Raw genomic sequence first — 46,482 nt, 5'->3', positions numbered from 1 at the left:
GGAAGGCACGTGCTGAATCCCCATCGATGCCGAAAAGATATCGTCCTGACGATACGCTTCGATATGATCGAAATCCGTTTTTCCTGTGGCAAGCAAGCCGATCATCGAGCGAATGACGTCGCTATGGGAAATGTGCACTTCTCGACGAACCGTTGGAAGCCGAAGTGCGTTTACCCGTTTATCCAGTTTCGTTCGATGGAGTAAGTAGCCAACGAGAGCAAGCCCAGCACTTGGGGTAATCGCTTCATCTGTCAATACAAACCGAATCGGGAAATCTTTCATCACATTCACCTACTTGATGAAGAGTCGTCAACGTCGTTTTCCCTTATCGTATCAACGGTTTGCGACCATTGTAAAGATGTTTTGTCACGGATTCAGGAAATACATTTCTAAGACAGGACATATACAACTCTGGAATTGTTTGGTGGTAGGGGCAAAATGGTTTGAGTCTCTTCCTCAGGAATACCAACAAATTTTAATAGAGGAATCAACAAAGGCTGGGGATTTTACAACTAATAAGGTTCTAACAGGTCAAAAAGAACTAGAAGATAAAATGACAAGAGAAGGAGCTGTAATTAGAGAAGTGGATATTGCTCTGTTTAAAGAAAAAACAAAGATTGTTTACGATAAACTAGGATATCAGGATCTATTACAAGAGGTTAATAAAGTGTTAGGAGAATGAGTCAAGAATAAGAGGAATGGCGGCATGCTAGAGTAAGAAATGGTAGTACCTCTAGCATGTCTACTGATTAATTCTAAAAATTAGAAAGGGGATAGGAATGGAGAAAGTAATTATATTTATTGGCAAAATAGAAAAAATCCTTTCCACTTTATTGCTAGGATTGATTGTTTTGTTAGTATTTTTGTCATCGTTGCTTCGTTATCTTGGTTATCCCATCAATGGAGCCGATACAATAGCGGCTGCTTTATTTGTTTGGTTAATATATATAGGAGCTGATCAGGCTTTAAGAAATGATAGACATCTTGGAGTTGATTTTATTATAAAACGTTTGCCGCCTCGAATTAAATATTTTATTTCATTCATTATTTATTTAATCTTGTTGGCATTCTTGTTATTGGTTACGTATGTTGGAGTATTACTGACCGTGGAGAATAACGGTCGAATATTAGGGGATTTGCCCGTTAGTTATGCATTTGTTACGATGGCTGTTCCAATCGGTACGGCCTTAATGTGTCTTACTACGGTAACTAAAATATTTACTCTTATAAAAACCGGAATTAGGTGAAAAGTAGAGGGAGGGGAGTAGTTTGTTATTAGTAACATTAATATTTGCTATTCTACTGATATTAGGAGTTCCTGTCTCATTTACTCTCGGTATAGCTGGTCTAACGTACTTTTTTTACGACGTTAGCGTGCCCATACCGGTAGTTGTGCAACGAATGATAGCAGGTACTCAGTCTTATCCTCTTTTGGCAGTACCATTCTTTATATTAGCTGGTCATATTATGAATGCTGCAGGTATAACTGCCCGATTAATGAGATTAGCACAGGCTTTAACCGGACATCTCGTTGGTGGACTAGCGCACGTTTCAATTGTTTTGAGTATGCTCATGGGAGGAGTGTCCGGTTCGTCTAATGCTGATGCAGCCATGCAGGGTCGCATTCTGCTACCTGAAATGCGTAAAAGAGGGTATTCTAGTGGATTTTCGGCCGCAGTTATAGCTTGCGGTTCTTTAACTACAGCAATTATCCCTCCTAGTATTGGTTTGGTATTATATGGTTTCGTTGGTCAAGTATCTATCGGCAAATTACTTATTGCAGGTATTATTCCAGGAATTTTAATGGGAATAGTAATGATGATTGCAGCTTATATCTCTGCTAAGAGAAGAGGATATGACATTGACAGTAGTAGCAAAAAAGTGTCCTTTAAAGAACTAGTCATAGCGACCAGAGAAAGTTTCTGGGCTTTACTATTTCCTATTTTATTAGTGTTGACTATTAGATTAGGGATCTTTACTGCAACTGAGGCAGCAGCTTTTGCAGTCGTGTATGCCTTCTTGGTTGGTAAGTTTATATACTGTGAATTGAATTGGGAAAAGTTAAATCAGTGCTTAAAAGACTGTGTAGAAGATAATGCAGCAATCATGTTTATCATCTCCATGGCAGCAATTGTGAGTTATATTCTGGGCTATGAGCAGGTCCCAAGCAAATTGGCCAGTTTTATTGTCGAAATATCTGATAGTCCTTTTGTTATCATGACTACAATTATTATTTTCTTGTTTTTGGCAGGAATGGTAATGGAAGGAACAGTAAACATCTTACTCTTAACACCTATATTTTTACCGATCATAACACAAGCTGGATTTGATCCTGTGCATTTTGGAATTCTTATGGCAATCATGATTCAGATTGGGGGAGTTACTCCACCGGTGGGGGTGAATATGTATACTATTTGTTCATTGGGTAATGTCGCGGTTGAGGATTTTGTAAAGGAAAGTATTCCTTTTGTGATTGCTTTAATCATTCTAATGATTGTTTTAATAGTATTTCCTCAATTAAGTTTGTTTTTACCTAGATTTATAGAATGATACCAGTTTTAATAAGGTGGGGAAAATTGTATGGATATTGTCACCATTGGCGAATCGATGGCCGTATTTACACCAACAAGTGTCGGCTTGATGAGACAGGCGACCACCTTTACTATGCGGATTGGCGGAGCGGAATCCAATGTCGCTGTCGGCCTTGCTCGATTAGGCCATCGTGTAGGATGGATCAGCAAGGTCGGAAGCGATGAGTTTGGAAAGGCGATTTTGTCTTTCCTGCAAGGTGAAGGGGTGGATGTCAGCCGGGTAAAAATGGATGGGGAAGCGCCGACCGGCATTTACTTTAAGGAACAAAGACGTCCAAACGATACGCGGGTGTATTACTATCGCAAAGGATCAGCGGCGAGCAGGCTGACGCCTGCCGACTTGGATGAGAAATATATCGCAGAGGCAAAGTATTTGCATATTACGGGAATCACTCCGGCGTTAAGCGAGAATTGTCGTGAAACGATCTTTGCCGCCATGGCGATCGCTCGTCGTCACGGGGTGAAAATCGTTTTTGATCCGAATTTGCGGTTGAAACTATGGAATGAAGCGGATCGGGCCAAGGAAGTGATGCTTCGCATGGCAGCTGAATCAGATGTGGTTCTGCCCGGAGAAGCTGAGGCATCGTTTTTATTCGGAAAACAATCGGTTGAGGAATGGGGAAGACGGCTGCTTGGCATGGGCGCTTCGCTCGTTGTCATTAAACTAGGCGCAAATGGGGCGCATTATTTTACGAATGCGCATCATGAGTATGTTCCAGGGTTTCCTGTTGAAAGGGTAATCGACCCTGTCGGTGCTGGGGATGGGTTTGCCGCTGGGCTGCTATCCGGACTGCTTGAAGGACTTCGTTTAACAGAAGCGGTGCAGCGAGCGAATGCAGTTGGCGCGCTTGTGACAATGGTGGAGGGGGATGCTGATGGCATGCCGGAACGCGATGACGTCGAGCGCTTGATAAATCAGCAAGGGGAAGATGTTGCGCGGTAAAGGAGATGAATCTACATGAAGGCAGTCCAAATGATTCGAGAGATTGGCGTCATTCCAGTCGTCCGCGGTGCGACGGTTGATACTGTTCTTCCGCTGTCATTGGCTTTGCGGCAGGGAGGCATTCCAATCATGGAAATTACGATGGAAACAGCTGGGGCTTTGGCCGCGTTGGAAAAGGCTGCAAGGGAACTGAAAGATGTGTTGATCGGGGCGGGAACGGTGCTGGATGCTGAAACGGCGCGGCGGGCGATTGCAGCTGGAGCGCGGTTTATCGTTTCTCCCTCCCTTTCCATTGACGTGATTCAGGTGGCAAAACAAAATCGGGTTGTCAGTATTGCAGGAGGATTGACGCCGACCGAAATTGTGAATGCTTTTCAGCACGGGGCTGATATGGTGAAAGTATTTCCTGCCCATGTGTTTGGGCCAAACTATATTCGAAGCATAAAGGAGCCGCTCCCCCACATCCCCCTCATCGCAACTGGAGGAATCAATCTGAAAACGGCCGGAGAGTATATAAAAGCGGGAGTGGATGCCATCGGTGTCGGGAACTCGTTAGTGAAGGTTGAAGGGGCATTGGAAAACGATCAGTGGAAGATTATTGCCGAACGGGCAGCTCAATGGATCTCGATTGTGCACAAGGAGAGGGGAGAGAATGTGGAATGAATCGCTAAGAAATTTGACAGGAAATATGTTCTTTCCTACATTGGAAGAAAACACATGATCATGGATGTACTTTCTCACTGCCATACTAGTATATAAGAAAAGGGGAATCGCACGGTGATCTTTACTGCCCAACAAAGCCAACAAATTAAAAGTTCTGTCAGGGGTTCAGCGCGCGACCAGTTGTACGAGATGCTAAAGGAAAAGATTTTGCGCCTTGAGTTGGAACCAGGAACAAAAATTTCCGAAAAGGAAATTGCTGAGCAATTGCATATTAGCCGCACCCCGGTGCGGGAAGCATTTCTCAAACTGGCGCAAGAAGAATTGCTTGATATTATTCCGCAAAGCGGAACCATTGTTTCGCGCATCAACTTGGAACATGTGGAGGAAGGGCGCTTTATCCGCGAGGTTGTCGAGAAAGAAGTGGCCGTTTTAGCTTGTACGAAATTGCGTCAAGATCATCTATTTGAAATGGAGAAGAATATTGTGATGCAAGAGTTGTGTGCCGAAAAAGGAAATTTTCTTGAGTTGTTTGAGCTTGATGAAAAGTTCCATCAGCTCATTTACGATGGCTGCCGAATGTCGCGCTCGTGGAAAATGGTGCAAAGTTTAAACAGTCATTTCAATCGTTTGCGTGTACTGAGACTATCATCCGATCTTGATTGGGACATTATTATTTCCCATCACAAGCAAATTTATCGGTTAATTGCGAATAAAGAGGCAGAGAAAGTGCATCAGGTGATGGAAGAACATTTGCGGCTTGTCGAAATTGAAAAAGACGTACTAAAAAGGCAGTATCCTCATTATTTTGTATAAGTTGTTGGAAGTTTCGCTTTGCGGGAGGGAGACAGTGTGCAGCCGTTCATTCATGAAAATTTTTTGTTGCAAAACAAGCATGCCGAAGTGTTGTACCATGACTATGCGAAATCATTGCCGATTATTGATTATCACTGCCATTTGAGCGCAAAAGAGATTGCGGAAGACCGGCGGTTTCATGATATGACGGAGCTTTGGCTCGAGGGGGATCATTACAAATGGCGGGCGATGCGGGCGCTGGGAGTCGAAGAAAAATATATTACAGGAAACGCTTCCCCTGAGGAAAAGTTTCAAGCATGGGCGAAAACGGTGCCGTATTGCATCGGGAATCCACTCTATCATTGGACGCATTTAGAGTTAAAACGCTATTTTCAAGTGGATGCCCTTCTGAATGAGCGGACGTGGCGTGAAATTTGGGATCATTGCAATGATTTATTGAGACAGGAAGGATTCTCAGCCCGCTCTTTCATTGTCAAATCTAATGTGGAGTGGATTGGGACAACGGACGATCCGCTCGATGATTTAGCTGATCATCAAGCAATTGCCCAAGATCCATCATTTCTAGTAAAGATTGTTCCGTCTTTTCGTCCTGATGCAGTCATTGAAATCAACCGCCCTTCGTTTTTAGACTATGTGGGAAAGCTAGGGGAAGCAGCTGGCCTGCCGATTCATGATTACGATCAGCTGCTGCAAGCCATTGAAAGCCGAGTGCGTTATTTTCACGAGAAAGGATGCCGGATGGCTGATCACGGCTTAGAATCGATGCCGTATTCAGAATGCGGTTGGAAGGAAGCAAACGATATTTTTCAAAAACGAAAAAATGGATTTGTCCTCAGCCGTGAGGAGGAGGAAAAATATAAAACTTTCACTTTATGCTTCTTAGCCCGATTGTACCACTCGCTTGGTTGGGTGATGCAGCTGCACATCGGTTCGATTCGAAATACAAATGAAAAGATGTTTCAGCGTCTTGGTCCGAATACAGGATATGATTCGATTCATGACTTTTTCCTTGCCCAGCCGTTAAATGCCTTTCTTAATGAGCTAGAGTGTCGCGATCAACTGCCAAAAACGATTGTGTACACATTAAACCCTGCTTATAACTATATTGTCGCCTCAACGGTCGGCAATTTTCAATCAGAAGGGGTAAAAGGGAAAGTTCAATTTGGCGCAGCTTGGTGGTTCAATGATCATCAAGATGGCATCATCAGACACTTGACGGATCTTGCCAATGTCGGTGTGTTCAGCACGTTTGTCGGAATGTTGACCGATTCAAGGAGTTTTGTGTCTTATGTACGCCACGAGTATTTTCGCAGAATTGTATGCAATTTGATCGGTTCATGGATTGAAAAAGGAGAGGTGCCGCAAGACTATGATTTTTTAGGGAAAATCGTTCAAGATGTATGTTACTTCAACGCGAAACAATACTTTCAAGTCGGCGTGAGTGGGGGATGAGATCAGAATGAAAATGACGTTTCGCTGGTTCGGAAAGGAACATGATACTGTTTCATTAGATCATATTCGGCAAATTCCAGGAGTTGAAGGAATCGTTGGAGCTCTATATCATATTCCAGTCGGTGAAGTATGGCCGCTTGATGATATATTGGAACTCAAACGGCAGGTAAATGAAAAAGGATTTCATCTTGAAGTCATTGAGAGCGTCAACGTCCACGAAGATATTAAACTCGGTTTGCCCTCCCGAGATCGATATATTGAAAACTATAAACAGACGATTCGCAACTTGGCGAAAGCAGGAGTGAAAGTGATTTGTTACAACTTTATGCCGATTTTTGACTGGACCCGTTCCGATTTAGCCAAAAGGCGGCCTGATGGGTCGACGGTGCTCGCCTATGAGAAACAAAAGATTGAACAAATCGATCCGGAGGAAATGATCCGCCGCATTGAAAGCGGAGCGAACGGGTTTTTGCTTCCGGGATGGGAACCGGAACGTTTGAAAACAATCAAGCCTCTTTTTTCGCTATATAAAGGGGTAACCGAAGAGGATCTATTTGATCATTTGCGTTACTTTTTGGAACAAATCGTTCCAGTAGCGGAAGAGTGTGGCGTTCGGATGGCTCTCCATCCTGATGATCCGCCCTGGTCGGTGTTCGGATTGCCGCGGATTGCGACCAATAAGGAGAATTTGGATCGAATCGTTCATATGGTCAACAGCCCTGCGAACGGGTTGACATTATGCTCCGGGTCGCTTGGAGCCAATCCGGCCAACGATGTTCCAGACATCTTCCGCTATTTTTTAAAGCTGGAACGGGTGCCATTTGCCCATGTACGGAACGTCGAAATTCACGCGAATGGCGATTTTGAGGAAACCTCCCATCGCAGTTGCGATGGTTCGTTGAATATATGCGAGATTATGAAGACATTGCATGAAGCGAATTTTCAAGGATACATCCGACCGGATCATGGCCGGATGATTTGGGGGGAACGAGCTCGTCCTGGTTACGGATTATACGATCGGGCGCTTGGCATTATGTACTTGCTGGGCATTTGGGATAGTTTGGAGAATGAAAAAAAGAAGCAGGAAGGTGAGAAGACATGCTCCCGATCCATCCAAGTTTAAAAGGCAAGGTAGCGGTTGTAACGGGCGGGGGTGGGGTATTATGCAGCTGCATGGCGAAAGAACTGGCCCGCCAAGGAATGAAAGTGGCGATTTTAAACCGAACGCTCGAGAAAGCTGAAAGAATCAAGAATGAAATTGAAGAGCGAGGAGGTGAGGCGCTGGCCATTTCGTGCGATGTTCTGGATGTTGAACGCGTCAAACAGGCGGCAGAAATGGTAGCGGACGTTTACGGACCGTGCGATGTCCTGATTAATGGGGCAGGCGGAAACCATCCGCAAGGCATTACAACAAAGGAAATACTCGAATTGCACGATCTCGAGAGCCGGGATATTACCACGTTTTTCGATTTGACAACAGAAGGATTTTCTCACGTTTTTGACTTAAATATTCTCGGTACTATCATTCCAACGCAGCATTTTCTCAAACAGATGGTGGGCAGAGGGGGAACCATCATTAATATTTCCTCGATGAGCGCTCCGCGGCCGATGACGAAAGTGCCGGCGTACAGTGCGGCTAAAGCGGGAATTGAAAACTTCACGAAATGGTTGGCTGTGCATGTCGCCGAGATCGGGGTTCGCGTCAATGCGATTGCCCCGGGGTTCTTTTTGACGAAACAAAATGAACATCTTTTGAAACATCCTGACGGATCGTATACAGAGCGGACGAAAAAAATTTTGATGCATACACCAATGCGGCGGCTCGGCAAGCCGGAAGACTTGCTGGGGACGCTGCTTTGGCTTGTGGATGATCAAATGAGCGGATTTGTCACTGGAACGACTGTTCCTGTTGATGGCGGCTTTTTGGCTTATGCCGGAGTTTGAAGGGAGGGTAAACAAAGCCTCCCCTCTTTTTTTGACTTATGATATACTGGTAAAAAGCAAGAAAGGACGAAAAGGGTGGATGAATCATGCGCACCGGTTTGCTAGATGGAAAGTTGTATCGGGCTTGTGAATGGATTACAAGACTTGCATACATCAATCTATTATGGCTTGTCTTTACCGTCTTTGGCCTTGTCATTCTCGGCATTGCGCCGGCGACGGTGGCGCTGTTTACGATCGTAAGGAAGTGGCTTCTCTTTCACGATCACGATGTTCCAGTGCTGAAAACATTCGTTCGTACGTATAAAGGTGAATTTTGGCGGGCGAACCGGATTGGGCTTTTGTTGATGGCGGCAGCGTATATTTTCTATATCGATCTTTTATACCTCGCCCACGTGCCAATAGAATGGAGATTTCCGTTTTCTGTTGCTTTGCTGGTCATTTTCATTTTTTATACAGTGACGCTTTTATATGTATTTCCGATCTATGTGCATTACGAATTGCGCTTTTGGCAATATATCAAATATGCCTTTCTCATTGGAATGGCCAATCCACTCATGACGCTCGTGATGCTGATGAGTGTTGGGGTCTTGTTCGTCTTATTGATGTATATTCCAGGGCTGATCCCGTTTTTCAGCATCAGTTTGCTCGCCTTGGTGGTGATGAGCGGCGCATTGCGTGTATTTCGCAAAACAGAAGAAAGGCTGCAGGTCAGAAAACAAGAGGGATGATAGGAACGCCTGCCCTTAAGGGGACGTAGGAAAAGATTCATCAAGGCTTAAAAGATGCTTAAGCGGACTAAGGCGTTGTCAGCACAAGCGATTAAAAAGGCTGGTTTAAAAGGATGCTTGTCTTCTCGATGAAACACCGGATATAGAAGTGAATTCGTTCAATACGGCATATATTAGAAAGAGGATGCCTCGTTGTTGTTGAGACATCCTCTTCTTTGCTGGAGACACCTATGTGCTTTTGGCTGTCTATTTGTGGTCGATAATAGCCCAATATGCGGGTTTGACTTTGTAATCCGGTCCAAAAACGAACGGCGCATCTTTTCCTTTCCCTTTTTCCACTTTTGCGTACGGAGCGTTCGGGTCAACCACAACATTCCCGTTGGCGTCATAGTACACATCCGCACGGCTGTCGAGCCACGTATGGTTGTCGGCGATGCCCCAGAAGGTGACGTTGCTAATTTTATCGCTCAAATAATATGGTTGGAAGTTCGGTGATGTAACGGCAGCGAATATTTGTCTCAACAGTGAAAACGGACAGCACTCTTTTTACTGGATGATGATGTACGAACGATATACTTGAAAATTAAAAAATTCGGTATATAATTAGTTTGAATGCAAAACATACTTAGTTGCAATGTTTTTAGCCGTTATTTTCGAGAAGGAGAAACAAAATAAGATTTTAGAGTAGCGGAACGATATCTTCAGAGAGTCAGAACAAAGTAGTCTAAAATTAAAATCGTTGCTTACCACTTATTTTTCATGAATAAACATGGAGAAGTGGATTTCATAACAGCTGACGTAACAGGCGAGAGGAGCAGAATTATGGCAACTACTGTTCAAGATGTGATAGAGCGATTAACGGCATCGGTTGGAAAAATTCCAAATACCATGGATACTCTTCAGCATGGCGACCCTAACATGGAAGTGAAGGGGATTGCAACGAGCTTCATGCCTACATATCGTGTGATCCAACAAGCCGTCTCAATGGAGGCCAATCTGCTCATTACTCATGAAGGATTATTTTATAGCCATACTGACAACACCGAAATGATGCAAAAGGACTCGGTATATCAGGAAAAGATTCGCTTGATCCGCGAGTCGGGCATTGCAATCTACCGCTTTCATGATTATTGGCATCGACATCAACCGGATGGAATCATGGTCGGTTTCATTCGCGCTTTGGAATGGGAGTCATATGTTTCTAAATATTTGCCGACCGCTGCGATTGTAGCGATTCCCCGCATGACGGCAAAGGAAGTGGCTGAATATGCGAAGGAAATGTTGAGCATTCCCTTTGTACGTATCGCCGGAGATTTATCTGTACCATGCACCCGCATAGGGATATTGGTGGGGTACCGAGGCAGCGGAGCATTGTCGATTCCATTGTTTGAACAGGAACATCTCGATGCGATTATGTATGGAGAGGGGCCTGAATGGGAGACGCCCGAATATATTCGGGATGCCGTGTACCAAGGAAGACAAAAGGCGTTGATTGTACTGGGACATGCGGAAAGCGAAGAGCCAGGCATGAAGTATTTGGCCGAATGGCTAGGGGAGCAGTTTCCGGATATCCCCGTCCATTTTCTTCGAGAGCGACCGATTTTTCAGGTGATTTGAATAGGACTTCAAGGGAGGAAAAGAGGAGAATGAAAATCGGCTCTGGCGAAAAATTGCTCTTTATTGGTGATTCGATCACTGATTGCGGCCGCGCTCGGCCAGAGGGAGAAGGATCATTCGGAGCGTTGGGCACGGGATATGTCGCTTATGTGGATGGCCTCTTGCAAGCGGTTTACCCCGAACTAGGCATTCGCGTCGTCAATAAAGGGGTCAGCGGCAATACAGTGCGAGATTTGAAAGCAAGATGGAAACAAGATGTCATCGACCAAAAGCCAGACTGGGTATCGATTATGATCGGCATTAACGATGTTTGGCGGCAATATGATTTGCCGTTCATGAAAGAAAAACATGTATACTTGGATGAATATGAAGCGACGCTCCGCAGCCTTGTGCTCGAGACGAAGCCGCTTGTGAAAGGAATCATTTTGATGACACCGTTTTATATCGAAGGAAATGAACAGGATCCCATGCGCCGAACAATGGATCAATATGGCCGTGTTGTCAAGCAAATTGCGGAAGAAACAAACAGTTTATTCGTCGATACCCAAGCAGCTTTCAATGAAGTATTAAAGACGCTTTACCCGGCTGCGCTCGCTTGGGATCGGGTTCACCCGTCCGTTGTGGGACATATGATTTTGGCAAGAGCGTTTTTGAGGGAGATTGGGTTTGAGTGGGTTAGGTCTAGATAATAAATTAATCATACATACATCCTTAGAAAGGGGGACGAGTACAATTGTCCAAAATTAAAAATCCTATTTTAACCGGCTTCCATCCCGATCCATCCATTTGCCGGGCGGGAGACGACTATTACATTGCGGTTTCGACGTTTGAGTGGTTTCCGGGGGTGAGAATTTACCATTCGAAAGATTTAAAGAATTGGCGTTTGGTGGCGCGGCCATTGAATCGGTTAAGCCAATTGAATATGATCGGAAACCCGGATTCCGGGGGCGTTTGGGCGCCGCATTTGTCGTACAGCGACGGGAAGTTTTGGCTCATTTATACGGATGTGAAAGTTGTCGAAGGCCAGTGGAAGGATGGGCACAACTATCTTGTGACGTGCGACACGATCGATGGCGAGTGGTCGGATCCGATTTATTTAAATAGCTCTGGGTTTGACCCGTCTCTCTTTCACGATGAGGACGGAAGAAAATACTTGGTGAATATGTATTGGGATCACCGCGTCGGCCATCATCCGTTTTACGGGATTGTGCTTCAAGAATACAGTGTGGAACAGAAAAAATTGGTTGGTGAGCCGAAAATTATTTTCAAAGGAACGGACTTAAGAATTACAGAAGGGCCGCATTTGTATAAAATCAATGGTTATTATTATTTATTGACGGCGGAAGGGGGAACGCGATACAACCATGCGGCGACGATTGCCCGGTCGCGCTCTCTCTATGGCCCGTATGAGGTGCATCCCGACAATCCGCTGATTACGTCTTGGCCTTACCCGCGCAATCCGTTGCAAAAGGCTGGCCATGCGTCGATTGTCCATACTCATACGGACGAATGGTTTCTTGTTCATTTAACTGGTCGGCCGCTGCCAAGGGAGGGACAGCCGTTGCTGGAACATCGCGGCTATTGCCCGCTCGGACGTGAAACGGCGATTCAACGGCTTGAATGGAGAGACGGTTGGCCTTATATCGTGGGAGGAAATCAACCTTCGTTGGAAATCGATGGCCCGAACGTTGAGGAAGTTCCGTGGGAAAAAGACTACGATGAAAAAGATGATTTTGATGGTGATACATTAAACCACCATTTTCAAACATTGCGAATTCCGTTAGGAGATGACATTGCCACCTTAAAGGCTCGTCCGGGACATTTGCGGCTGTACGGAAGAGAGTCGCTTACTTCCCGGTTTACACAGGCGTTTGTCGCCAGACGATGGCAGCACTTTCATTTTGTTGCCGAGACGAAAGTGTCCTTTCGCCCCACAACCTTTCAGCAATCGGCTGGTCTAGTAAACTATTACAATACGCAAAACTGGACGACGCTTCAAATCACATGGCATGAGGAAAAAGGACGGATTCTTGAATTGATGACATGCGACCATCTCGTGGTTGATCAACCGTTGCGGGGACGGGAGATTGTCGTTCCTGATGACGTTGAGTATGTGTATTTACGGGTAACCGTGCAAGCGACAACATACAAATATTCTTATTCTTTCGATGGAATGGACTGGATCGATCTTCCCGTCATGTTCGAATCATATAAACTGTCGGACGACTATATCAAAAGCCGCGCTGCGTTTACTGGGGCGTTTGTGGGCATGCATTGCCGGGACGGTTCGGGGCAAAACAACTATGCAGATTTTGACTATTTTTTGTACAAAGAATTGTAGAATACTTTGTTTATATGATAGACAAACAAATGTGAAAGCGTTATAATAAAACCGAAGCAAGCCATTTTCGCTGATTGAACTTGATTCATGATGAAGGGGGACCTAGGCATGGCTTATTTTCCGAATATCGGCAAGATTGCGTATGAAGGGCCGGAGTCGCGCAATCCGTTGGCGTTTAAGTTTTATAATCCGGAAGAAAAAGTCGGCGACAAAACAATGGAGGAGCATTTGCGCTTTTCGGTCGCGTATTGGCATACGTTTACGGGGGATGGATCGGATCCGTTCGGCGTCGGCAATATGATTCGTCCGTGGGACAAATACAGCGGGATGGATTTGGCGAAGGCGCGCGTCGAGGCGGCGTTTGAGCTGTTTGAAAAGTTGAACGTTCCGTTTTTCTGCTTCCATGACGTCGACATTGCGCCAGAAGGGGAAACGCTCAGCGAGACGTATAAAAACTTGGATGAAATCGTTGATATGATTGAAGAGTACATGAAAACAAGCAAAACGAAGCTGCTGTGGAATACGGCGAACTTGTTCAGCCATCCACGCTTCGTTCACGGGGCGGCAACGTCATGCAATGCCGATGTATTCGCCTATGCGGCGGCGAAAGTGAAAAAAGGGCTCGAGATCGCCAAACGGCTCGGAGCGGAAAACTACGTGTTTTGGGGCGGCCGGGAAGGTTATGAGACGCTCTTGAATACGGACATGAAGCTGGAGCTTGACAACTTAGCCCGCTTCTTGCACATGGCGGTCGACTATGCGAAAGAAATCGGCTTTGACGGCCAGTTTTTGATCGAGCCGAAGCCGAAAGAGCCGACGAAGCATCAATACGATTTTGATGTGGCGACGGCGTTGGCGTTCTTGCAAACATACGGGCTCAAGGATCATTTCAAATTCAACATTGAAGCGAACCATGCGACATTGGCCGGGCATACGTTTGAGCATGAGTTGCGCGTCGCCCGCATTCATGGCATGTTGGGCTCGGTCGATGCGAACCAAGGCGATACGCTGCTCGGCTGGGATACGGACGAGTTCCCGACAGATTTGTATGCGACGACGCTGGCGATGTATGAAATTTTGCAAAACGGCGGCCTGGGGCGCGGCGGCTTGAACTTTGATGCGAAAGTGCGGAGAGGCTCGTTTGAACCGGAAGATTTGTTCTACGCCCATATCGCCGGGATGGACAGCTTTGCGATCGGGTTGAAAGTCGCGCACCGCTTGTTGGAAGACCGCGTGTTTGAACAGTTCATCGAAGAGCGGTACAAAAGCTATACGGAAGGCATTGGCCGCGAAATCGTCGACGGAACGGCCGATTTCAAAAAGCTTGAAGAATATGCGCTGCAGCTCGGTGAAATTCGCAATACGTCCGGCCGTCTTGAACGCTTGAAAACGCTGCTCAACCAATATTTGTTGGAAGTCAGCGTGCCGAGCGTATCCCGTTCGTGAAAGAGGGATGAACGTTGGCGTACGTCATTGGCGTTGATTTAGGAACGAGTGCCGTCAAAGTGCTGCTTGTCGACCAACACGGCGAGGTGAGAGGGGAATGGACCGAGTCCTATCCCCTCTACCAGCCGCATTCCGGCTATAGCGAGCAGCGCCCGGACGATTGGGTGGAGAAAACGATCATCGCGCTGCGCCGCGTGTGGGAGACGGCGGGCGTTTCCCCAGAATCGATCGTCGGCTTGAGTTTTTCCGGACAAATGCACGGGCTCGTGCTGCTTGATGGCGATGGGAATGTCGTGCGCAACGCGATTTTGTGGAATGATACGCGAACGACGGAAGAGTGTCGGGAAATTGAAGAGAAGGTCGGCCGCGACCAGCTGCTTTCCATTGCCAAAAATGAGGCGCTCGAAGGGTTTACGCTGCCAAAACTGTTGTGGGTGAAAAACCATGAACCCGAGCTGTACGAGCGGGCGCGGGTGTTTTTGTTGCCGAAAGATTATGTCCGCTTCCGCTTGACCGGGCACATGGCGATGGATGTATCGGATGCGGCGGGGACGCTGCTGTTGGATATCAAAACGAAAACGTGGAGCGAGGCGATCGCCCGTGCGGTCGGCGTCGATCTTTCGCTTTGTCCGCCGCTTGTCGAAGCGACGGCGTTCGTCGGGACGCTGCGCCCGGAGGTGGCCGAGCAGACGGGGCTGCCGGTATCGGTGAAAGTGTTTGCCGGCGGGGCCGACAACGCCTGCGGCGCGGTTGGCGCGGGCATTTTGGCAGAAGGCCGCATGATGTCAAGCATCGGCACGTCCGGCGTTGTGCTTGCCTATGAACAAAGCGGGGAAAAAGACTTCGCTGGACGAGTGCATTATTTCAACCATGCCGAGCCAAATGCTTACTATATCATGGGCGTGACGCTGGCGGCGGGCTACAGCTTTGACTGGTGGAAGCGGACGTTTGCGGAAGACGTGCCGTTTGCCGAGATCGTCCAGCGCGCTGCCGAGTCGCCGATCGGTGCGAACGGGTTGTTGTTTACGCCGTATTTGGTCGGCGAGCGGACGCCTTATGCGGACGCCGATATTCGCGGGTCGTTTATCGGCATCGACTCGCGGCAGACGAAATGGGATTTCGCCCGCGCGGTCATGGAAGGGATTACGTTCTCGCTCAACGAGTCGGTGGAGATCATCAAAGCGAGCGGCAAAACGATCGACTCGGTCGTCTCGATCGGCGGCGGGGCGAAAAGCGCCGAGTGGCTGCAAATCCAAGCCGATATTTTCGGCATCCCGGTGGAAAAACTGAAAAACGAACAAGGGCCGGGACTGGGCGCTGCGATGATCGCCGCGTGCGGCGTCGGCTGGTTCGATTCGCTCAAGCAATGCGCGGATGCGTTCAAACAAGTCGAATCCGTCGTCGAACCGCGGCCGGATGCGGTCGCCCGATACAAAGAGCTGTTTGCGATTTATCGCGATGTATATCCGCGTACGAAAGAACTGGCGAAACGGTTAAAGGCGTTTCGGCCGTGACTTCTCTCCCCCAAACCGGCTGGCGGATTGGGGGAGAAACCATTTTATTTTCCCAGCTGTTTTGTGCTTTGGTTCATCTGTGATTGTTTTGTGATCGCTTCGTCGATTAGTCGTTCGATTTCTTCACGTGTTTCAGCTCCGAAAATGTCATCTAACAGATGGGTCAATATATACAAATCGGTGATCGTATCTACTTTGTCCTGTATTTCTTTTGCCGCTGCTCCATACCGGGCTTTCATATATTTTTTGATGGCTTGTTGGCTTTCAAAAATTCTCCCTTTCAGCTCTGCTCTTTTTTCCAATTCCCGAAGTACTCTCACCATTTTGATCGCCTCCATTAGTCTTTCAACGTATTTCTCATCGATAAATTTGTCCGACACAGCAATAATCGTTGACAATAAGCGGAATTGTTTTTCTGGATCTGTAATCTTTTGGGCTAATTCTACTGCCTCAATTGCTCGTTCTGAACAGTCTACAGTACTTTTCATCAAGGGTAAAAAGATAAGATTCAACTCATCTCGTTCTGTTAGTTCCTCGTTGTTTTCGATTTTGGTTTTTAGTTGCTTCATTATTTGATCCCCGTCATAGTCTTTCATAAAGACAGCCTGTGTCTCGTTATTTCTTCGCCGTATCAGTTTTTTATCCCTTTGTAGGAGAATCAAAATGCTCCTATACGCAACGATGAAGGAATTTCTTGAGTAAAACGCGAAAGAGTTAAGAAACCGTAAACGAGGATAGGACAACCACTAATGCAGAAAGAGGGTATTGCCATGTTCTCTACACTTCCCATCCCGATCATTCAAGCGCCGATGGCAGGCGGAGTGTCGACGCCTGAACTGGCCGCGGCGGTGTCGAACGCCGGAGGGCTTGGGTTTTTGGCTGGCGGGTACAAGACAGCGGAGGCCATAAGGAAGGAAATTCACGAGCTGCGGACGTTGACGGATCGGCCGTTTGGGGTAAATGTGTTTGTGCCGGGGGACAAAACAGTGGATGAGGAGGCGGTCGAACGGTACCGTGTAGCACTGGCGGCGGAGGCGGAGCGGTTTGGGGCGTCAGTCGGCGAGCCGAAATGGGAGGACGACGACTGGGCGGCGAAGCTTGATGTGCTTCTTCAGGAGCGAGTGCCGGTTGTGAGCTTTACATTTGGTTGCCCGGACAAGGAAGTGATCGCTGCCTTGCAAAAGGCGGGATCGTTTGTGATCGTGACGGTCACGGCGGTGGAGGAAGCTGAAATGGCAGCCGAAGCTGGGGCGAATGCGCTTTGTGTGCAAGGGGAGGAAGCGGGCGGGCATCGGGCGTCGTTTGGCAACGATCCGGAACAAGATGAGGCGCTTGAGTTGTTTCCGCTGCTGGCCCGAGTGCGGGCGGCGGTCCGGGTTCCGCTCGCGGCGGCGGGCGGGATCATGGATGGGCGCGGCATTGCGGCGGCTCTTAAAGCCGGGGCGAGCGCGGTGCAGCTCGGGACGGCGTTTTTGCGCTGCCCGGAAAGCGGGGCGCACCCGCTTCATAAACAGGCGCTTGCCGATCCGCGGTTTGTGGAGACGGCCGTGACGAGGGCGTTTACCGGCCGGCCGGCGCGCGGGCTTGTGAACCGGTTTATGGCGGAGTATCGCGCCTTGGCGCCGGCGGCGTATCCGCATGTGCACCATATGACGAAGCCGCTGCGCGCCGCATCCGCCAAGGCGGGCGACCCGGAGGGAATGTCGCTTTGGGCCGGGACGGGATATCGGCTGGCGCGGGAGCTTCCGGCGGCGGAGCTTGTCGAAGAGCTGAAGAGGGAGCTCGAGGAAGCTTGGCGAGCATAGGAGTTTGGTTATGCGGATGGAAAGAAAACGCGTTCATTCTTCCGAAAAAATGTTGAATAAGGGGGAGAGAAAACCATGACCGCATCCCGCATCGTCTTTCCACCGCTCAGCTATGTCGGCTGGGGGGCGCTTGGCCAGTTAGTTCCAGAAGTAAAAAGGCTTGGAGGCACACACGTGTTGGTGATCACCGATCCAGCGCTTGAAAAAATTGGCCTCGTCGAGCAAGTGACGTCCCCGCTCCGGCAAGCAGGGTGCAACGTGCATGTATATACGGACGTCGTGCCGGAGCCGCCGCTTGAAACGGGGGAGAAGGCGGTGGCGTTTGTCCGCGGCGGAGAGTTTGATCTCGTCATCGGCGTCGGCGGCGGCAGCGCGATGGATTTGGCGAAACTGGCTGCTGTGTTGGCCGTGCACGAAGGTCCGGTTGCTGATTATTTAAACTTGACGGGGACGAGAACGCTTGAGAAAAAAGGATTGCCGAAAATATTGATTCCGACGACATCAGGCACCGGGTCGGAGGTGACGAACATCTCCGTCTTGTCGCTAGACACGACGAAAGATGTCGTGACGCATGACTATTTGTTGGCGGATGTGGCGATCGTCGACCCGCAGCTTACGGTTTCCGTCCCGCCGCGGGTGACGGCGGCGACTGGGATCGATGCGCTCACCCATGCGGTCGAGGCGTACGTGTCGGTCAATGCGAGCCCGACGTCGGACGGCTTGGCGCTTCAGGCGATGCGTCTCATTTCCCGCTCATTGCGCAAGGCGGTGGAAAATGGAGCGGACAAACAGGCGCGCATCGATATGGCGAACGGCAGCTATTTGGCCGGTTTGGCGTTTTTCAACGCCGGCGTGGCGGGTGTGCATGCGCTCGCGTATCCGCTCGGCGGGCAGTTTCATATCGCCCACGGCGAATCGAACGCCGTGCTCTTGCCGTATGTGACGGGCTACATTCGCCAAAGCTGCACGAAACGAATGGCGGACATGTTAAACGCCCTTGGCGGCAACTCAAGCTTTTTATCAGAGGAGGAGGCGTCGCGCCGTTGCGTCGAGGAGCTCGAGCGCCTCGTCGCCGATGTCGGCATCCCGAAGACGCTCGGCGGTTTTGGCATTCCGGAAAGTGCGTTAGAAAGCTTGACAAAAGACGCCATTCAGCAAAAACGGCTGCTCGCCCGCAGCCCGATGCCGCTTTTGGAAGCCGACATCCGCGCGATTTATCAAGCAGCGTTTGCCGGGACGATCATGGAACCGAACAACAAGTGAGAACACAAAAACAGGGGCTGCTTCAGGCTCCTGTTTTTTCTTTGGCTGTTGGAAATAGGGTCTCGCTCCTCAGGTTGGATCCCCCTTCCGCTCAAGGGGTGACGTTTTTCACGTTTTCTTGATGGTGAAGCAGGAATTTCCGCATCGTGGAGCGAACCCATATACATCAGCCGCCGAAATTCGACAAAAGACGATTCCAGTTCTTGTGGAGGAGGAGCATTCATGTTTACGACTGTCATTACGCCGCGCGTGTCGGAAACCGACGGCGTCGGCCATATTAACAATACGACCGTGCCCGTTTGGTTTGAAGCGGGGCGGCATGAAATTTTTAAACTATTTACGCCTGACTTGTCATTCAAACGTTGGCGGATGGTGATCATCCGCATGGAGGTTGACTACGTCAACCAACTGTATTATGGGCAAGATGTGACCGTGTATACCGGCATTGAGCGCATCGGCAACACAAGCCTCACGATTTATGAAGAAATCCACCAAAACGGGGTGGTGTGCGCCAAAGGACGGGCGGTGTATGTCAATTTCAATTTTGACACTGGGCGGCCTGAACCGATTCCGGATGACATTCGGGCGAAATTGCGCGAACATGTATGGCAGCCAAGAGAGTAGATGAAAGGAGGTGACAGTGTGAAGGAGCATCATCTTTGGGAGCAAGTGAAAACGAAGCTTGCGCAAAAGCTGCCCGGCCCGTCGTTTGACACGTGGTTTGCCTCGACGTCGGCGACGGTGGATGACGATTGGCTCATCATTGAATGCCTCAACGACATTCAATGTGAATGGCTGCAAACAAGATACGGCGAACTCATCAGTGAAACCGTCCGCGAAGTGTTCGGCCGCGAGATGCGCATCTTCGTCTCTGTCCACGGCGAGCGGCAGAAAATCGAAGAACGGCTCGAACAGCGATACGGCGCTCCGATGACCTTCCGTCAATACATCACCCGCCTTGAGCGGCAGATGGAGGAGCTGGAGCGGCGCATTGACCACTACGCGCGCATCATCGATGAACTGTTGGAATCCCGTCCGATTCACTGATCATCCCCTAATGAGCAACCTCCAATAAGAAGCGGCCTCCGCGCCATCAGCCGGGAGGCCGCTTCTTTATGTGATAAAAAGTTACATGGTTCCAACAAATACGTATATTACTCTGATTTTTCATGCGATTATTCATGTTTTTTGTTAAAAGTGTGTTATATAAACTTACATAAAAAATACATGCTTCATGTTTGACGTGATATGATGGGCACAACCAAGGCAAAGGGGGAATGTGAGGGTGATGCGAACAAGAACAATCGGATTATGGGAGTTGCTGGTGATGACGATCCGGCTTTGGCTGCATCGATGACAATAAGAAAGTGGAACAACGTATGAAGTATGGAGGGATGGCGACGTGAAACGAAAACTCGTGTTAATCGGCAACGGCATGGCGGGGGTTCGCTGCATCGAGGAGATTTTAAAACTTGACCGCGAGGCGTTTGAGATCACGATTTTTGGCAGCGAACCGCATCCGAATTATAACCGCATTTTGTTGTCGAAGGTGCTGCAAGGAGATACGCGCCTTGATGACATTACGTTGAACAGTTGGGAATGGTACGAACGAAACGGCATTCGGCTGTTTGCCGGCGAAACGGTGACGGAAGTCGACATCAAGCGGCGGCTTGTTCGGACCGACCGTGGGCGGGTAGTCGAATACGATGAATTGATTTTCGCGACAGGGTCGAATCCGTTTATCTTGCCGGTGCCGGGGGCGGATTTGCCCGGGGTGACGGCGTTTCGCGACATCCAAGATTGCGAGCGGATGATCGAATATGCGAAGACGTACAAAAAAGCGGCGGTCATTGGCGGCGGCTTGCTTGGCTTGGAGGCGGCGCGCGGCCTGCTTCACTTAGGAATGGATGTCGATGTCATCCATATTTTCGACTATTTGATGGAACGCCAGCTTGATCCGACCGCTTCCAAGCTGCTGCAGCGGGAGCTGGAGAAACAAGGAATGAACGTTTTGCTTCGCAAAGAGACGGCTGAATTGTTCGGCAACGGCCGTGTGGAAGGAGTGCGATTTAAGGACGGTACGTCCATTGCCGCCGACTTGGTGGTGATGGCGGTCGGCATTCGTCCGAATGTTGATTTAGCGCGGAGAAGCGGCATTGAGGTGAATCGAGGAATCGTTGTCAATGACTACTTGGAAACGAGCGTGCCGCACATTTACGCGGTCGGTGAATGCGCGGAACATCGCGGTGTTGTGTATGGACTCGTCGCTCCGCTTTATGAGCAGGGGAAAGTGCTGGCACAAGCGATTTGCGGCCGAAAAGGAAAGCCGTACGAAGGATCCGTCGTCTCGACCCAACTGAAAGTGTCAGGCGTCGATGTGTTCTCAGCCGGCGAGTTTATGGACGTTGAGGGCACGGAATCGATCAAGTTGTACGACGAAGCGCGCTCGGTGTACAAGAAAGTCGTCGTTCGCGAAGGGAAAATCGTTGGTGCAGTGCTGTTTGGCGATACGAGCGAAGGAAGAAAACTATTTGATATGATCCAGCGCGGCGATTCGCTTGAGGCGCTTTCTCTTTCGTTATTGGCGCCGGCTTCATCGGGAGGAAAAGGAAGCCTTGTGGCGGCGATGGCGGATACCGATGTCGTCTGTGGCTGCAACGGGGTGACAAAAGGCGCGATTTGTCAGGCGATTGCCGAACACGGGCTTAAGACGGTCGCCGAGGTGCGCGACTATACGAACGCGTCTCGCTCGTGCGGCGGATGCAAAGGGCTTGTCGCCGAGCTGCTTGAGCATATGCTTGGTGAAGAAGCGAACCGGTATGCGGTGAAAGAAACGATCTGCGGCTGCACGGACCTAAGCCGCGAGGAAGTGGTTGCAGCGATCAAAGAAAAGCGGCTGATGACGGTCAAAGAAGTGATGAGTGTATTGGGATGGAAAAACGAGGAAGGGTGTTCGAAATGCCGTCCGGCGCTCAATTATTACCTGGGCATGTTGTATCCGGGCGAGTACGATGAAGAAGCGGAATCGTTGTTTGTCAATGAGCGGCTGCACGCCAACATCCAGGCCGACGGCACGTACTCCGTTGTGCCGCGCATATATGGCGGGGTGACGACAGCCGAACAGCTGCGGAACATCGCCGATGTCGCGGAAAAATACAACGTGCCGATGATTAAGATCACCGGCGGGCAGCGCATCGACTTGCTTGGGGTGAAAAAAGAAGATTTGCCGCGCATTTGGGCCGATCTCGGCATGCCGTCCGGCTACGCCTACGCCAAGGCGCTTCGGACGGTGAAAACGTGCGTCGGCAAGCAGTTTTGCCGCTTTGGGACGCAAGATTCGACCGGGTTTGGCATTCGGATGGAACAAACATTTGAGCGGCTGAAAACGCCGCATAAAGTGAAAATGGCCGTCTCCGCCTGCCCGCGCAACTGTGCGGAATCGGGCATTAAAGATGTCGGCGTCGTCGGCGTCGAGGGCGGATGGGAGATTTATGTCGGCGGCAACGGCGGCACCCATTTGCGTGCAGCTGACTTGCTTTGCACGGTCAAGACGGAAGACGAAGTGATCGAGATGACCGGTGCTTTTTTGCAATATTACCGCGAGTCCGCGCATTATTTGGAACGGACGTCCAAATGGGTCGAGCGCGTCGGGCTTGAGCATATCCGCGAAGTGTTGTTCGATGTGGAAACGCGCCGCACGCTGCTTGAGCGGCTTCACAAAGCTCTTTCCGCGACAACAGATCCGTGGCGGGACATCGTCGAAAACGAGAGACTGCAGCAACTGTTGTTCCGCGATATCGGCGACAAAGAGCCGGTGCCGGTGGAATGAAGGGGGATGACGGCGGGCGGAAAAAGTTGATGTTCCGCCGCCTGGATTGATCATGGGTTAGGATCAATGCTGGAACGAAGAGAGGGAAATGATGGCCATCGTCCAGCCGGAAACGAGGTTTTCGTTTGCGGAGAGCGATTTTACGTTGTTCATGAAAGTTTGTAAAGGAATGGTCAAACAGGATCAGACATCGATGCAGGAGGAGGACGAAGAGAGGATGAAGGTGGAAGTGGGAACATTGGAACAGCTGCCGAAGCGGCTCGGAAAATGCGTGCGGGTTGGGAATCGTGAGCTGGCGTTGTTCCGGACGGGTGACGATCAAGTATTTGCCGTTGAAAACCGCTGTCCGCATCGAGGAGGCGATTTGTCACAAGGTATTGTGAGCGGCGAGTTTGTGTTTTGTCCGCTCCATGATTGGAAAATTTGCCTGAAAGACGGCCGGGTGCAGGCGCCGGATGAAGGGTGTGTCAAAACGTACCGCGCGGCGGTGAAAGACGGCTTGGTATATGTCGAGCTGTAGGAAGCGGGGGAATGGCGATGACGAACGAATTGCTGCGCTACTTTCGCGCCAAGGAAAAAGAACGGGCGTCAGAAACGGCTGCCGCGACGCAATGTCCGTTTTGCAGCGTCCAGTGCACGCTTCAGCTGGTGGAGGAGCGGATTGTAGAGCGGCGCCGCTACAAGGCGGTCCCGACCGACAACCCGACGTCCAACGGCCGCCTTTGTTTAAAGGGGATGAACGCCCACCAGCACGCTTTGCATCCCGAGCGGCTGTTGGTTCCGCTTGCCAAAGTGGACGGCCGGTTTGTGCGGGTCCGTTGGGAGGAGGCGCTTTCGCTGATCGCGGAACGAATCATCTCCATTCAGAAGGAAGATGGAGTCGATGCGTTTGCTGTTTACGGCGGCGGATCCTTGACGAACGAGGAGGCGTATTTGCTCGGGAAATTTGCCCGCGTGGCGCTCAAGACGCGGCACATCGACTACAACGGCCGTTTTTGCATGTCGGCGGCCGCGGCCGCGATGAACGACGCGTTTGGTCTTGACCGCGGGTTGACGAATCCGCTCTCCGACATTCCACTCGCCCAGACGATCATTTTGGCTGGGACCAATGTCGCCGAATGCCAGCCGACGTTGATGCCGTATTTTTATGAAGCGAAGAAGAACGGCGCTTTTATCATCGTGGTGGATCCGCGGGAAACGAAAACGGCGGCGTTGGCGGATCTGCACCTGCCGCTCAAGCCCGGAACGGATGCGGCGCTGGCCGTCGGCATCGGGAAAGTGCTGCTTGACGAAGGATATATCGATGAAGCGTTTGTGCGCGAGCGGACGGTTGGGTTTGCCGAATGGAAACAGCACATAGAAGCAGTGGAGATGGATGAGATCGTCCGGCTGACTGACGTGCCGGAAGAGAAGATTCGCTTGGCGGCGCGAAAGTACGGGGAGGCGGCCGATGCGATCGTGCTCACGGCGCGCGGCTTGGAGCAGCAGACGGACGGCTATGCGGCGGTCAGACAGTGGATCAACGTCGTGCTGGCAACCGGAAACATCGGCCGTCCTGGCTCTGGGTTTGGCTCGATCACCGGACAAGGGAACGGGCAGGGCGGGCGCGAGCATGGACAAAAAGCCGATCAGCTGCCGGGCTACCGAAGCATTGAGCATCCGCAACACCGGCGGTATATCGCAAGCGTATGGGGCGTTGCGCCGGATGAGCTGCCGCGAAAGGGGGTGTCAGCGTATGAAATGATGCAAAAGATCGATGCGGGCGAGATCACCGGGCTGTTGGTCATGGGGTCGAACCCCGTCGTCTCGAGCCCGAATGCGGCGTTTGTGGCCAAAGCGATGCAAAAACTGAAGTTTCTTGTCGTTGCGGATATGTTTTTGTCCGAAACAGCCGAGCTGGCCGATCTCGTGCTGCCTGTTTCGTCGTATTTGGAAGACGAAGGCACGGTGACGAACGTCGAAGGGCGGGTGTGCTTCCGATCGGCGGCTCGGAAGCGTCCTGGGGAGGTGAAACATGATTGGGAAATTTTATGCGCGATTGCGCACAAGCTTGGCAAGGGCCGCTTCTTCCCGTTCACGTCAGCCGAAGAGATTTTCAATGAACTGCGGTTGGCGAGCCGCGGCGGCAAAGCGGATTATTACGGTGTGACGTATGAGCGGCTTCGGCGCGAACGTGTCTACTGGCCTTGCCCCGATGCGCATCATCCTGGGACTCCTCGGTTGTTTACGGGACGGTTTGCTCATCCGGACGGCAAGGCTCGGTTTGCGGTTTTGCCGTTTCGGCCGGAGAAAGAGGAGACGGATGAATGGTATCCGCTTTATTTAACGACCGGACGGGTGCTTGCTCATTATTTGAGCGGAACGCAAACGCGGCGGAGCCCGGCGCTTTCGGCGCGGCAGCCGGAGGCGGTCGTGGAAATCCACCCGAGGACGGCCAAACGATACGGGATCGGCCCAGGGATGCTTGTGCGCATTGAAACGCGCCGCGGTGCGGCGGTCGTCCGCAGCCGATACAATGACCAAATTCGCGAGGATACGATTTTTGTCCCGTTCCACTGGAGCGGCCTTGGGCAAATCAACAACGTCACATCCGATGAGCTCGATCCGCATTGCCGCATGCCGGCGTTTAAGCGGTGCGCAGCTCGGGTGCGGCCAGTGGTCGATTTAGGGAGAAATTGACTTGTGTGGTTCATTTCGCCGGAAAAAGCGCTCTCTTTTCCGTCCGCGGCGGGGAATCATCCCCAGCGGGGCGCGCGGACCGAGACGCGCCATAAGAAAAAAAACTTCCCAGCAATACGGCGGGAAGTAGGTTGAGAAATCGCTTTCATTTCCATTTTAACATAACGAACATTCTGTGCCAAGGGGGAGTTGGGGGAAGATGGCGAGAAAATCGTTTTGGCGCGTCGGGCATGCGCCGACGCTATTGTCGTCGTTTCTCTATTTTGATATTAGTTTCATGATTTGGAACTTGCTTGGTGCGCTCGGGGTGTTTGTCGCTGAACAGTTTGCGCTCACGCCGGCGGAAAAAGGGATGATGGTCGCCATTCCGGTGTTGGGCGGGGCGCTGCTTCGCATTCCGATGGGGCTGCTCGCCGACCGCTGGGGCGGGAAGCGGGCTGGTCTGCTTGGCATGGCGGTGACGGCTATGCCGCTTGTGTGGGGCTGGCGGTTTGCAGATCAGATGACGGATGTGTATGCGCTCGGATTTTTATTAGGGGTGGGCGGAGCCAGCTTTGCCGTTGCGTTGCCGCTTGCGAGCCGCTGGTATCCGAAAGAATATCAAGGGCTGGCCATGGGGATCGCCGGGGCCGGCAACAGCGGGACGGTGCTGGCGACGCTGTTTGGTCCGCGCCTGGCGGAGATGTATGGTTGGAACGCGGTGTTCGGGTTGGCGCTCGTACCGCTTGTTGTCGTCTTCCTTTTGTTCGCTTGGCTAGCGCGTGAATGTCCGACAGCCGTCAAGCCCGTCTCCTTGCGTGAATACCGAGCCGTCCTCCGCCGCAAAGAATCATGGCTGTTTTGTTTCTTCTACAGCTTGTCATTCGGCGGATTTGTGGGGCTGACGGGTTACTTGGGCATTTTCTTCTTTGATGAATACGGCGTCAGCAAAGTCACGGCTGGCGATTTCGTCACCGCCGTCGTGTTTGCGGGCAGTTTCATCCGGCCGATTGGCGGCTATATCGCCGACCGGATCGGGGGAATGCGGCTTCTTTCCTTGTTGTTTGCCGCTGGGACTTTGTTGCTGGCTTGCATCGGTACATTGCCGTCTCTTTTCGTCCTGTTCGGATTGATGGTTGCTCTTTTCCTTTGTTTTGGCGCGGCGAACGGTGCGTTGTTCCAAGTTGTTCCGACGGGTTTCCGAAAGAGGTTGGCTTGTTGACGGGCATCATCGGCGCCGCTGGCGGACTGGGAGGGTTTTTGCTGCCGAACGTGCTCGGGGTGATGAAGCAGTGGACCGGTTCTTCGGCGTATGGGTTTTGGATGCTGGCCTTCGTTTTCATGGCCGCGGTGATGGCCGCTCGTCGCCTTCAAGGAACTACGGTTGCGGTCGAATCGTTCTCTCAAAAAGCAGCAGAATGAATAGGGTAACCCAAAGAGACGCTGCAAACTTTCAAAGGAAATCGTTTGATTGAACGAAAAAACTGGTGGAACACAGTCCTTTCTTTAGGTTGACAAAGAGGGGGGGTTCGCGGCGTTTCTTAAGTTTTTCCAGCCTTGGCGCTGATTTCGGAAGGATTTCTGTTGAAGAATGAGGGTGAAAAAAGGTGCCCGTGAAGAAATTCAGGGCACTTTCGCATGATCGTTTTATAATCGATTTTGCAAAAATCGAAGCAGCTCATCCGCTTGATTGCCGATGAGGGCGATCAGCTGTTCAAACATCGCATCGCGCTCGAGGTCAAGTTCAATGATGCGCTTGGCCAGTTCGAGGGCTTGTTTGTCCATGGCGGCGTCCTCCTTCGATCGTCTGGGCGGGGTGGAATCGTTCATATTCGCGGCGCAGTTCGGCCATTGTCCACTCTTCGAGACGCTCGCGGTCGGCGGCTAAGCCGAACTGCATCAGTCGTTCGATGTAAAACTGCTTTTTCTTCCGCACGGCGCTTCTCATCCATGTCCCCATTCGATTCCCTCCCTGTTTTTACCTTTACCATACTATCTTTTTCTTCAGTGTACAGCAAATGTGTTAAGTACATTTACAGGAAATTTAAAAAATATGTTAATTTTATTTACAAAAGTTAGCGGGCTAACATCATTTTTTGTATAATTACGTTAGAAAATACAACGAATTGAGGTGAGGAGTATGACAGATCATCCTCAAGAGGATCATTACAAATACAAAAAAGTCATTTCGATCGGTGTCGTCAGCGAACTGACCGGGCTGTCGCAGCGGCAAATTCGTTATTACGAGGAACGGAAGCTGGTGTTCCCTGACCGTTCCAAAGGAATTCGCAAATATTCGTTCGCCGATGTGGAGCAGTTGATGAAAATCGCCAATCAGCGCGAGGAAGGGGTATCGACGTGGGAAATCCGTCAGGAAATGACGAAAGAGCTGCGTGAGCGGATGTTGAAAGGGCAAATGAATGCGCATTTTCGGATGCGTTCCTAGAAGGCAGGTGAAAAATGGCTGTCACGCGCAAATCAGCGGCATTTCGCCAAAAAAGAAAGATGGCCTCGCAAGGTTTCTCTAATTGAAAAACGTCTGGGATCAGCAACTTTTTGTACTAAATCACCAGCCCTCTAGGGGTTCGGACAGATTCGAATTTTGGATGCATCTCCTGCTTGGAAGCAAAGCATGCGGAAAACCGCCTGGCCGTGTGCCAACAGGATGTAAACACAGTGGCGTTTGTCCAATCATAAGAGCATGGTTGTTTGGCGCGCATAGAGATTCGTGCGCGCTTTTTTGATAAAGCCTCGAGCAGGGGGCGAAATGGAACTGGACCTCAGTACGCGCGTCTCCCGACTGGTCATGCAGCGATTTTTTCTCCTTTTTTCTCCATTTATAATGGCGCTCGATCGATTCCATAATGTAAATGGATAGAACGAGCAGGGAAGGATGCCGCCAATGAGAAGCAAAGCGACGCAGTGGCTGTTGTCTGTATGGGGACTGATGGATCCGCTCTATTATGCATGTTCCCGCCTTGAGTATGCTGGTGGGAAAGAGAACGGCTGTCGTTCCATTTTCCGCGTCCGTTTGCTTCGATACAAGGGTGAAACCATTCACCTTTCGGACGGAACGACGATCGCGGCCAATGACTGGCTGTTGAAAATTCACCTTCATAATGTTCGTCTGCTTCGCGAACTGATGCAGTATCGAAGCGATATTCAAAAAGGACGTTATATTTTCGAACAAGTGAAAGCCGGTTTGCCGTATGTTGCCCATCATCTTTACCATCACAAACAGTCCTCCCGCATAAAAGGGATCATCGGCGTGACGATGTTAAATAAAGGTTGTGAGAGACTCGGATTTGATGCCATTGACATTGGCAATTCATTTTACCGTTGGTTTAAAATGGCATCCCATTGGCCGATGATGACAGTGGCCCAACACCGTCTCATGCCGCTTGTTCGCCCGCCGAAATATTTGTTGATGTCGAAGGAAAAGTTGTTTTCATTGTATGGTTACCATCTCATCCACTAACTCCCTCTTTCTTCTCTCCTCCATTTCACTATAATGGGCATCGAGGGAGGAGAGAAGACGATGACATTCTTTTTTGTTTTTCTTGCAATCTTGTCATTGCTTGCTTTTGTCATTCGCAAAGCCCACCGCAACACGTATGAAGCGGTTTTGCATAAAGTTCAGGTCGGCAGTCTGGACGGTGGGAACGGCGCCATCCGCATTTTGCAGCTGTCTGACCTTCATTTGGAAAAGCTGTCCATTTCCCCGGATGATGTGTATGAAAAGCTGAAAGAGGAAGCGATCGATTTGATCGCCTTAACGGGCGACTTTTTGGACCGTGAGGAAAGCATTGTCAAACTCGGTCCGTATTTGACGGCGTTGAAACAGTTGAATCCGACATATGGCATGTACGCCGTGTTTGGCAACCACGATTACGTGCTGCAAGGCGAGTCGTTCGAGCGCCTGAAAGCGACGCTTGAGGCGCACGGCTGCGTCGTCTTGCAAAACGAGACGAAAACGATCACCGTCAACGGTCAAACCGTCAATATCATCGGCATCGATGACTTTTACACGGGGCGCAGCGACATCGAAAAGGCGTATGCGGGCGTCAAAGACGGCCTTAACCTCGTGTTGACGCACGATCCAGACATCGTGCCGCATATGAAAGACTATCATTTTGACTACTTGTTGTCCGGCCATTTCCACGGCGGACAAATTCATTGGCCAAAGCCGTACCATTTGGCGAAAATGAGCAAAACGCTCACCGAGCGGAACATGATCAAAGGTTATCATGAATGGGAGGGAAAACCGTTTTATATCAACGAAGGGCTTGGGCAAACCGGGGTGAACATTCGAATCGGCTCGAAGCCGGAAGTGACGCTCCACTTGTTGGCGCTCTCGTCCCAAAAAGAAGCAGTGAAAGCTGTCTAATAGGCAGCTTTTTTATTTTTGGAGCAGGAAAGCGGTTTCATTCGTGTATGTCCTCTTGCACTTTTTTCGCAGCTGTTTCCGTGTTGTTGGATGAAGATTCGCAGCGGATTGCATAGACAGAGGAAACCATCGTCATACTTTTTAAAGAAAGGAGTGAATGGCCAATGGAACCGTCGTGGAAAGCTCTCTTGCCATTTTTAGTTGTCATCCCGATTTCGATTTGGACGAAGCAAGTCATCCCCGGGCTGTTTGTCGGGCTGTTGGTTGGCAGTTATTTGATGACCCCGTCCTTGCTTGGCGGGTTGCGGACGATGCTTCATTACGTTGTTGACAACTTAATGCAGACGAACAACATTCGCATCATCATGTTCTTGTATGTGTTCGCCGGTCTTGTGAGCATGATCAAATACACCGGCGGAATCAAAGGGTTCGTCCATCTCGTCAGCAAAAAAGTGAAGTCGGCGAAAACCGCCATGTTCTTGACGTGGATATCGACGATGGTGACATTCAGCGACCCCGATTTTCGCATCGTCACCGTCGCGCCGATCATGAAGGCGCTGCGCAAACGGCTCGGGCTGTCGTCCCAGCAAATCGGCTTTGCCATTGAGGTGACATCCAACCCGGTTGTCGCGCTCATCCCAATTGCCACTGCCTTTGTCGGCTATATGGTGTCGGTCATCGATAAGGCGCTTGATACGGCCGGCATCGGCGCGGAGCCGTACATCGTGTACGTCCGAAGCATTCCGTTTAACTTTTTCTCGTATGCCATTATTGCCGTCGGGCTCTACTACAGTTTTTTTGTCTATTCGCGCCAAAAACAAGCAGCAGTAAGCGAAAAGCGGAAAGAGGCGCCGATTCGAAGCTGGAACGAGCGGTTGGCGCTCGAAATGGCGGAAGAACAGCGGCCGGCTGACAATGAGCCCAATGAAGCGCAAGGGGAAGAAGGGGACGCGATGCAGACATGCCCGCGCGCCTATCAGAAAGAAACGCCGGTGAAACCGTGGAATTTGATCGTTCCACTTTCAGTCGTTCTTGTTTTGACGCTGTTTTTAAGCTGGTGGGACGGCCATCGCGGAGCGCGGACGTTTTGGGATGCTTTTTTGCGGAGCGATGCGCTCGGCGCGATGTTGGAGGCACTGTTGTTTACCGTCATCGTGACGGTGGTGTTTTTCCTTTGGCAGCGATTCAAATTGAACGATTTGTTGACCCATTTTGTCAAAGGCGGCAATGAGCTGATGTCGGTCATTGTCATGTTGGCGCTCATTTGGGCGCTGTCGGCGGTGGCGGAAGACTTAGGGTTTTCCCAATACATTACGAGCCATGTGCAACAATGGATTCCGCCGTTTTTTGTCGCCCCGATTTTGTTTTTGCTTGGCGCCGTCATTTCCTACTTCATCGGCTCGTCATGGGGGACGTGGGGGATGTTGATGCCGCTTGGTGTGACGCTCGCGAGCCAGTCGGGAACGAACATTTTGCCGGTCATCGGCGCGGTGTTTGCGAGTGGGACGTTCGGGGCGTTTGCGTCGCCGCTTAGCGACAATACGGTGACGCTTTGCACTATTTTGGATTTGCCGGTGATGGAATACGCGCGAACGAAGCTGATTCCGTCGTTGATCGCCGCCGGCATCGCCGCCGTTTTGTTCGGCGCGACATCGTTTCTTTTGCATTAACGCCGTTATCGTCCTCTTTCGTCTTCCGTGATACACTAAAAGAAAAAAGAAAGGGGAACGCTGATGGGAGAGGCGGAACGGCGGCTTGAGGAGCTCGGCCAATGGCGGGAGGAAGATCCGAAAGAACGGCTCGAGCAGCTGAATGAGCGGCTCGCGGTGGAGGATGCGTATTATCAGGCCGCAGAAGATGAGCGGGCGCGCGAACGGTATTACCGCCGTCTGCCGCTTGAGGGGGACGGATTGATGTTGTTTGTCCGCTATCACGAACTGGTGGCGCGCACCCATAAGCGGCGGCTGCCGTATTTTTTCAGCAAGGACGAATATTTGTACACATGGGTCGACTTGCAGCCGGACGGAACGGTGCGAAGCTTGTACTCCGGCGAGCGAAAAGACCCGAAGATGTTGATCGTCCAAGATGTCCAAACGATGAAACGGCGCTACGATGAATTTCGCCAGCTGTTGAAAAAAATGAAGCATGGGCTCGGCGATGTGCACGAGCGGGTGAAAACGATCGAGCAGCAATGGAAATTCAATGCCGAACATGTCGTGCCGCAGTCTTGGTTTGGCGCCCGCGAACCGATGAAAGGCGATTTGCATCATTTATTCGTTTGCCAGCCGGAGTGCAATACGATGCGGTCGAATTTTCCGTACGCGGATTTCCCGTTTTACAATCCGGAAGATCCCGACGAGCAAATCCAAAACCGTTGCGGAGTCGTTCATAATGGCTATTTCGAGCCGGAATACGGCAAAGGGACGGCGGCAAGGGCGATGTTGTACTTTCTGCTTCGCTACCCAAAGGCGATCGCAAAGTCGTTTCGGCGCAAAATCGATATTCCGCTCCTTGTCCGTTGGCACGAACAATTTCCACCGACGGTGTATGAACATCATCGCAACAGCGCGATTTTTTTCATCCAAGGCAACCGCAACCCGTTCATTGATTTTCCTGAACTGGCAGGGCGGATGGTGTTTCCGTTTGAAGGGGCGCTGTGAAATGAGGTGAAAGGCGGGTGCCTGCCTTTTGTCCCGGGTGTCAAGGAATAAGAAAGATGAGCGGAAAAGCTGTCTCCGAAAAATGATCGTTCATTTCGGAAGACAGCTTTTTTGTTGCTAGGCAAAGCGTGAGAGGGGTTAAGCGGAAATCGTTTGTTCATCGGCCTGGCGATCTGCTTGTTTGCGGAAGTATGTTGCGACCATCGGACCGGAAATATTGTGCCAGACGCTGAAAATGGCGCTCGGAACAGCGGCGAGCGGCGAAAAATGGGCGGTCGCTAAGGCCGCACCAAGCCCGGAGTTTTGCATGCCAACTTCGATGGAAATCGCCTTTTGTTTTGGCGGTGACAGGCGAAACAGTTTGGCAAACCAATATCCAAGCAGCAAGCCCAATCCGTTATGAACAACGACAATAAGAAAAATAAGCAGTCCGCTTTTGGCAATGGCCGCTTGGTTTTGTCCGACGACGGCGGCGACAATGGCCACGATGGCGATGACCGAAACGAGCGGCAGCGCCGGGATGCACGCTTTGACTTGCTTTTGGAACAGAGCCTGGGCGATGAGTCCTAAAAGGATCGGAATCAGGACGACTTTGACGATCGACCAAAACAAAGCTGCGGCCGATACGGACAGCCATTTTCCCGCTAAAAGCAAGATGAGCGAAGGCGTCAAAATCGGCGCTAAAATCGTCGAAACAGACGTGACGGCGACCGACAGAGCCGTATCTCCTTTCGCCAAATACGTCATGACGTTGGACGCCGTTCCGCCCGGACAGCAGCCGACTAAAATAATGCCGAGCGCCACTTCGCGCGAAACCGGCAGAAAGTAAGCGAGCAAAAACGCGACAAGCGGCATGATCAGAAACTGGGCAACGACGCCGATCAACACATCAAGCGGACGCTTGAACACCTCTTTAAAATCGTTCGCTGACAGCGTCAATCCCATGCCAAACATCACGATGCCTAGAAGCGGCACGATATACGGAGCGATCCACGTAAATGCGCTGGGAGCGAAAAAGGCGAGCGCTCCAAACAGAAGCACCCAGATCGCAAACGTATTGCCGACAAAGTTGCTTATTCTTCCTAGTGTATTCACTGTACTCACTCCTTGAACAAAGATGGGAAAGATATACAAGAAATTATATACATTTTTTTGAAAAGTTCAACTAATGAATCGCCAAATTTTGAAGAAATGTTGACAATATAGACAAACGGATTCCTGACGATGATCGGAATCCGTTTTTTCATTTTCCGACGAAAGACTTTCGCTTCCATGGTTGTAGGATAGCCAAAAAATAAGCGGGGATACAATGGGCAAACTTTCGTTTCAACGGGCTCTGGAGGACAAAAGATCAGGCCGCTCTTTGTTTTGGCTGTTGGGTGTTGTTGCCTCAATGATGGCCGAAACACCGGGGGTAGAAAGCTTTTTTCGTTCAACCGTTGAAACTCAAGGGAAGACCGTGAGTGTGGAGGATAAACTTTTGACAATACCTAAAAATTGAGGATAGCGAAAAGGCGGCTTTGGATCAAGGTTCGCACAGTTGTGTAAAAACAAAGCAGCAAAAAACGACGTTGTGGTCCTGTCATCCAAGTTTACTGGGTTGGCGATGGAATTTTACGCAATAATTGAACTTGACCCGGCTTTGGCCCGCTCTTTTCCTCACTCTTTTCCTCATTCTTTTCGTTTTTGGATGGGACGGATGTAACTCTCTAATTCGTGGGCAAGATGCTGGATGCAATCATTTCCCCGGAACTTGGCATCCTCGACAAGGTACACCGTGAAATCTTCCGCTTCTTTATTGGTCATCGTGAACTCATATCCATTCAAATCAAGGAACGTGACGAATACGGTTAAAGCCGTCCGCTTATTGCCGTTGTGGAAAATATGACCTGTCGCGATGGAATGGTAATAGCAGCAAGCCTTTTCAATAATCGAAGGGAACTGTTCCTCCCCGAACAATTTCGTTTTCGGTCTTTCCAACATCCACGCGAATTTATCGGGGAATTGGATCCCCGCTTGTTCTGCGTCGTCGTACATTTCCATGACCGTGTAATGGATAAATAGGATTTCTTCCGCTGTCAAATAATAAACCATGTTTTCCTCCAGCTGCTCCTTTATCTATATTTCAAGTTGCGCAGCGCTTCGTCATATTTGGAGATCGCGCGGTTCATCGCCATCGCGACTTCAGGACGGACTCCTTTTGGAATTCGGTTTGCGCGTTTCATCACGATTTCCCCTCGTTCCTTGTCGTAATATATTTCGATTTCATCGCCTTTATTTAGGTTTAGCATCGTGGCTAAATCTTTCGGGATGCTAACGGACAAACTATTCCCGACTTGGCTAATCCGACGTGTATACGTTTTGTCTTTCTTGCTTCCCAACATTTCCGCGTCCATTTCTTTTTCATCTCCTTTCCATATAATGGGCAAAAAGGACGTTTTTATCCATAAAATTATTACTGTATAAACAATTATAACAATAATCTTCCGAAAAGCAATACGGAATAATAAAAAAGGGCTTTTTGTCTTTCAACGAGAAAAACGCATGCCGCATTTCTAGAATCGATGTCGTTAGGAGGGAAAGAGGAGTGCCGCATAAAGTGAGCTTGTACGGATATGCCGTCTGTGTGTTATGCCATGCCGGACATAGTGAGGTCGGAAGCGTCAAGCAGTGGAACATGAAACAGCCGCGTCACGGAACGGATCAACGACGGCTATCTTTATTATTGCTTGGGGGGGATTTAGTTGGTTTATCAAATATCTTTGTCTTGCAGAAGGAATGAGGGATATTCATTGTTGCGACGGACCATCCGTTTATTATCTTGCGCGTGAAGCCAATCCACATAAGCTTGGAAGCGGAACGGTGAGATGAACGAGGATGGCTTGCTGGCTGTGGGCAGGCGCGCCCAAGAATCTCCTGCCGCTAAGTGTTTGCGCAGTCGGGGGATCATTCCATTGAGGGTAGGTTCTTTTTCACTATTCAATGGATATACATGACGCTGTTTTTGTCGTTTCTTGTTTCAAAGAATGACGAAAACGAAAAGAAGGAAACGATATTCATCAAAATTTGTTTGTAGTTAGGACGAACGGACTATTTACATGGAATGAAAAAAACGGTAAAAATAGAAGTGAGGACAGTAGTTTAGAAAAAAGAGAAAATTCTGTTTATCAAGGGGACAGCATTATGGTTTACGATGGAATCATTTTGTCGTTGTTGATCGGCTGGTTTCGCGGCGGAAGCCTGAAAGGGTTGGCCAACATGAAATTGCGCGGCGGTTGGTTGTTTCCGCTCTTGTTGGCGGTGCAGTTTATCGTCTTTTTCCTTCAAGAACGCATCGAGTGGATCGCCAAAATGAGCAACGTTATTTTTCTTCTCGTCTATATCACAGGACTCGCATTTCTGTGGCTCAACCGCCATCAGCCGGGGTTTCCGGTCATCTTCGCCGGCGTCTTGCTTAACTTTATCGTCATGGCCGTAAACGGCGGACGGATGCCGGTATCGATCGAAGCCGCCCAATTTCTCGGCCGCGAATACATCGAAGCGTTAAAAGCCGGTCTGTACGGCAAGCACCAGGCGATCACATCGGATACGCTTCTGCCGTTTCTTGGCGACATCATCCCGCTGTCTCCGCCGTACCCGCGCCAACAAGTCATCAGCATCGGCGACGTTGTGATGAACGTAGGGGCGTTCTTGTTCATCCAGCATCTGATGCTCAGTGCACCGCGCCATGGGGCAGACGATGCTGAGAAAGAAACAACGGCCGCTCCTGCGAATCAATAAAAATAAGGGGAGGAATTTATTTATGAAATTAAAACAAACTCTTATTAACCTGCTGATTATTGGTTCTGTTATTGTTGCTTTGACATCTGGTATGAAGCTCGTATAAGGATTAAATTTTTGGGGTGAATTGGTTGAAAGTGATAAGGGGGGCTAAATTGCCTCTCTTGGCTTTTTATTTAATTAATGAGAGTGATTGTGAATGGACGATCGTAAATTTACCAGTACCAAATTTTATGTTTTAGGAGTTTCCTTGTTTGGACTTTTTGTCTATTTTTTTCATTTTTCTGTCTCATTCCCTTCCCTGCGAGATTGGGTTTTAATTTATGTATTAACGGCTTCTGTTCTCATAGTAAATCGATTTTTGATTTATCTCCCGCCAAAAGGGAATTCTATTTCTATGGATTCGTCTATTTATTTAGCTTGTTTATTTGTTTTTGACTTGCATATCACACTGCTTGTGTTAGGAATATTTAGTTTGATATACGCTTTGTATAAAAGAAGCATTGAATTATGGAAGCATTTATTTAATTTTTCTATGTATTCTTTGATGCTTGTAAGTGCATATTACGTTTTCCTTGTATCTGGTGGGATGATTGGAGTTGTAAATACTACCAATATCTTCCCTTATATAATCGCTTTGTTTGTTTATTTTTTAGTAAATATCGTGGTACTGTCTTGCTATTTTATTGTTTCCTCACAACGCTTGTTTAACGGTGTTCTTAATTTTGGACTGTTGAAAGAAGTAGGAATGACCTATTGTATCACTTTAATTCTTTCACTTGCTTTGTCAGTTTTGTTGCAAGAGACAAAATATTTCGGTCTCTTCTTATTTACAATTTTGATTTTATTTCTGTCCATGGCTTTCCGGAAGCTTCTTCATTTATACCAAGAGACGTCTAACCAAGTGAATCGAGATCACTTGACTGGTCTATACAACCACGGCTTTTTCAAGGAAACGTTGAAAGAACAGTTTGCCGATTGCAAGAAGTTGAAGAAGCCGTTGACGCTCGCGTTTTTGGACTTGGACGATTTTAAAAAATACAACGACCGGAACGGCCACTTGCAAGGGGACAAGCTGCTGGCGTTTTTCGGTGCGCGGTTGAAAAAAGAAGTGGAAGGAACCAATTTCACCGTTGCCCGCTACGGTGGGGAAGAGTTTGCCATTTTAATGCCCAACACGACGAAAGAAGACGCGTACGCGTTTTTAAACCGGTTGCGCAAAGAAGTGAACGATACATATTTTGACGGCGTCGAGCACATTCCGTACCGCTGCCTGTCGTTTTCGTGCGGCATTGCCGAGATGGAAAAGGATATGCATGAAAGCGATGAGCTCATCCACCGCGCCGATCAGGCGCTTTATTACGCCAAGGCGCAAGGGAAAAACAACGTTCAGTTGTATGATAAACATAATATGTGCTTGGATGAAATTAAGTTTAAACAAGACTTGGAAGCGCTCGAGCAGCAAGTGAAGTTTTTTCTTTCAAAAGACGTCTATACATACCGCCATAGCAAACGAGTGTTTAAATATGCGTTGGAGTTTGGCAGTCGTCTTGATGAGTTGACCGACCATGAACGGCAGACGCTCATTTTAGGGGCGCTCATCCATGACATTGGCAAAATTGAAGTGCCACGCGATATTTTAAATAAGCGGGGAAAGTTGGAGAAGCATGAATGGGAGATCATTAAAAAGCACGTAACGTGGGGACGCGAGATTGTGGCGGCGGAGAAGCGGTTTGATGATTTGCTTCCGCTTGTCGAGCTGCATCACGAACGATATGATGGAAAAGGGTATCCGTACGGGCTGAAGGGGGAAGAAATCCCGAAATTGGCCCGCATTTTGTGTATTATCGACTCATTTGACGCCATGACGACCGAGCGGCCGTACCAGCCGACGAAAACGTTTGAAGAGGCGCTTGAGGAAATCGAGCGTTGCGCTGGGACGCAGTTTGATCCCGTGTATGCGGCGAAGTTTATCGCGTTTGTGCGCGAGCATTATTTGCCGCTTGCCGAGATGGAGCAATTGAATTAAGGGAAAAAGGCACTTGCCGATGGCAAGTGTTTTTATTTTGGTTTTGAATGTTTTTGAATGGTTTTTCTTATTTATTGAATGATATTGATAGAAAATGAATGTTTTTGATTGATTTTTTCGTTGTCTTGGGATATGATAGAGTTGTAAGCGATATCCCCGGTGATCGGAGGTGGGAGTGTGCTAACCGAAGAACGCCACCGCCTCATTTTGGAACTTTTGGCGCAAAAAGGAGTTGTCAAGCTGCAAGAGTTCGTAGAGGCGACCGGTTCGTCCGAGTCGACGATTCGCCGCGATTTGACGCAGCTTGAAAAAGAAAAACAGCTGCGCCGCGTGCATGGCGGAGCGGCGTTGTTGCAGCAAAAACGTGAAGAGTTAAGCGTGTCGGAAAAATCGCTGAAATATATCGAAGAAAAGCGGCGGATCGCCGCCTATGCGGCCAGCTTGGTGCAAAAAGGAAACTGCATCTATTTGGACGCGGGAACGACAACGTGGGAAATGATTCCGCACTTGGCTGACAAAGAAGTCACCGTGGTGACGAACGGCGTGATGCATGTCGAGCGGCTGCTTGAGCATAACGTCACGACGTATTTGGTCGGCGGCATGATCAAGCCGAAAACGAAGGCGTTGATCGGGCGCGGCGCCATCGAGTCGCTGCGGCAGTACCGCTTCGACCAATGTTTCATCGGCGCGAACGGTGTTCATTACGACTATGGTTATACGACGCCGGACCCGGAAGAGGCACTGGTGAAATATACGGCGATGCAGCTGGCGCAGCGTGCGTATGTGCTTGCAGACCATTCGAAGTTGAATGAAAGCGCGTTCGCAAAAATTGCGGATTTGCATGAAGCGGTGTTGATCACCGATGAATTGGATGAAGAGTGGAACGATTTGTATCGAACAAAAACAACAGTAGAGGTTGTGGCTCCATGATTTACACATGTACGTTGAATCCATCTGTTGATTATATCGTTCATCTCGATGAGCTTCATGTTGGCGAACTGAATCGTTCGGTGAAAACGTTCACATTTCCGGGCGGGAAAGGGATCAACGTGTCGCGTGTGTTGAAGCGCTTGGGTGTTGACAGCACGGCGCTTGGGTTCATCGGCGGATTTACCGGCGGGTACATTGAAAGCGAACTTCGGAAAGAAGGCATTGCCTGCGATTTTGTTCATGTCCCAGGGCAAACGCGCATTAACGTCAAACTGAAAGCGGGGCGGGAGACGGAAATTAACGGTGAAGGCCCGATGATTGCCGATGACGATGCCGCGCAATTGATCGCGAAAGTCGGAGCGCTTTCAGCTGGCGATGTGCTTGTTCTCGCTGGAAGCGCGCCGACGTCGCTGTCGGCGGACATGTACGAGCGATTGGCGGCTGAGTCGGTGAAGCGGCGCGTTCGCCTTGTTGTTGACACGAGCGGTCCGGCGCTCGAGAGGCTGCTTGCGTGCCGCCCGTTTTTGGCTAAGCCGAACCATCATGAGCTGGCCGAACTGTTTGGTGTTGCGATGGTGACAAGAGAAGACATCGTGTTGTATGGCCGACGACTGGTGGAAAAGGGAGTGGAACACCTCATTGTGTCAATGGGCGGCGACGGGGCGTTTTACTTCAACGAGGAAACGGCGCTGTTTGCCGAAGCGCCGAAAGGCGCAGTGAAAAATTCGGTCGGGGCGGGCGATTCGATGGTCGCTGGATTTTTGGCTGCCCAAGCGAACGGGAAATCGATTGAGGAAGCATTCGCTTACAGTGTCGCCGCTGGAAGCGCGACCGCGTTTTCGGAAGATTTGTGTACGAAAGAGGAAGTGGAAGCGCTCGTCGACCGCGTCCATATCGTGCATTTATAAATTGAAAATAAAGGGGGATTGGGCCAATGAAGATTACAGATTTGTTGACAAAAGAAACGATGATTCTCGCGCTTCAAGCGAAGACAAAGGGCGAAGTCATTGATGAACTGGCTGAAAAGCTTGCCGAAGCGGGAGCGGTCAGCGATGTGGAGGCGTTCAAACGAGCGATTTGGGCGCGCGAACAACAAAGCACGACCGGCGTTGGAGATGGCGTTGCCATTCCGCACGCCAAAACGGCGGCGGTCAAGCGCCCAGCGGTGGCGTTCGGCCGTTCAGCGGAAGGCATTGATTATGAGTCGCTCGATGGCAAGCCAAGCCATTTGTTTTTCATGATCGCCGCACCAGAAGGCGGGGAACAGACGCACCTTGAGGCGCTTGCCCGCTTGTCGTCGATGTTGATGGATGCATCGTTCCGTGCTCAGCTTGAAACCGCTTCAAGCGAAGAGGAGATTGTCCGTTTGTTTGCTGAGAAAGAAAGCGAGCAAGAAGCTCCTCGGCAAGCCGCACGGGCAGAGAACGGGAGGAAAGTGCTGGCGGTGACCGCTTGTCCGACCGGAATCGCTCATACGTATATGGCCGCTGATGCACTGAAAGCGAAAGCAGCGGAAATGGGGGTGGCGATCAAAGTCGAGACAAACGGCTCCGATGGAGTGAAAAACGAGCTGACGGCGAAGGAGATTGAAGAAGCAACGGCGATCATTGTCGCAGCCGATAAACAAGTCGACATGGACCGTTTTGACGGGAAACCTGTCATCCAAGTGCCGGTCGCCCGTGCGATCCGCGAGCCGGAGAAGCTCATCGAGCAGGCGCTGCGCCAAGATGCACCGATTTATCGGGCGAGCAGCACGGCGCGAGGCAGCGCGGGAGCGGCGAAGCCGCGCACCGGTTTTTACAAGCATTTGATGAACGGTGTATCGAATATGCTTCCGTTTGTCGTTGGCGGCGGGATTTTGATTGCCCTTTCCTTCACGTTCGGCATTAAAGCGTTTGACCCGAACGATCCGTCGTATCATCCGTTTGCCAAACTGTTAATGGACATTGGCGGCGGCAATGCGTTCGCGTTGATGGTCCCTGTGCTGGCCGCATTCATCGCCATGAGCATTGCCGATCGACCAGGGTTTGCGCCGGGGATGGTCGGCGGCTTTCTGGCGGCGAACGGCGGAGCTGGGTTTTTGGGGGGATTGATCGCCGGTTTTTTGGCCGGGTATTTGGTTGTCGGGCTGCGCAACCTGTTCAGCCGTTTGCCGCAGTCGCTTGAGGGGATTAAACCGGTGTTGCTCTATCCGGTATTCGGCATTTTTCTCACCGGCGTCATCATGATGTATGTGGTCATTGATCCGGTGAAAGCGTTGAATGAAGGGTTGAAACATTGGCTTTCCGGCATGGGAACCGCGAACTTAGTGCTGCTTGGTGCGGTGTTGGGCGGCATGATGGCGGTTGATATGGGCGGACCGATCAACAAGGCGGCGTATACGTTTGGGCTGGCCATGATTGAAGCGGGCAACTTTGCGCCGCATGCGGCGATTATGGCTGGCGGGATGGTGCCGCCGCTCGGCTTGGCGCTGGCGACGACGTTCTTTAAGAAAAAGTTTACGAAAGCCGAGCGTGAAGCTGGAAAAACGTGCTATGTCATGGGCGCTTCGTTCATCACGGAAGGGGCGATACCGTTTGCGGCGGCTGATCCGGTGCGGGTTATTCCATCGATTATCGTCGGCTCGGCTGTAGCCGGAGCGTTGACGATGTGGTTCCATATCGGGCTGCCGGCGCCGCACGGCGGAATTTTCGTCATCCCGATCGTCAAAGGCAGCGCATGGCTTTATATCCTTGCCATTTTGATCGGCTCCGTCGTGACGGCGCTGATGGTCGGGCTGTGGAAAAAAGAAGTGAAAGAATAAGAGACAAGGCGTTCCGCGGGCAGCGGAACGCTTTTTGTCCGTTGGAGCGGCGGGCTTTATGGCTCGTTTCCCCCCGATTCCGCACGCCTGAACCCCCCGCTTGCGGCTAGTTGGGCGGCATCGATCACCTCGCCGAGCTTCAAGCAAAGCAAGCGCTCCTCTTCCAATCCGCGCCGCCGCCATTCAGCCCATAGGCGGTCAAGCGCTTCTTTCGGCGTATCGTCGGCCAAGCGGAACGCCCCGTAATGCATCGGGACAAACAGGCGAGCGCGGCAGTCCAAAAACGCCTGCACGGCTTCTTCCGGGGTCGTGTGCTGCGGCCCCATGAACCATTCCGGTTCATAGGCGCCGATCGGCAAGAGCGCATAGTCGATGGAAAAGCGGTCGCCGATGTCGCGAAAGCCTCGGAAGTAGCCGCTGTCGCCGGCGAAGTAAATGGTGGGGGCGCCGTTTGATGTGATCACCCATCCGCCCCAATGCGACGTGTTCGTGTCCCACAGCGTCCGCCGTGTCCAATGTTGGGCTGGAACGAATGTGAGCGTCACGCCGCGGAATTCAGCCGTGCGCCACCACGACAGCTCAGTGACATGGCGGAAGCCGCGGCGGCGGAGCAGACGGCCGAGCCCCTCGGGCACGAACACGTGCGGGTCGCCCGGCAAGCGGCGGAGGCTGCCGATATGCAAGTGGTCATAGTGGCCATGGGAGATGAGCACAACGTCCACAGGCGGCATGTCCTCAAGCGCGATGCCCGGAGCTGACAAGCGTTTGGCCGTGCCCATCCGCTGCGCCCAAACCGGGTCGGTGACGATCGTAACGCCGGCCAACTGCATGATAAAGGTCGAGTGGCCAACCCAGCAAAGCTGCGGCCGTCCGCCGGGCTTGTGAAGCCGGTCGGATTGCGGCGGCTCCATGCGGGGTACAACGTATGACAAATCTTTTTGTTTTTGTTTCCGCTCCCGTTGCCAGCGGCGAAAATCAGCCCATGTTTTGTGCGTCGAGACGTTGTCGAGATTCGTGTATCGTTTCGGCACGGCAGTTTCACCCCAATGGACTTTGCTAGGAGACTCCCGTTTCCATGCAGGGATGGCAGGTGGGAGGCCGTTCCATGTGCTATAATTAAATGGTAGCAAATTTTGCGTTGTTCTACAAAATATTTGTTCAGGAGGTGAAAGACTTGCTTCAATCTTTTTCGCTTCGCACGACAAAGCGCGATGAAATGGTGGAGATTACGTCATTTGTCGAAGAAACGGTGCGCCAGTCCGGGGTAGAAGAGGGGGTGGCGATCGTTTATTGCCCGCACACGACAGCCGGCATCACGATTAACGAAAACGCGGATCCTGACGTGAAGCGCGATATGATGCGCCGCTTTGATGAAACGTACCCGTGGGAGCATCCGCTTGACCGCCATATGGAGGGAAACACGGCCGCTCATATGAAAGCGAGCACGGTCGGCGCGTCGCAACATGTTATCATTCATGAAGGCCGGCTGTTGCTTGGCCGTTGGCAAGGCATCTATTTTTGTGAATACGACGGGCCGCGCCAGCGGACGTTTTACGTGAAAGTGCTGAAAGGGTAGTAACCATAATTATATTATGTAAACAAAATGGCAGGAAAAAGCAATGGCAACACAGCGGCCGCAACGGTCTGGCCAGAATAAAGAGAAGGGAACGAAAAACCCGGGCCAACGTGTACCCGGGTTTTTCGAATGTCGAAAAAATCAAGCTGTTGAGAACAAGAAATATCTGCATCCTTACGCCGTCGTCGTTAAGATCAGCGGCCCGTTTTTCGTAATGGCGATCGTATGTTCATATTGCGCCGAATACGAGCCGTCAATGGTGCGCGCCGTCCAGCCGTTTGCGTCCATTTTGCTTTGCCATGCCCCCATGTTCACCATCGGCTCGATCGTAATGACCATCCCTTCCTTTAAGCGCATCCCTTTTCCTTTTTCGCCAAAATGGGGAACGTACGGCTCTTCGTGAATCGTCGGCCCGATGCCATGCCCGGTGAAATCGCGGACGACGGAAAACCCGTGCGATTCGACGTACGTTTGAATGGCATGGCCGATATCGCCGATCCGGTTGCCGACGACCGCCTGTTCGATGCCTTTGTATAGCGACTGTTCCGTGACATGGAGCAGCTTTTGCACATCTTCACTTACATCACCGACCGCGTACGTCCAAGCCGAATCAGCGAGCGCCCCACGCCAGTTGACCACGAAATCGATTGTGACGATGTCGCCCTCTTTCAACGGCTCGTTGCGCGGAAACCCGTGGCAAATTTCATCGTTAATGGAAGCGCATGTCGCATACGGATAACCGCGGTAGCCTTTTTGTTCCGGTTTGGCGCCGTATTTGGCCAAAAACGTTTCAACGAACCGGTCGATCTCCATCGTCGTGACCCCCGGTTTGATGCGCTTGGCGATTTCTTGATGGCAGGCGGCCAAGAGTTTCCCCGCCTCACGCATCAACTGAATTTCTCGTTCCGTTTTGACGTGAATCATGCAACTGTCTCCTTTTCCTTCGGTATGTTTCCATCCTATAGTATTGTAACAAAAACGCCAGTGGTGATAAACTGTCGGGAACATAGGACAAAGAAAAAGGACACCCGAACAGGCATCCTTTGTTTCGCTGGTTATCGTCTTCCCCCAGTTTGGCCGCGGCGTTTACAAGACGGCAAACAACTGCTTTTCTTTATCGGAAATCGTGGATGGGGATGGGGACGGAGCGAGCGGCAAATAAATCGATACCGTCGTTCCTTTATGTATTTCGCTTTCAATTCGAATTGTTCCGTTCATTGATTCGACAATGCGATAGACGACCATCATGCCAAGCCCGGTGCCTTTGACTCCTTTTGTCGTAAAGTACGGCTCCCCAAGCCGATCAAGCTGTTCTTTCGTCATGCCGATGCCGGTATCGGCAATGCGGATGAGCACGCGCCCGTTATCGAGCGAAGCGTATACCCACAGCGTGCCGCCGTTCGGCATCGCTTCAATGGCGTTTTTCATGATATTGAGCAAACATTGGCGGAACTTTTCCCGTTCTCCCATTACGGAAAACGGGGCGAGCGATGCCTGAATGTCGACGCAGCTCATATTGGCGAGCGGACGGATGATGTCGATGGCCCGCTCCACTTCCAGTTTGACGTTCAGCTTTTCCGGCATCTCCGGGGCCGGCTTGGCGAATGTCAAGTAATCGGTGATGATCGCTTCCGCCCGGTCGAGCTCCTCCAACGCAATGCGGGCGTACTGGCGGCGCTTTTCAGCGGCAAGCGGCTGCTCTTCAATCAGCTGGATAAACCCGCGCGCCGCTGTCAAGGGGTTGCGGATTTCATGAGAGATGGAGGCGGCCAAATGGGTGACCGCTTCCATTTTTTCGGCACGGATGATCCGTTTGCGCAACGCCATGTCATGGTACACCATCTCGCGGGCGGCGCAAACGATGAGCATGCTTGCCGGTTGTACGAGCAAAAATGTAAGTGAAAGAAGAAGCGGGGGCGGGTTGTTGACGATCCACTCTACCATGGCGATCGTCAATAGGCCGGATGCAAAGCTGAGCAGCGTCGCCAGCAGCACGCGCTGTTTGGACGGCAGCGAGGCAAAGCGTTTTGTCCATAAACTACTGACCGCAGCGATGGCAATGGAAACAACGACAGTGATCAAAACACCGGCTCCGCCGAACAATGAGCGATAGACGATCGTCACGAGCACCAACAAGGCGGCCGGACCAACCCCGCCGTATAGGCTGCCGAGCCAAAGCGGAATTTGCCACAAGTCGAACATAAAATCGTTTTCCGCGCCGACCGGAAGAGTGATGCATAGGACGATTACAAGGGCGTAACAAGCGGTCGGCAAATACAGGCGGAGGCGCTTTGGCCCTTTTTCTTGCTCCGTCCATAGCGGGACAAGAAACACCGGCAGGAGAATAAAAAACAAGTTCAGCAAAAAGTCTTTTAAAATACTAAGCATCGCGGCACCTTCTTTCCCATCGTCAGCTGCATAACCAGAATTTCTACAAAAACTGCGAATATATTACATTGTAACCGGAACATCACGGGTCTGTTAAGGTGAAATTGATAGTCTTTTTTTGCTATAAATCTCGTTTTTTCGACAAACATAGGCAAAAAGAACTGTTTTGTTCTTAGTCAAGAATCCTCTTTTGTTTTTTGAATTATTCTATAATATTTTAATTGGTAACTATTCAGCCACATCATAAAGTGAGCTGAATATTTTCTTCTTTCCTTGTCTATGATGTGAATATTGATAGACAAGGAGGTGAATCGCATGTTGA

Annotated in this window: 44 protein-coding genes and 2 pseudogenes; 35 read left to right on the top strand and 11 right to left on the bottom strand. The window is 50.4% G+C overall.

The features are described from left to right. Window positions 1–282, bottom strand: a pseudogene (locus CV944_RS08135) (IS1380 family transposase); the annotation flags it as partial. 16 nt (window positions 283–298) lie between these two features. Between CV944_RS08135 and CV944_RS08130 the strand changes: the two are divergent. The 10 genes from CV944_RS08130 (at window position 299) to CV944_RS08085 (ending at window position 9,134) form a co-directional block, all read left to right on the top strand. Further along, the gene (locus CV944_RS08130) at window positions 299–682 is read left to right on the top strand and encodes a type 2 periplasmic-binding domain-containing protein (protein ID WP_100664056.1); all 384 of its coding nucleotides are present in this window, start codon (window positions 299–301) and stop codon (window positions 680–682) included. Between the two features lie 97 nt (window positions 683–779). Then, a complete protein-coding gene (locus tag CV944_RS08125; RefSeq protein WP_063330553.1) occupies window positions 780–1,247 on the top strand; it encodes a TRAP transporter small permease in 468 nt (155 codons plus the stop codon). Between the two features lie 22 nt (window positions 1,248–1,269). Then, window positions 1,270–2,550, top strand: coding sequence for a TRAP transporter large permease (locus CV944_RS08120; RefSeq protein ID WP_100664055.1), 1,281 nt, complete (start codon window positions 1,270–1,272; stop codon window positions 2,548–2,550). 30 nt (window positions 2,551–2,580) lie between these two features. Then, complete coding sequence (locus CV944_RS08115) at window positions 2,581–3,534, top strand: sugar kinase (RefSeq protein ID WP_100664054.1); 954 nt, start codon at window positions 2,581–2,583, stop codon at window positions 3,532–3,534. A gap of 15 nt (window positions 3,535–3,549) precedes the next feature. Beyond that, complete coding sequence (locus CV944_RS08110; protein WP_044731442.1) at window positions 3,550–4,197, top strand: bifunctional 4-hydroxy-2-oxoglutarate aldolase/2-dehydro-3-deoxy-phosphogluconate aldolase; 648 nt, start codon at window positions 3,550–3,552, stop codon at window positions 4,195–4,197. A 114-nt stretch (window positions 4,198–4,311) separates the two neighbouring features. Next, the gene (locus CV944_RS08105) at window positions 4,312–5,010 is read left to right on the top strand and encodes a GntR family transcriptional regulator (RefSeq protein ID WP_100664053.1); all 699 of its coding nucleotides are present in this window, start codon (window positions 4,312–4,314) and stop codon (window positions 5,008–5,010) included. 36 nt (window positions 5,011–5,046) lie between these two features. After that, the gene (gene uxaC / locus CV944_RS08100; RefSeq protein ID WP_100664052.1) at window positions 5,047–6,462 is read left to right on the top strand and encodes a glucuronate isomerase; all 1,416 of its coding nucleotides are present in this window, start codon (window positions 5,047–5,049) and stop codon (window positions 6,460–6,462) included. A gap of 7 nt (window positions 6,463–6,469) precedes the next feature. Beyond that, window positions 6,470–7,585, top strand: coding sequence for a mannonate dehydratase (gene uxuA / locus CV944_RS08095; RefSeq protein ID WP_100664051.1), 1,116 nt, complete (start codon window positions 6,470–6,472; stop codon window positions 7,583–7,585). Next, window positions 7,561–8,406: an SDR family oxidoreductase gene (locus tag CV944_RS08090; protein ID WP_100664050.1), complete on the top strand. Its 846-nt coding sequence runs from the start codon at window positions 7,561–7,563 to the stop codon at window positions 8,404–8,406. The genes uxuA and CV944_RS08090 overlap by 25 nt, the downstream gene beginning before the upstream one ends. A gap of 86 nt (window positions 8,407–8,492) precedes the next feature. Next, the gene (locus tag CV944_RS08085; RefSeq protein ID WP_044731439.1) at window positions 8,493–9,134 is read left to right on the top strand and encodes a YesL family protein; all 642 of its coding nucleotides are present in this window, start codon (window positions 8,493–8,495) and stop codon (window positions 9,132–9,134) included. A 246-nt stretch (window positions 9,135–9,380) separates the two neighbouring features. Here CV944_RS08085 and CV944_RS08080 read toward each other — a convergent pair whose 3' ends face one another. Then, window positions 9,381–9,659, bottom strand: coding sequence for an endo-1,4-beta-xylanase (locus CV944_RS08080; RefSeq protein ID WP_369806430.1), 279 nt, complete (start codon window positions 9,657–9,659; stop codon window positions 9,381–9,383). 297 nt (window positions 9,660–9,956) lie between these two features. Between CV944_RS08080 and CV944_RS08075 the strand changes: the two genes are divergently transcribed. The 5 genes from CV944_RS08075 (at window position 9,957) to xylB (ending at window position 16,052) form a co-directional block, all read left to right on the top strand. Beyond that, window positions 9,957–10,751, top strand: a complete 795-nt coding sequence (locus tag CV944_RS08075; RefSeq protein WP_044731437.1) for a Nif3-like dinuclear metal center hexameric protein — start codon at window positions 9,957–9,959, stop codon at window positions 10,749–10,751. A gap of 29 nt (window positions 10,752–10,780) precedes the next feature. Beyond that, window positions 10,781–11,440 (top strand): SGNH/GDSL hydrolase family protein, encoded by a 660-nt coding sequence (locus tag CV944_RS08070; RefSeq protein ID WP_044731436.1) that lies wholly within the window; start codon window positions 10,781–10,783, stop codon window positions 11,438–11,440. Between the two features lie 44 nt (window positions 11,441–11,484). Next, window positions 11,485–13,092 carry a glycoside hydrolase family 43 protein gene (locus CV944_RS08065; protein WP_100664049.1) on the top strand — a complete coding sequence of 536 codons (1,608 nt, stop codon included), beginning with the start codon at window positions 11,485–11,487 and terminating at the stop codon, window positions 13,090–13,092. 108 nt (window positions 13,093–13,200) lie between these two features. Then, window positions 13,201–14,538, top strand: coding sequence for a xylose isomerase (xylA, locus tag CV944_RS08060; protein WP_100664048.1), 1,338 nt, complete (start codon window positions 13,201–13,203; stop codon window positions 14,536–14,538). A 14-nt stretch (window positions 14,539–14,552) separates the two neighbouring features. Further along, window positions 14,553–16,052, top strand: coding sequence for a xylulokinase (gene xylB, locus CV944_RS08055; protein WP_100664047.1), 1,500 nt, complete (start codon window positions 14,553–14,555; stop codon window positions 16,050–16,052). A gap of 44 nt (window positions 16,053–16,096) precedes the next feature. On the opposite strand, the gene CV944_RS08050 is transcribed toward xylB, so the two are convergent. Further along, window positions 16,097–16,621 carry a hypothetical protein gene (locus tag CV944_RS08050; protein WP_145994820.1) on the bottom strand — a complete coding sequence of 175 codons (525 nt, stop codon included), beginning with the start codon at window positions 16,619–16,621 and terminating at the stop codon, window positions 16,097–16,099. Between the two features lie 201 nt (window positions 16,622–16,822). On the opposite strand from CV944_RS08050, the gene CV944_RS08045 reads away from it, so the two are divergent. The 8 genes and pseudogenes from CV944_RS08045 to CV944_RS08010 all read left to right on the top strand — a co-directional run bounded on the left by CV944_RS08045 (window position 16,823) and on the right by CV944_RS08010 (window position 27,029). Continuing rightward, window positions 16,823–17,857 carry a nitronate monooxygenase gene (locus CV944_RS08045; protein ID WP_047818461.1) on the top strand — a complete coding sequence of 345 codons (1,035 nt, stop codon included), beginning with the start codon at window positions 16,823–16,825 and terminating at the stop codon, window positions 17,855–17,857. Window positions 17,858–17,932: 75 nt separating this feature from the next. Next, entirely contained in the window at window positions 17,933–19,120 is a 1,188-nt protein-coding gene (locus tag CV944_RS08040) for an iron-containing alcohol dehydrogenase (protein ID WP_100664046.1), read from the top strand. A 222-nt stretch (window positions 19,121–19,342) separates the two neighbouring features. Continuing rightward, window positions 19,343–19,744 (top strand): acyl-CoA thioesterase, encoded by a 402-nt coding sequence (locus tag CV944_RS08035; RefSeq protein WP_025950748.1) that lies wholly within the window; start codon window positions 19,343–19,345, stop codon window positions 19,742–19,744. An 18-nt stretch (window positions 19,745–19,762) separates the two neighbouring features. After that, the gene (locus CV944_RS08030) at window positions 19,763–20,167 is read left to right on the top strand and encodes a DnaA N-terminal domain-containing protein (RefSeq protein ID WP_020755829.1); all 405 of its coding nucleotides are present in this window, start codon (window positions 19,763–19,765) and stop codon (window positions 20,165–20,167) included. A gap of 355 nt (window positions 20,168–20,522) precedes the next feature. Then, window positions 20,523–22,949, top strand: a complete 2,427-nt coding sequence (gene nirB, locus CV944_RS08025) for a nitrite reductase large subunit NirB (RefSeq protein WP_100664045.1) — start codon at window positions 20,523–20,525, stop codon at window positions 22,947–22,949. A gap of 217 nt (window positions 22,950–23,166) precedes the next feature. Continuing rightward, window positions 23,167–23,469, top strand: coding sequence for a nitrite reductase small subunit NirD (gene nirD / locus CV944_RS08020; protein ID WP_033008815.1), 303 nt, complete (start codon window positions 23,167–23,169; stop codon window positions 23,467–23,469). Between the two features lie 11 nt (window positions 23,470–23,480). Further along, window positions 23,481–25,628: an assimilatory nitrate reductase catalytic subunit NasC gene (nasC, locus tag CV944_RS08015; protein WP_100664044.1), complete on the top strand. Its 2,148-nt coding sequence runs from the start codon at window positions 23,481–23,483 to the stop codon at window positions 25,626–25,628. Between the two features lie 199 nt (window positions 25,629–25,827). Continuing rightward, window positions 25,828–27,029: pseudogene (locus tag CV944_RS08010) on the top strand (nitrate/nitrite transporter). A gap of 225 nt (window positions 27,030–27,254) precedes the next feature. On the opposite strand, the gene CV944_RS17450 reads toward CV944_RS08010, so the two are convergent. Both CV944_RS17450 and CV944_RS08005 read right to left on the bottom strand, forming a co-directional pair. After that, window positions 27,255–27,392: a hypothetical protein gene (locus tag CV944_RS17450; protein WP_015374950.1), complete on the bottom strand. Its 138-nt coding sequence runs from the start codon at window positions 27,390–27,392 to the stop codon at window positions 27,255–27,257. After that, window positions 27,352–27,567: a Fur-regulated basic protein FbpA gene (locus CV944_RS08005; RefSeq protein ID WP_015374949.1), complete on the bottom strand. Its 216-nt coding sequence runs from the start codon at window positions 27,565–27,567 to the stop codon at window positions 27,352–27,354. Before CV944_RS08005 ends, CV944_RS17450 begins: the two co-directional genes overlap by 41 nt. 180 nt (window positions 27,568–27,747) lie before the next feature. Here CV944_RS08005 and CV944_RS08000 point away from each other — a divergent pair, with 180 nt between their 5' ends. The 5 genes from CV944_RS08000 to CV944_RS07975 all read left to right on the top strand — a co-directional run bounded on the left by CV944_RS08000 (window position 27,748) and on the right by CV944_RS07975 (window position 32,654). Further along, entirely contained in the window at window positions 27,748–28,053 is a 306-nt protein-coding gene (locus tag CV944_RS08000; protein WP_047818455.1) for a MerR family transcriptional regulator, read from the top strand. 456 nt (window positions 28,054–28,509) lie between these two features. After that, on the top strand, window positions 28,510–29,085 hold the full coding sequence (locus tag CV944_RS07990) for a YkoP family protein (RefSeq protein ID WP_100664042.1): 576 nt from the start codon (window positions 28,510–28,512) through the stop codon (window positions 29,083–29,085). Between the two features lie 60 nt (window positions 29,086–29,145). Beyond that, complete coding sequence (locus CV944_RS07985) at window positions 29,146–29,994, top strand: metallophosphoesterase (protein WP_100664041.1); 849 nt, start codon at window positions 29,146–29,148, stop codon at window positions 29,992–29,994. 164 nt (window positions 29,995–30,158) lie between these two features. Continuing rightward, complete coding sequence (locus tag CV944_RS07980) at window positions 30,159–31,664, top strand: Na+/H+ antiporter NhaC family protein (protein WP_100664040.1); 1,506 nt, start codon at window positions 30,159–30,161, stop codon at window positions 31,662–31,664. Window positions 31,665–31,727: 63 nt separating this feature from the next. Continuing rightward, window positions 31,728–32,654 (top strand): endonuclease I family protein, encoded by a 927-nt coding sequence (locus CV944_RS07975; protein ID WP_100664039.1) that lies wholly within the window; start codon window positions 31,728–31,730, stop codon window positions 32,652–32,654. Window positions 32,655–32,792: 138 nt separating this feature from the next. On the opposite strand, the gene CV944_RS07970 is transcribed toward CV944_RS07975, so the two are convergent. Continuing rightward, complete coding sequence (locus tag CV944_RS07970) at window positions 32,793–33,749, bottom strand: bile acid:sodium symporter family protein (RefSeq protein ID WP_100664038.1); 957 nt, start codon at window positions 33,747–33,749, stop codon at window positions 32,793–32,795. Window positions 33,750–33,963: 214 nt separating this feature from the next. On the opposite strand from CV944_RS07970, the gene CV944_RS07960 reads away from it, so the two are divergent. Beyond that, entirely contained in the window at window positions 33,964–34,155 is a 192-nt protein-coding gene (locus CV944_RS07960) for a hypothetical protein (RefSeq protein ID WP_096225196.1), read from the top strand. 170 nt (window positions 34,156–34,325) lie between these two features. On the opposite strand, the gene CV944_RS07955 is transcribed toward CV944_RS07960, so the two are convergent. Then, window positions 34,326–34,748 (bottom strand): type II toxin-antitoxin system death-on-curing family toxin, encoded by a 423-nt coding sequence (locus tag CV944_RS07955; RefSeq protein WP_013145233.1) that lies wholly within the window; start codon window positions 34,746–34,748, stop codon window positions 34,326–34,328. Between the two features lie 20 nt (window positions 34,749–34,768). Further along, a complete protein-coding gene (locus CV944_RS07950; RefSeq protein ID WP_100664035.1) occupies window positions 34,769–35,050 on the bottom strand; it encodes an AbrB/MazE/SpoVT family DNA-binding domain-containing protein in 282 nt (93 codons plus the stop codon). Between the two features lie 787 nt (window positions 35,051–35,837). On the opposite strand from CV944_RS07950, the gene CV944_RS07940 reads away from it, so the two are divergent. The 5 genes from CV944_RS07940 to CV944_RS07920 all read left to right on the top strand — a co-directional run bounded on the left by CV944_RS07940 (window position 35,838) and on the right by CV944_RS07920 (window position 42,196). Then, window positions 35,838–36,434 carry a DUF5317 domain-containing protein gene (locus CV944_RS07940; RefSeq protein ID WP_015374932.1) on the top strand — a complete coding sequence of 199 codons (597 nt, stop codon included), beginning with the start codon at window positions 35,838–35,840 and terminating at the stop codon, window positions 36,432–36,434. A gap of 199 nt (window positions 36,435–36,633) precedes the next feature. After that, complete coding sequence (locus CV944_RS07935) at window positions 36,634–38,463, top strand: diguanylate cyclase (protein WP_063329942.1); 1,830 nt, start codon at window positions 36,634–36,636, stop codon at window positions 38,461–38,463. A 177-nt stretch (window positions 38,464–38,640) separates the two neighbouring features. Beyond that, window positions 38,641–39,393, top strand: coding sequence for a DeoR/GlpR family DNA-binding transcription regulator (locus CV944_RS07930; protein ID WP_100664034.1), 753 nt, complete (start codon window positions 38,641–38,643; stop codon window positions 39,391–39,393). Beyond that, window positions 39,390–40,301, top strand: coding sequence for a 1-phosphofructokinase (gene pfkB / locus CV944_RS07925; RefSeq protein ID WP_053915306.1), 912 nt, complete (start codon window positions 39,390–39,392; stop codon window positions 40,299–40,301). The genes CV944_RS07930 and pfkB overlap by 4 nt, the downstream gene beginning before the upstream one ends. A gap of 26 nt (window positions 40,302–40,327) precedes the next feature. After that, window positions 40,328–42,196: a PTS fructose transporter subunit IIABC gene (locus tag CV944_RS07920; RefSeq protein ID WP_100660114.1), complete on the top strand. Its 1,869-nt coding sequence runs from the start codon at window positions 40,328–40,330 to the stop codon at window positions 42,194–42,196. Between the two features lie 56 nt (window positions 42,197–42,252). Here CV944_RS07920 and CV944_RS07915 read toward each other — a convergent pair whose 3' ends face one another. Further along, complete coding sequence (locus CV944_RS07915) at window positions 42,253–43,227, bottom strand: MBL fold metallo-hydrolase (protein ID WP_050367308.1); 975 nt, start codon at window positions 43,225–43,227, stop codon at window positions 42,253–42,255. 143 nt (window positions 43,228–43,370) lie between these two features. Between CV944_RS07915 and CV944_RS07910 the strand changes: the two genes are divergently transcribed. After that, complete coding sequence (locus tag CV944_RS07910) at window positions 43,371–43,772, top strand: secondary thiamine-phosphate synthase enzyme YjbQ (protein WP_049626256.1); 402 nt, start codon at window positions 43,371–43,373, stop codon at window positions 43,770–43,772. 174 nt (window positions 43,773–43,946) lie between these two features. Here CV944_RS07910 and map read toward each other — a convergent pair whose 3' ends face one another. Together map and CV944_RS07900 are read right to left on the bottom strand one after the other, a co-directional pair. Next, window positions 43,947–44,696: a type I methionyl aminopeptidase gene (gene map, locus CV944_RS07905; protein ID WP_050367307.1), complete on the bottom strand. Its 750-nt coding sequence runs from the start codon at window positions 44,694–44,696 to the stop codon at window positions 43,947–43,949. 162 nt (window positions 44,697–44,858) lie between these two features. After that, a complete protein-coding gene (locus CV944_RS07900; RefSeq protein ID WP_100660113.1) occupies window positions 44,859–46,160 on the bottom strand; it encodes an ATP-binding protein in 1,302 nt (433 codons plus the stop codon). Window positions 46,161–46,482 lie beyond the last annotated feature (322 nt).

Origin of the sequence: Geobacillus sp. WSUCF-018B (assembly GCF_002809985.1) — a bacterium.
In the GTDB taxonomy this organism is placed as follows: domain Bacteria; phylum Bacillota; class Bacilli; order Bacillales; family Anoxybacillaceae; genus Geobacillus; species Geobacillus thermophilus.
This window is presented reverse-complemented; position numbering and strand designations above follow the sequence as displayed.

What these genes read in the sequence shown, in the direction of transcription:
- CV944_RS08130 (WP_100664056.1), top strand. Translation starts at nt 299, where the DNA reads ATGAAGAGTCGTCAACGTCGTTTTCCCTTATCGTATCAACGGTTTGCG.
- CV944_RS08125 (WP_063330553.1), top strand. Translation starts at nt 780, where the DNA reads ATGGAGAAAGTAATTATATTTATTGGCAAAATAGAAAAAATCCTTTCC.
- CV944_RS08115 (WP_100664054.1), top strand. Translation starts at nt 2,581, where the DNA reads ATGGATATTGTCACCATTGGCGAATCGATGGCCGTATTTACACCAACA.
- CV944_RS08110 (WP_044731442.1), top strand. Translation starts at nt 3,550, where the DNA reads ATGAAGGCAGTCCAAATGATTCGAGAGATTGGCGTCATTCCAGTCGTC.
- uxuA (WP_100664051.1), top strand. Translation starts at nt 6,470, where the DNA reads ATGAAAATGACGTTTCGCTGGTTCGGAAAGGAACATGATACTGTTTCA.
- CV944_RS08090 (WP_100664050.1), top strand. Translation starts at nt 7,561, where the DNA reads ATGCTCCCGATCCATCCAAGTTTAAAAGGCAAGGTAGCGGTTGTAACG.
- CV944_RS08085 (WP_044731439.1), top strand. Translation starts at nt 8,493, where the DNA reads ATGCGCACCGGTTTGCTAGATGGAAAGTTGTATCGGGCTTGTGAATGG.
- CV944_RS08075 (WP_044731437.1), top strand. Translation starts at nt 9,957, where the DNA reads ATGGCAACTACTGTTCAAGATGTGATAGAGCGATTAACGGCATCGGTT.
- CV944_RS08070 (WP_044731436.1), top strand. Translation starts at nt 10,781, where the DNA reads ATGAAAATCGGCTCTGGCGAAAAATTGCTCTTTATTGGTGATTCGATC.
- xylA (WP_100664048.1), top strand. Translation starts at nt 13,201, where the DNA reads ATGGCTTATTTTCCGAATATCGGCAAGATTGCGTATGAAGGGCCGGAG.
- CV944_RS08050 (WP_145994820.1), bottom strand. Translation starts at nt 16,621, where the DNA reads ATGAAGCAACTAAAAACCAAAATCGAAAACAACGAGGAACTAACAGAA.
- CV944_RS08045 (WP_047818461.1), top strand. Translation starts at nt 16,823, where the DNA reads ATGTTCTCTACACTTCCCATCCCGATCATTCAAGCGCCGATGGCAGGC.
- CV944_RS08040 (WP_100664046.1), top strand. Translation starts at nt 17,933, where the DNA reads ATGACCGCATCCCGCATCGTCTTTCCACCGCTCAGCTATGTCGGCTGG.
- CV944_RS08035 (WP_025950748.1), top strand. Translation starts at nt 19,343, where the DNA reads ATGTTTACGACTGTCATTACGCCGCGCGTGTCGGAAACCGACGGCGTC.
- nirD (WP_033008815.1), top strand. Translation starts at nt 23,167, where the DNA reads ATGAAGGTGGAAGTGGGAACATTGGAACAGCTGCCGAAGCGGCTCGGA.
- nasC (WP_100664044.1), top strand. Translation starts at nt 23,481, where the DNA reads ATGGCGATGACGAACGAATTGCTGCGCTACTTTCGCGCCAAGGAAAAA.
- CV944_RS17450 (WP_015374950.1), bottom strand. Translation starts at nt 27,392, where the DNA reads ATGGACAAACAAGCCCTCGAACTGGCCAAGCGCATCATTGAACTTGAC.
- CV944_RS08005 (WP_015374949.1), bottom strand. Translation starts at nt 27,567, where the DNA reads ATGGGGACATGGATGAGAAGCGCCGTGCGGAAGAAAAAGCAGTTTTAC.
- CV944_RS08000 (WP_047818455.1), top strand. Translation starts at nt 27,748, where the DNA reads ATGACAGATCATCCTCAAGAGGATCATTACAAATACAAAAAAGTCATT.
- CV944_RS07990 (WP_100664042.1), top strand. Translation starts at nt 28,510, where the DNA reads ATGAGAAGCAAAGCGACGCAGTGGCTGTTGTCTGTATGGGGACTGATG.
- CV944_RS07985 (WP_100664041.1), top strand. Translation starts at nt 29,146, where the DNA reads ATGACATTCTTTTTTGTTTTTCTTGCAATCTTGTCATTGCTTGCTTTT.
- CV944_RS07980 (WP_100664040.1), top strand. Translation starts at nt 30,159, where the DNA reads ATGGAACCGTCGTGGAAAGCTCTCTTGCCATTTTTAGTTGTCATCCCG.
- CV944_RS07975 (WP_100664039.1), top strand. Translation starts at nt 31,728, where the DNA reads ATGGGAGAGGCGGAACGGCGGCTTGAGGAGCTCGGCCAATGGCGGGAG.
- CV944_RS07960 (WP_096225196.1), top strand. Translation starts at nt 33,964, where the DNA reads ATGGGCAAACTTTCGTTTCAACGGGCTCTGGAGGACAAAAGATCAGGC.
- CV944_RS07955 (WP_013145233.1), bottom strand. Translation starts at nt 34,748, where the DNA reads ATGGTTTATTATTTGACAGCGGAAGAAATCCTATTTATCCATTACACG.
- CV944_RS07950 (WP_100664035.1), bottom strand. Translation starts at nt 35,050, where the DNA reads ATGGACGCGGAAATGTTGGGAAGCAAGAAAGACAAAACGTATACACGT.
- CV944_RS07940 (WP_015374932.1), top strand. Translation starts at nt 35,838, where the DNA reads ATGGTTTACGATGGAATCATTTTGTCGTTGTTGATCGGCTGGTTTCGC.
- CV944_RS07935 (WP_063329942.1), top strand. Translation starts at nt 36,634, where the DNA reads ATGGACGATCGTAAATTTACCAGTACCAAATTTTATGTTTTAGGAGTT.
- pfkB (WP_053915306.1), top strand. Translation starts at nt 39,390, where the DNA reads ATGATTTACACATGTACGTTGAATCCATCTGTTGATTATATCGTTCAT.
- CV944_RS07920 (WP_100660114.1), top strand. Translation starts at nt 40,328, where the DNA reads ATGAAGATTACAGATTTGTTGACAAAAGAAACGATGATTCTCGCGCTT.
- map (WP_050367307.1), bottom strand. Translation starts at nt 44,696, where the DNA reads ATGATTCACGTCAAAACGGAACGAGAAATTCAGTTGATGCGTGAGGCG.
- CV944_RS07900 (WP_100660113.1), bottom strand. Translation starts at nt 46,160, where the DNA reads ATGCTTAGTATTTTAAAAGACTTTTTGCTGAACTTGTTTTTTATTCTC.